Source organism: Carboxylicivirga sediminis, assembly GCF_018156225.1.
Taxonomy (GTDB): Bacteria; Bacteroidota; Bacteroidia; order Bacteroidales; family Marinilabiliaceae; genus Carboxylicivirga; species Carboxylicivirga sediminis.
Window position 1 is genome coordinate 115,344 of record NZ_JAGTAR010000003.1, and the last position, 57,671, is coordinate 173,014.

At 40.1% G+C, this 57,671-nt stretch carries 44 protein-coding genes (2 of these 44 cut by a window edge); 13 read left to right on the top strand and 31 right to left on the bottom strand.

Annotated features, from left to right (window positions below; genetic code table 11):
- Nucleotides 1-97: the 3' portion of a two-component regulator propeller domain-containing protein gene (locus KDU71_RS03355; RefSeq protein WP_212188486.1), read on the top strand. The gene continues 4,028 nt to the left of window position 1, outside the view; 97 of the gene's 4,125 nt are visible here — the last part of the coding sequence; the start codon falls outside the window, past its left edge; its stop codon occupies nucleotides 95-97.
- Nucleotides 98-212: 115 nt separating this feature from the next.
- Here KDU71_RS03355 and KDU71_RS03360 read toward each other — a convergent pair whose 3' ends face one another.
- From KDU71_RS03360 to KDU71_RS03400, 9 genes are all read right to left on the bottom strand, one after another.
- Nucleotides 213-1,409 carry an AGE family epimerase/isomerase gene (locus KDU71_RS03360; protein ID WP_212188487.1) on the bottom strand — a complete coding sequence of 399 codons (1,197 nt, stop codon included), beginning with the start codon at nucleotides 1,407-1,409 and terminating at the stop codon, nucleotides 213-215.
- 3 nt (nucleotides 1,410-1,412) lie between these two features.
- Nucleotides 1,413-4,064 (bottom strand): sodium:solute symporter family transporter, encoded by a 2,652-nt coding sequence (locus tag KDU71_RS03365; RefSeq protein WP_212188488.1) that lies wholly within the window; start codon nucleotides 4,062-4,064, stop codon nucleotides 1,413-1,415.
- 1 nt (nucleotide 4,065) lies between these two features.
- Nucleotides 4,066-4,989, bottom strand: a complete 924-nt coding sequence (locus tag KDU71_RS03370; protein WP_212188489.1) for a dihydrodipicolinate synthase family protein — start codon at nucleotides 4,987-4,989, stop codon at nucleotides 4,066-4,068.
- A gap of 59 nt (nucleotides 4,990-5,048) precedes the next feature.
- The gene (locus KDU71_RS03375) at nucleotides 5,049-5,729 is read right to left on the bottom strand and encodes a GDSL-type esterase/lipase family protein (protein WP_244828153.1); all 681 of its coding nucleotides are present in this window, start codon (nucleotides 5,727-5,729) and stop codon (nucleotides 5,049-5,051) included.
- A gap of 10 nt (nucleotides 5,730-5,739) precedes the next feature.
- Nucleotides 5,740-7,857: a GDSL-type esterase/lipase family protein gene (locus KDU71_RS03380; RefSeq protein ID WP_212188490.1), complete on the bottom strand. Its 2,118-nt coding sequence runs from the start codon at nucleotides 7,855-7,857 to the stop codon at nucleotides 5,740-5,742.
- The gene (locus KDU71_RS03385) at nucleotides 7,850-9,880 is read right to left on the bottom strand and encodes a family 20 glycosylhydrolase (RefSeq protein ID WP_212188491.1); all 2,031 of its coding nucleotides are present in this window, start codon (nucleotides 9,878-9,880) and stop codon (nucleotides 7,850-7,852) included. Before KDU71_RS03385 ends, KDU71_RS03380 begins: the two co-directional genes overlap by 8 nt.
- Before the next feature lie 14 nt (nucleotides 9,881-9,894).
- Nucleotides 9,895-11,010 carry a sialidase family protein gene (locus KDU71_RS03390; protein ID WP_212188492.1) on the bottom strand — a complete coding sequence of 372 codons (1,116 nt, stop codon included), beginning with the start codon at nucleotides 11,008-11,010 and terminating at the stop codon, nucleotides 9,895-9,897.
- Between the two features lie 156 nt (nucleotides 11,011-11,166).
- Complete coding sequence (locus tag KDU71_RS03395; protein ID WP_212188493.1) at nucleotides 11,167-12,654, bottom strand: RagB/SusD family nutrient uptake outer membrane protein; 1,488 nt, start codon at nucleotides 12,652-12,654, stop codon at nucleotides 11,167-11,169.
- An 18-nt stretch (nucleotides 12,655-12,672) separates the two neighbouring features.
- Nucleotides 12,673-15,909, bottom strand: coding sequence for a SusC/RagA family TonB-linked outer membrane protein (locus KDU71_RS03400; RefSeq protein ID WP_212188494.1), 3,237 nt, complete (start codon nucleotides 15,907-15,909; stop codon nucleotides 12,673-12,675).
- 112 nt (nucleotides 15,910-16,021) lie between these two features.
- Between KDU71_RS03400 and KDU71_RS03405 the strand changes: the two genes are divergently transcribed.
- A complete protein-coding gene (locus KDU71_RS03405; protein WP_212188495.1) occupies nucleotides 16,022-16,735 on the top strand; it encodes a FadR/GntR family transcriptional regulator in 714 nt (237 codons plus the stop codon).
- 43 nt (nucleotides 16,736-16,778) lie between these two features.
- Here KDU71_RS03405 and amaB read toward each other — a convergent pair whose 3' ends face one another.
- The 7 genes from amaB to KDU71_RS03440 form a co-directional block, all read right to left on the bottom strand.
- Complete coding sequence (amaB, locus tag KDU71_RS03410; protein WP_244828156.1) at nucleotides 16,779-18,308, bottom strand: L-piperidine-6-carboxylate dehydrogenase; 1,530 nt, start codon at nucleotides 18,306-18,308, stop codon at nucleotides 16,779-16,781.
- 34 nt (nucleotides 18,309-18,342) lie between these two features.
- A complete protein-coding gene (locus KDU71_RS03415) occupies nucleotides 18,343-19,242 on the bottom strand; it encodes a DUF1338 domain-containing protein (protein WP_212188497.1) in 900 nt (299 codons plus the stop codon).
- Nucleotides 19,243-19,244: 2 nt separating this feature from the next.
- Nucleotides 19,245-20,309, bottom strand: a complete 1,065-nt coding sequence (locus KDU71_RS03420) for a saccharopine dehydrogenase family protein (RefSeq protein ID WP_212188498.1) — start codon at nucleotides 20,307-20,309, stop codon at nucleotides 19,245-19,247.
- A 331-nt stretch (nucleotides 20,310-20,640) separates the two neighbouring features.
- Nucleotides 20,641-21,354: a Crp/Fnr family transcriptional regulator gene (locus KDU71_RS03425; RefSeq protein ID WP_212188499.1), complete on the bottom strand. Its 714-nt coding sequence runs from the start codon at nucleotides 21,352-21,354 to the stop codon at nucleotides 20,641-20,643.
- Between the two features lie 192 nt (nucleotides 21,355-21,546).
- The gene (locus tag KDU71_RS03430; protein ID WP_212188500.1) at nucleotides 21,547-24,093 is read right to left on the bottom strand and encodes a beta-mannosidase; all 2,547 of its coding nucleotides are present in this window, start codon (nucleotides 24,091-24,093) and stop codon (nucleotides 21,547-21,549) included.
- Nucleotides 24,094-24,277: 184 nt separating this feature from the next.
- A complete protein-coding gene (locus tag KDU71_RS03435; RefSeq protein WP_212188501.1) occupies nucleotides 24,278-25,714 on the bottom strand; it encodes a sulfatase family protein in 1,437 nt (478 codons plus the stop codon).
- A 2-nt stretch (nucleotides 25,715-25,716) separates the two neighbouring features.
- Nucleotides 25,717-26,607 (bottom strand): AraC family transcriptional regulator, encoded by an 891-nt coding sequence (locus KDU71_RS03440; RefSeq protein WP_212188502.1) that lies wholly within the window; start codon nucleotides 26,605-26,607, stop codon nucleotides 25,717-25,719.
- A gap of 444 nt (nucleotides 26,608-27,051) precedes the next feature.
- On the opposite strand from KDU71_RS03440, the gene KDU71_RS03445 reads away from it, so the two are divergent.
- The 3 genes from KDU71_RS03445 to KDU71_RS03455 all read left to right on the top strand — a co-directional run bounded on the left by KDU71_RS03445 (nucleotide 27,052) and on the right by KDU71_RS03455 (nucleotide 28,916).
- Nucleotides 27,052-27,903 carry an FKBP-type peptidyl-prolyl cis-trans isomerase gene (locus KDU71_RS03445; protein ID WP_212188503.1) on the top strand — a complete coding sequence of 284 codons (852 nt, stop codon included), beginning with the start codon at nucleotides 27,052-27,054 and terminating at the stop codon, nucleotides 27,901-27,903.
- 109 nt (nucleotides 27,904-28,012) lie between these two features.
- Nucleotides 28,013-28,585 carry a class I SAM-dependent methyltransferase gene (locus tag KDU71_RS03450; RefSeq protein ID WP_212188504.1) on the top strand — a complete coding sequence of 191 codons (573 nt, stop codon included), beginning with the start codon at nucleotides 28,013-28,015 and terminating at the stop codon, nucleotides 28,583-28,585.
- Nucleotide 28,586: 1 nt separating this feature from the next.
- Nucleotides 28,587-28,916: a TraR/DksA C4-type zinc finger protein gene (locus tag KDU71_RS03455; RefSeq protein ID WP_212188505.1), complete on the top strand. Its 330-nt coding sequence runs from the start codon at nucleotides 28,587-28,589 to the stop codon at nucleotides 28,914-28,916.
- A gap of 77 nt (nucleotides 28,917-28,993) precedes the next feature.
- Here the strand turns inward: KDU71_RS03455 and KDU71_RS03460 are convergent, their stop codons facing one another.
- The 3 genes from KDU71_RS03460 to KDU71_RS03470 all read right to left on the bottom strand — a co-directional run bounded on the left by KDU71_RS03460 (nucleotide 28,994) and on the right by KDU71_RS03470 (nucleotide 35,138).
- Nucleotides 28,994-33,463 (bottom strand): hypothetical protein, encoded by a 4,470-nt coding sequence (locus KDU71_RS03460; protein WP_212188506.1) that lies wholly within the window; start codon nucleotides 33,461-33,463, stop codon nucleotides 28,994-28,996.
- A gap of 41 nt (nucleotides 33,464-33,504) precedes the next feature.
- Complete coding sequence (gene prmA, locus KDU71_RS03465) at nucleotides 33,505-34,344, bottom strand: 50S ribosomal protein L11 methyltransferase (RefSeq protein ID WP_212188507.1); 840 nt, start codon at nucleotides 34,342-34,344, stop codon at nucleotides 33,505-33,507.
- A 110-nt stretch (nucleotides 34,345-34,454) separates the two neighbouring features.
- Complete coding sequence (locus KDU71_RS03470) at nucleotides 34,455-35,138, bottom strand: TapB family protein (RefSeq protein WP_212188508.1); 684 nt, start codon at nucleotides 35,136-35,138, stop codon at nucleotides 34,455-34,457.
- Nucleotides 35,139-35,330: 192 nt separating this feature from the next.
- On the opposite strand from KDU71_RS03470, the gene KDU71_RS03475 reads away from it, so the two are divergent.
- From KDU71_RS03475 to KDU71_RS03485, 3 genes are read left to right on the top strand one after another with little or no spacing between them, the layout of a single operon-like run.
- Nucleotides 35,331-37,592, top strand: coding sequence for a sensor histidine kinase (locus tag KDU71_RS03475; RefSeq protein ID WP_212188509.1), 2,262 nt, complete (start codon nucleotides 35,331-35,333; stop codon nucleotides 37,590-37,592).
- 45 nt (nucleotides 37,593-37,637) lie between these two features.
- A complete protein-coding gene (locus KDU71_RS03480) occupies nucleotides 37,638-38,333 on the top strand; it encodes a 16S rRNA (uracil(1498)-N(3))-methyltransferase (RefSeq protein WP_212188510.1) in 696 nt (231 codons plus the stop codon).
- A complete protein-coding gene (locus KDU71_RS03485; protein WP_212188511.1) occupies nucleotides 38,326-39,663 on the top strand; it encodes a zinc-dependent peptidase in 1,338 nt (445 codons plus the stop codon). Before KDU71_RS03480 ends, KDU71_RS03485 begins: the two co-directional genes overlap by 8 nt.
- 1 nt (nucleotide 39,664) lies before the next feature.
- Here KDU71_RS03485 and KDU71_RS03490 read toward each other — a convergent pair whose 3' ends face one another.
- Together KDU71_RS03490 and KDU71_RS03495 are read right to left on the bottom strand one after the other, a co-directional pair.
- A complete protein-coding gene (locus KDU71_RS03490; protein WP_212188512.1) occupies nucleotides 39,665-40,063 on the bottom strand; it encodes an RrF2 family transcriptional regulator in 399 nt (132 codons plus the stop codon).
- 101 nt (nucleotides 40,064-40,164) lie between these two features.
- Nucleotides 40,165-41,811 (bottom strand): diphosphate--fructose-6-phosphate 1-phosphotransferase, encoded by a 1,647-nt coding sequence (locus KDU71_RS03495; protein WP_244828161.1) that lies wholly within the window; start codon nucleotides 41,809-41,811, stop codon nucleotides 40,165-40,167.
- Between the two features lie 321 nt (nucleotides 41,812-42,132).
- Here KDU71_RS03495 and KDU71_RS03500 point away from each other — a divergent pair, with 321 nt between their 5' ends.
- Together KDU71_RS03500 and KDU71_RS03505 are read left to right on the top strand one after the other, a co-directional pair.
- Entirely contained in the window at nucleotides 42,133-43,350 is a 1,218-nt protein-coding gene (locus KDU71_RS03500; protein ID WP_212188513.1) for a 6-phosphofructokinase, read from the top strand.
- Between the two features lie 101 nt (nucleotides 43,351-43,451).
- Nucleotides 43,452-44,447: a glycosyltransferase gene (locus KDU71_RS03505; protein WP_212188514.1), complete on the top strand. Its 996-nt coding sequence runs from the start codon at nucleotides 43,452-43,454 to the stop codon at nucleotides 44,445-44,447.
- Here KDU71_RS03505 and KDU71_RS03510 read toward each other — a convergent pair.
- Together KDU71_RS03510 and KDU71_RS03515 are read right to left on the bottom strand one after the other, a co-directional pair.
- The gene (locus KDU71_RS03510) at nucleotides 44,444-44,650 is read right to left on the bottom strand and encodes a hypothetical protein (protein WP_212188515.1); all 207 of its coding nucleotides are present in this window, start codon (nucleotides 44,648-44,650) and stop codon (nucleotides 44,444-44,446) included. The two genes, KDU71_RS03505 and KDU71_RS03510, sit on opposite strands and share 4 nt — an antisense overlap.
- 61 nt (nucleotides 44,651-44,711) lie before the next feature.
- Complete coding sequence (locus KDU71_RS03515) at nucleotides 44,712-45,305, bottom strand: sigma-70 family RNA polymerase sigma factor (protein ID WP_212188516.1); 594 nt, start codon at nucleotides 45,303-45,305, stop codon at nucleotides 44,712-44,714.
- A 204-nt stretch (nucleotides 45,306-45,509) separates the two neighbouring features.
- On the opposite strand from KDU71_RS03515, the gene uvrA reads away from it, so the two are divergent.
- Nucleotides 45,510-48,314, top strand: a complete 2,805-nt coding sequence (gene uvrA / locus KDU71_RS03520) for an excinuclease ABC subunit UvrA (RefSeq protein ID WP_212188517.1) — start codon at nucleotides 45,510-45,512, stop codon at nucleotides 48,312-48,314.
- 33 nt (nucleotides 48,315-48,347) lie between these two features.
- Here the strand turns inward: uvrA and KDU71_RS03525 are convergent, their stop codons facing one another.
- The 8 genes from KDU71_RS03525 to gcvT all read right to left on the bottom strand — a co-directional run bounded on the left by KDU71_RS03525 (nucleotide 48,348) and on the right by gcvT (nucleotide 56,789).
- On the bottom strand, nucleotides 48,348-48,791 hold the full coding sequence (locus KDU71_RS03525) for a hypothetical protein (RefSeq protein ID WP_212188518.1): 444 nt from the start codon (nucleotides 48,789-48,791) through the stop codon (nucleotides 48,348-48,350).
- 18 nt (nucleotides 48,792-48,809) lie between these two features.
- Nucleotides 48,810-49,739: a hypothetical protein gene (locus KDU71_RS03530; RefSeq protein WP_212188519.1), complete on the bottom strand. Its 930-nt coding sequence runs from the start codon at nucleotides 49,737-49,739 to the stop codon at nucleotides 48,810-48,812.
- Nucleotides 49,740-49,985: 246 nt separating this feature from the next.
- Nucleotides 49,986-50,972, bottom strand: coding sequence for a dihydroorotate dehydrogenase-like protein (locus KDU71_RS03535; RefSeq protein WP_212188520.1), 987 nt, complete (start codon nucleotides 50,970-50,972; stop codon nucleotides 49,986-49,988).
- A gap of 112 nt (nucleotides 50,973-51,084) precedes the next feature.
- Entirely contained in the window at nucleotides 51,085-51,756 is a 672-nt protein-coding gene (locus KDU71_RS03540) for a YggS family pyridoxal phosphate-dependent enzyme (protein WP_212188521.1), read from the bottom strand.
- Nucleotides 51,757-51,870: 114 nt separating this feature from the next.
- Nucleotides 51,871-53,127: a DUF1015 domain-containing protein gene (locus KDU71_RS03545; RefSeq protein ID WP_212188522.1), complete on the bottom strand. Its 1,257-nt coding sequence runs from the start codon at nucleotides 53,125-53,127 to the stop codon at nucleotides 51,871-51,873.
- A 220-nt stretch (nucleotides 53,128-53,347) separates the two neighbouring features.
- The gene (locus KDU71_RS03550) at nucleotides 53,348-54,271 is read right to left on the bottom strand and encodes a 3-phosphoglycerate dehydrogenase (RefSeq protein WP_212188523.1); all 924 of its coding nucleotides are present in this window, start codon (nucleotides 54,269-54,271) and stop codon (nucleotides 53,348-53,350) included.
- 81 nt (nucleotides 54,272-54,352) lie between these two features.
- On the bottom strand, nucleotides 54,353-55,423 hold the full coding sequence (serC, locus tag KDU71_RS03555; protein ID WP_212188524.1) for a 3-phosphoserine/phosphohydroxythreonine transaminase: 1,071 nt from the start codon (nucleotides 55,421-55,423) through the stop codon (nucleotides 54,353-54,355).
- Nucleotides 55,424-55,706: 283 nt separating this feature from the next.
- Nucleotides 55,707-56,789, bottom strand: coding sequence for a glycine cleavage system aminomethyltransferase GcvT (gene gcvT / locus KDU71_RS03560; protein WP_212188525.1), 1,083 nt, complete (start codon nucleotides 56,787-56,789; stop codon nucleotides 55,707-55,709).
- Between the two features lie 255 nt (nucleotides 56,790-57,044).
- On the opposite strand from gcvT, the gene KDU71_RS03565 reads away from it, so the two are divergent.
- Entirely contained in the window at nucleotides 57,045-57,509 is a 465-nt protein-coding gene (locus KDU71_RS03565; RefSeq protein WP_212188526.1) for an Hpt domain-containing protein, read from the top strand.
- Between the two features lie 11 nt (nucleotides 57,510-57,520).
- Nucleotides 57,521-57,671, top strand: the 5' end (the start) of a protein-coding gene (locus KDU71_RS03570) for an STAS domain-containing protein (protein ID WP_244828162.1). Its footprint extends 176 nt past the window's final position; 151 of the gene's 327 nt are visible here — the first part of the coding sequence; the start codon lies at nucleotides 57,521-57,523; the stop codon falls past the right edge of the window.

A 57,671-nucleotide genomic window follows, 5' to 3' on the forward strand; every position in this document is an offset into this window, starting at 1 on the left:
TTTTAATGATGCAGCTTATTTCCGCAAATGTTTTGTAGATCAATTTGGGACAACACCATCAAAGTATAAAGGAGATAACACATCAAACATGCAATAACAAAATAATGTACCATTGCCTACATTCCTCTTAATGTAAACTTAATTGACAATAGACTCTTGACAAGAAAGGCCGGTAACAACCGGCCTCAAAAATCTATACAATAGAAAAAAAACTATTTCCTATCATTAATCCGTTCCAAAGTTTGTAAACAATACATCAAACCTCTCGGTACATGAAAACATCCTTTCCACTTGCCACCTTTTAGTGGCCGTAATACTTTTCCTTCGCGGTTCAGGTACCCAAACCACTCGCCATGCTCCGGATCTGAAAAGTGATTCCAGGCATATTCATGTACTTTTTCAAACCACTCCCAGCAGGCTTGATTTCCGGTATGGTAATAGCCTTTCAACAACGCTACCAAAGTTTCCAAATGCACCCACCAAAGCTTCTGATCCCATTCGAGCTGTTGAGTTGGGTGTCCCTTTAAATCCATGAAATAAAAGATGCCTCCATGTGATTTATCCCAACCATATTCAAGTGTATCCAAAGTGATTTTCACGGCTTTCTCAATCAGTTCAGGGCGATTCAGCTTTTCGCCCAAATCCATCATAAACCACATGGCTTCGATGGCATGACCAGGATTCAATAAGCGTCCCTCAAAGCAATCGACAAACTGTCCATCCAGACTCACATTTTCCAGAACAAGCCCTTCTTCAGGAAAATAGAATACCTCCATTACCTCATGGATGATTTTGTCCAATGTCTCCTGAATCAAGTCTTGTGGTAATAAGGATTCTATTTCCAGTGCCAGGTTCGATAAAATCATGGGCAATGCAAAATTCTTTAACTCCCTCGTACCAGGAAATGCTTTATTATATGGCCCTTTAGGATTATCCTGACGCCTTAGAATTGAGTAAAACGTATCTCGGGCCAGCTGACCATATTCCTCATTTCCGGTAGCTTTATATAACTGACCAAACGCCATTGTTGCAAAGCAATCCGAAAAAATATTGTAAGGCTGAACCAATGGTTCTCCTTGCTGATTCAGTGAAAAATACCATTGCCCTTTCTCATCTGCGCCATGCTTCTGTAGAAAGCGGGCTCCATGCAGGGCCATTTCCAGCCACTCTTCCCGTTGTTCGCAGGTATTGTACAACTTAGCAAACTGCCACACCTCCCGTGCCTGCAACCAGATAAACTTGTCGGTATCATAAACCTCTCCTTCCTTGGTCAAACAGGTAAAATAACCGCCATGAGTTGTGTCTTTTGAGTGCTTCATCCAGAAAGGAATCACGCTGCCCTCCAATTCATTCCGATATTGGTTGATAAATTGCTCTATGCGTTCTTTACTAACTTTGCTATTATTCATCACTTAATTCTTTTCCCGGTTCTTTTTAATTCCTTCATAAACTAACTGACTATCTACAGTTTTAGCAGGCCAGATATAACTTAATAGCCATCCTACCAACACACTCACTGTAATGCCGGCTGCGCCATACAACAGAAACGACATATCAGAAGCACTCCGCAAGTAAAGTAAAGCCACCAAACCAACTACAACACCAATTAAGGCTGCCATACCAGAAATACGCTTAAAGAAGATACCCATCATAAAGAAAGCAGCTAAACCTCCGGTTAATAATCCCAGGAAGGTGTTGAACTGATCCCATAATGAAGCAATGTCCCAGGTAGCCAACACCAGTGCCATACCAATACCTAATACTCCAACGATGATACCAGACCAACGCGCCACCAGCAAGGTACCCTTCGCTGTTACATTTACTTTCAGTACTTTGTAAAAATCAGACGTAATCACGGCAGCTACCGAGTTAATGTTGGATGACAAAGTGGACATGGCAGCAGCAAAAACAGCAGCAATTAATAAACCAGCCAGGCCTGCTGGCATCTCACTCACAATAAAATGCGGAAAGACAGCATCCAGTTTTGGAATTATAATGGAAATCGCTTCCGGATTAGATGTATAGAAGGCGTATAAACCTGTACCTAACAGGAAGAAAATAATTGATACTGGCACACTGATAATGCCGTTTAACCAAATGCTACGGGCCGTTGCACGTTCATCTTTTGTTGTCATATAGCGCTGTACCACCGACTGATCACTTGTATAGGCAATCAGACTATTGGCAAAGCCGCCTAAAAGTACCACCCACATAACTGGTTTGGACCAATCCAGGCTGGTATCAAACAAAAACAACTTATCCTGGTCAAGCGATAATTGAATGAATCCACCCAAACCGCCATCCACTCCGGCAATCATAAAAACCATAGCAAACAAAGCTCCTGCCATCAGTATGAATCCCTGTATCACATCGCCCCATACAACAGCCTCAATACCTCCACTGGTGCAGTAAACAATAGTTACCACACCCATGATGATGATGGACCAGTAAACACTGAAGCCTGTGACTGTATGTAAAGCCAATGATGGCAAAAACAATACGATGGCAATGCGCGTGATCATAAACAGGATAAACAGCACCGACGCCACCCAACGCACTGTTCGGTTAAAACGCATCTCCAGATATTCATAGGCAGTCCCAATATTTAAACGTCTGAAAAAAGGCAGGTAATAACGAATAATGACCGGTACCACCATGATAATCGTAAAGTTGAATATCAGCATACGCCAGTCAGTAGCATAGGCTTTGGCTGGAATGGCAATAAAAGTAATGGCACTTAAGGTAGTGGCAAAAATACTGATGCCAGCCGCCCACCAAGGAATACGACCACCAGCTTTAAAAAAGTCCTGATCATCACCTTCCCGCTTCATAAAATAGAAACCAAGTAGCAACATGGCAATAAAGTACAGGACTAACACCAGGTAATTCAACCAACCAAATCCTCCGTTCGATTCAAAATCCAATGCAATAACCTGGTCAGTACGAATACCCGGACGAATCTCCCCTGAAGGCACCACTACTTTATTTTTCCAAATGACAGCTGAAGTTACAGCCGGAGCGCTACTCTCCAACTCTCCAGCGCTGAACCAACTGTCGGTAATGGTATTATAAACCAATATATTTTTATTAAACCCACTGTGATTTAACCATAACTGATTTCGTTCCGATTTAGCCTGCTGACGCACAGAATCATTATTCGAAGCCATCTCTCCAATGGCTTTTTCAACTCGATTAAATACACTACCATTGTCACCTCCTACTACAACAATGTGTGAAGCCCCCATCTTTACACCAGCTGCTGCGGCCAGTTTCAAGGTTGGTTGCCCTGCTATCGTAATCGGATGTTTTTGTTCCCATTTCTGCTGTGATGGAATGTACTTCCAAACTTCGCTACTGAAGGTGGTGATGAACTCCCCTTCCTGCTTGTACCGACCTCCAATCACATATAAACACTGCTCATTCCCATCCATCTGGCTTTCCACAACGGCATTTGTAATACCATGAGGCAATCCGGCTTGACTCCGCCAGCCCTTTTCTGGAGCATCTAGGTTGAACACTAACACTTGCGTGTTGTAGCCTTGAGGGGTCACTCCACCAATGATGAATGCCTCACGACCTATAACAGCCATCCCGTGGTCTTTCAGCGGAAATGGCAGATTGGTAAAAGGCAAAATTTCAGTAGTTCGATTCGTTACTTTGATGAGAGATGCATCAGCCAATACCCCCTTTTCATTGGCTCCGCCTGTGCATATAATTCCCTCTGGCAACGACACAGCTGCACCTCCAGCTACTCGTACTGGTAACTGATTTTTATCCAAATGCCAGGTGAATTGCCCGTTTTCTTCCCAACCCAGCAATATCTCTTCCGAATATTGCTTTTGACCATCTTCCCAAGGTTTAGCATCTGGAAAAGCAGAACCTCCAGCCATCACAACTACATCGTTATGTTGACCGATAAAAGCACCGGCCCAACCATGATGTGGATGACCTTTACTAATAGCTGGTAAATCATCCAACGCTGACTGAGTCAGATGCTGCTGAGCCTTAACGGACCCAAGCAATACTGATATTAAAAGTATTACAAAAAATGCTGTATGTCTCATGCTACTCTCCTTTTGAAAACAGCGCTTCCATTTCCAGCGCTTTCACATCCTGAACGAATTGTTGATACGCTTCTTCAGTCATGGCTTTAACGGGTAAACGAAATCCACCACATTCAATGCCAACATAGCGCATAAAAGCCTTTCCGGTACCTATACCGCCATATTTTCCCAATAAGCGAATCATATCAATAGACTGTTGTTGCAATTGACGGGCTTCCTTAATTTCCCCTTTCTCGTATGCAGTCATCAGTTGATGATAAAGCGGAGCTGCATAGTTAAAGGTACTTCCAACGCTACCTTCGGCCCCCAAAACCAGGGCAGACAGCATATTTTCATCTCGTCCCCACAGCATATCGTACTGGCCATCGGCAAAGTGCAGGCAGGAAAGGTAATCCATGAAATCCTCATGAGTGTATTTAATTCCGGCAAAATTTGGAATCTGACCATGCAGTTCTTTCAACAAATCAATCATGGCAAACGCAACGCCTGTCAACACCGGAATATGATAGAAATATACAGGTAATTCAGGTACTGCCTGTCCGATCACTTTTACAAATTCAGCCAGCTCCTTAACAGTTGGCGGCTTGAAGTAAAAAGGTGCCAGAATAGCGATAGCATCAACGCCTACTGACTGTGAATGTTTGGCTAGCTCAATACATTCCTGATAAGACGTTCCTCCCACTAAATTAATCAGCTTCATAGGCGAAGCATCCTGCTTAATTTCATTGGCCCAGGCTTCAGCCACCTGCTTGCGCTCCTGCGTTGTTTGTGACACCCCTTCACCGGTACTTCCGTTAATAAACGCCCCGGCCACGCCATTTTTTTTCAAAAATTGGTAGTAAGATGTGATAATATTCAAATTAATGGCACCATCAGCCGTCATTGGCGTGAAAGGTGCTGCTACAAGTCCTTTAATCTTTTCCATCGTTAATTATATCTGTTCGTTTTATCTCTCTTTTTAATAAGCAGCCATTAGCTACATCATTATAAATACTGCTTAATAATATTGGCCCACAACAAATAGCCTTCGCCAGTCAGATGCAGCCCATCATTGGTGTAAGAAGGATTCATCAGGTTGTTAGTGGTATTTTTGAAGTGTGAAAACAGGTCAATAAATTCAGCTGGCTCATGTTCACACCACTTGGCCAGCTGTTCATTGATCCACAAAATATCATCGGTTTTGGAGCAATGTCCGGTAAACTTTCCAAAATCAGGATTAACCGGCAGGATGCTTTGGATATATACTTTCGTTTTAGGCGATTGCTCATTTATTAGCTGAGCTATCCGACAAATATTAGCGTAAATGGTATCGTTAGAAATGCCACGTGCCAGGTCATTAACACCAATCAGTAAAAACACCTTAGCCGGTTTTGATTCGGTTACTTCCTCCAATCGATAAAGCACACCTTCAGTAATATCTCCGCTTATTCCACGGTTTTTCACACGCTTATTCTGCAACAACTCACTCCATTCGCTGCCATCAGTAATACTGTTCCCCAGAAAGATAATTTCCTTTTTAGTATTCGGAAGTTTTTCAAACAATGTCTTTCGTTGCTGATAATAGGTTCCGAAACGATGCTCCTGTGCCAATCCCTGCACGGTTGTCAGTAAAATCATGATTCCCATCATGCCGAACCATCGGCAGTTTGTTGTATTGTGTATCATGGTCAGTTATTTAGTTTATATCAAATGGCGTATCGATCCGAAAAGTAGAAACCGGAGTTCCGTTTTCATTGGTCAAATTAGCCTGAGAATAAGGCTTCCAGGCATATCGAATCGCTCTAATCGATTTATCCTCAGCTTTTATGACAAGCGTATTTCTCTTAAGAGTAGCATCAGCCGGATGAAAAATACCATCCTCACCGGCTACTTCCAGTTCCCTTATATTTTCTCCATCTGTTGTTTGGAGCTTTTGCGTATGATTAAAAACTATTTCTATTCGATCCTTACTTGCATCCACGCTCTCAATCTCCACATTTCCAAATGGCACATCATTTTTTCCATAAACCTCACGTAAAGCTGTATTAGCAAATCGTTCAGCCACCGGATACTTATTCTTAGGATGTACATCTGTTTCATTCCCCCAATCGCTGGTCACCACCATGGACACATTTGGTAACTGGTGAGACATTCGTCGTTGACTATCGCGAAAATGCGGCCAGCTGGGGCGGTTCAAGGATGATAGTTGCGCAAATAAAACAGGTAAATCCGGTTGGTTCCAACGTGCACGCCAGGATTGAACCATTGTGGGAAATAACACTTCATGCAATTCCACATTATGAGCATTGGATTCTCCCTGGTACCACAATATGCCTTTTATCGCCAGACCTTCAATTTGACTGATTCCTGATTCATATAAATAAGCAGGTTGATACGGATGACGCTGAAAAGTTGATTTTGCATTCTGAATATTAACTCCTGCACGTTCGCGGCACCATGGCATGGTATGATCATTATTTTGCCAATCATATAGCATATTTAACAATTGCGGATGGTGTTCCAATGTTTTCCGGTCAATCCAGGCTTCGGTCGGACTTCCTCCAACAGCCATTTGTATTAATCCAATAGGAACATTAAGCTCTTTCTCCAACTTGGCTCCAAAGTACCATCCGATAGCTGAAAAATCACCAACCGACTGATTATTTGCCAGCTCCCATTTTCCTGATAGATACTCCAATTGATTCAGATTTTGTAAGGTGATTGAATCCCAGGCTGTATTATTTGTTTCTGCCAGTGGATGATAATTCATCAATCGGATATTGTCAGGTAATGCTTCATTTAAAGCTTCTGAACCTCTATAGGATTGCTTTACCGTAAATGCCATATTAGACTGACCGGAACATAGCCAAACATCACCTAACATGACATCCTTGATAGTAATTTGTTCCGTTTCTGTTTTAACAGTTAGAGCATAAGGACCACCCCATTGCATTGACGGTAATTCCACTTCCCATTTTCCGTCGAATCCGGCTTCAACGTCTATACTCGTGTCATTAAATTGTACTGTAACACGCTCCCCCCTATTAGCCGTTCCCCATATCGGAATCAGTGCATCGCGTTGTAACACCATATGATCGCTGAAGACTGAGGCCATTTGCAAACCACCAAAATCGCCTGTAATGTTTTGATAGGCCAACTTGGCCATGATTGTTGCCCCCTCTTTAGTTGGGTGCAAAGCGTCTGGGAACAGATCAGGTCGTGCATGCAATGGCGTATACCAATCGATAAGCCGCGCATTCCAGTTTTTTGCTACCTGCTCAATAGTTGACTGAATCTGCCAGAACCAATCGCGTGTTCCAGATTTGAATCGTGAATGCGTATGAAAAATGGGTGTCATACGGCCAATCCATATCTCAGGCATCGAACCATCTGCTTTCCGAAAGCTTTCCAGCAAGGCGCTATAGTCTTCGATGAAATCGTCACGATAGTTTGGCCAATTGCGTGGGTCCGTATCGTTCAATCCCAATGAAACAATTAATATATCAGGCTGAAAAGCAACTGCATTCTGAAACGCTATTTGCTCCATATATGGGCGATGCCCTTTACGAAGCAAGGTTGCGCCACTCTTTCCAAAATTACCAACTTCGTAATCCTCACCCAACAAAGCCTGAAGTTGAGCGGGGTAACTATTCGTTTCACGCTGCTCAATATGGTAGCCAAATGTCACGCTATTGCCTACACAAGCCACTTTGGTTTTTTGAGCATAGCCGGCTGATTCAAAAATCACTATCAGAATTGCCAGCATACTCAATTCAAGCACCCTATGGATTCTATGCTTATAGCCATTATTCATTTTCAACTGTTTTAAAATCCTTATCGGGTGAATAAACAATATTATCAAGAGCCTGATGACCATCTGTCGTCACCAGTACCGCATTAAACATCCACTTCACCAATCGCACTTCCGGTGATGTAAATTCGCCTATCGGTAATTTCAGCATTAATTTGTTCCAGCCCTTATTTAACTGCACCTGTATTGGAGGACGTCCCTCCCAATTTTCATTGCGCAAGGATATCTCGTTCGATTTTACGGCATGTGTGTTTTCCCAAACAGGCGGCTGAATATGTTTGTCATTCAACCAAATACGACTTTCTTTGTAATCCCATTTCCCCTGAGGTGGTGGCAGGTCTTTTTCAGATCGTCCATAATTCTGGAACCGTACGTAAATACCTGCTTCCTGTTGAATGGGCGAATAAACCCAGGTGTAAGCATAAGCCGTATGATTTGGCTGAGGATGAGCATAAAAACCGGGAATTAATGTTCCCCAAGCATGGCGCAGGTAGATTCCGGCACCTGTTACCTCATGCGTTGAATAGGCATCATCCTGATATTCAAATGTTTTTTGCAATTTTTTCTCTGGCGGAAATGCCTGTGATAAATCCCCATTATTAGGAAAAGCATCTGTTATGCGCCATTTGACGTTGGTTTGCTTCACATAGGCAAATGGTTCGTCATAAAAAGTTTGCTCCTTAAAAAAGAGCATGCGCTCTTCAAAATCCTTAAATGACTTGAATGCTTCACTATCTTCCGGTCCTAATAGTGTACCTTGCTTATAGAAGTACTTGTCTCGCCCTCCTTGCCAAGTAGATTCGGCCAATGTCAGCATAGCCGGATAAAAGCCATTCTCAGCAATTACCTGCTTTGTTTCATCCACATAGCGGTCATTCCAGATAGCCACTATTGAACCGGCCACATCTGCGCTGCCTTCACTAACGCCCGCGACATTACTATTGTATAAAGCTACAATATCAGCGAATGTATCGAAATGGTTGATGTAATGCAGGCGCGAATCAATGGCCGGAATACCCGGATGTAATTGACCTCTCGAGCTCCACATCTGAATCATGTCAATTTCACCTGGCTTATACTGCCAACCCGGATTCCAGCTGATTACTTTCATCCCTTTATCACGTATATAAGCCACCATCTCCGGCACAAAATCCGGGTTAGTAAATTTCACCTCATCCGTACCAATATGCAAATACGGCACATCTGCGAACACCTCACACACCTCATCCATCAATTGCTTGAGTAGCTTCATGCCTTCAGCAGATTGCATATCGTGACCTAAAGCACGAGTAAAAGCCGCACTGTGCCCCGGCATATCAATTTCGGGGATCAATAGCACATGATGTTCCTGACAGAACTTCACCAGGTCTTTGGATTCTCCAATAGTATAATATTTCCCCGCCTGACGTCCAAAATTGGAACTATCATTCAACTGTGGAAACACTTTACTTTCCAGTCGCCAGGCAATGTCCTCCGTCAAATGCCAATGAAAAACATTAATCTTAAATTGTGACAGCAATGCAATTTGCTTCTTCAATTCTTCAACAGGAATATAACTGCGCCCCACATCGTGCATAAAACCACGAATCCTGAATGCCGGCCAGTCAACAATGTGGCAATTAGGTGCGATAAGATCAGCTCCCTGTTTGATCACCAATTGATTTATGGTTTGAAAAGCCCTGTAAACACCTGTTTTTGTAACTGCCTTAATAGAAATGTTATTCGCATTGATAGTAAGATGATAAGCTTCATCCTGATTAGTTGGAACATCTTTCAATGCTTCAACCATCTTTATTTCAAGATACATATCGCTCTTCTGCTCTATCGTACAACCTAGGTCATTAAGTTGGTGATGTACTATTTTCATCAAAGAATCAGGCACACTCAACCTTGTACTTGCCAAATTACCAAATCCATCCTTCCATTCCACTTTTTGAGGGAATGGCAGTAAAGCTGGCCTTTCGTACTGCGCACAAACAAGGTGCAGCACCAACCAGCTCAAGGTGAATAATAAAGCTCTCTTCATCCTTTTTGCATTAACTACTTTCGAACTACATCCTTACCATCTGTCAGCCATTCGAGTGAGAAGCTGACAAACGGATTTTCTTTATGCCCATCTTTTTCGAAGAATACGGCGATATCGCCATTTTCGAGTACCGTTAATGATGAATAGGCTGAACCTCCTTCATAGATTGTTTTACCTTCGGTCCATGTTTTACCTTCATCGTAGCTAACTCTTACGGTCAGATTCACACGCCCATCTTTACTTTTGGCATTACTAAATAACAGACGGTTTTTATCGTCGCCATTTTTCACCGATGAATAACGAATAATAGAGGCATTACAGGCCGGATCAATGAGTGTGGTATCCGGATGACTCTTCCATGATAATCCCTCATCGTCAGATATATGCACATAACGATGTCCCAGTTTCTGAACCCGGCTATTAATCATCCAGCGCCCATCGGCCAACTCAACAATCTTTGACTCATCAAAGGGCAGGATGGCATTATCGATTACAAACCATGATTTTCCATGATCCTTTGAACCAAATACATGTCCGCCTTTCTGCAGGTTAACAATGGTGTGTAGAAGTGTTCCATCGGCAGTTTGAATACCTCTTCCGGAGGTGATGAACTTAAAGTCTTTTTCCCATCCGTCCAATGCTATCTGTGATGTGATGTCTTCAGGTTCGCTCCATGTTTTTCCGTTATCCGAACTTTTCACCACATGAAAATAGTACACGTCCTTCTCCTTATCCAGGTCCATATAGTTGTAAAACAAGAAGATTTCACCTGTCACCTCATCAACAATCATGGATGGATCAGAAGCCGACTGCCCCAGTGGAAAATCCACAACCGTTTCAATATCAGACCAGGTATTTCCATTATCAGTGCTGCGACGAAGCACAATGTTAATATCGCGGCTCCACTTCAGGTCGCCACATGAAGGCACACGCTCATCGATGGCTGCAATCAAATCGCCATTTGGAGCAGTTACTAATGCCGGTATGCGATAACAGGCCACGCTTTCATTTGCTGTAGCATTAAAAAGGTCAACATTATTGATAATGGTATTCCTGGTTTCTTTATCGCTTGACTGTGCACATGCATTGATTGCCAGCAGTACCAAAGCAAATGTTAATATTTTATTCATTGAAATTGATTTTAGAGAGAATTGCTTATTACGATTTTCTTCTCGTTACTATTTAATACATTTCAAGATACTAATAGTAACTTGAAAAAACTTACGGAATGAGTAAAATGCCCCATAAGCCAGATATAGCTTACAGGGCAGATTAACAACACACGCTTAATTATAACCTTCGGTCTGTTTCAATTGATCATCGTTAGCCAACATACTTTCAGAAATTGAATAGTAGATTTTATAGGCTTCTGATGCATCCAATGAGGCCACCTCATCAAATACATACGTCTCGCCAGCTCTCACCAAATCCCACCAGCGTTTACCTTCGCCAATGAACTCTTTGTAACGCTCATCTAAGATAGCTTTGGCATTCTCGGCTTTTGTACCATTTGCAAATTCGTGTCCACCAAAATTGTCTCCATAAGCCCTCTGGCGAACCAGGTTTATCTCAGCTGTAGGATCTTCACCCAGGTTATTCTTTGCTTCGGCCAGTAATAACAAGGCATCGGCATAGCGATAAAGTGGCACATTGTTGTAATTAAAACGTGAACCATCATCACCTATGATACCCAGGAACTTATTCAGGATAGCGCCTTGATAATTGGCATTCTCAGGTGTAAATGGAATATGGTTGGTACCATCGTTATACAATTTGATAAAAGTGGTCCGACGCATATCATCCATATCTTCTATGATGAGATTGGTTTTATCAGATGGACCAAAACGACTGGCTCCATTCACCACGAAATCAGACAAAGATGCACCTGTTTCGTCGAATAATCCTGCCACATCAACCATACGGCCTGTAAAACTACCGTAGAAATTACCTGCTTGATCTTGCTGATAATCAAATGCGAATATAAATTCGTTATTAAACTCATTGCCCTGTCCCCATAACTGCTCAAAAGGTACCAATTCGTGTCCTGTAATTTGCGATAAAGCCGTTTTAGCTGTTGTAAAATCAGCATCTCCACCTCCAAGCACCTTACCCGACCACAGGTATACATCACCTTTAAGTACTAGTGTGGCGGCTTTGGACCAATACACATTCTTGCCATTCCATTGGCTATTGTCACTGCCAAAATGCTCCAGCGAACTTTCGATATCCGCCTTTACCTGGCTCATCACCTCTGCTTTTGGTGAACGGGGCTTCTTCAATTTCTCCAGATCTACCTCTAACAATGGCTCTGTGGTAATTGGCACATCACCCCAGGCTTTCAACATGGTATAATATACCTGAGCCCTTAATCCATACACCTGCCCCATTAAGTGATTCAATTCCGCTTCATCTTTAAATGGTGCATTTGGTGCGTTAACAATGAAGTCATTAATGTAGTGCATCAATCCATAGAAATTAGCCCAGTTATTGAAGTGGACAATGGTTGTACTAATGTTATTATCAATCAAATCCTGACCAAATGGCGATTCAATCGTTTTGCCACCCCACACATCAGAGCGCAATTCCCCCATTTGCCAAAGCGTATAGGCATAATCTCGATATTTGGAGAAAATTCCGATGTGAGCAGCACGAGCCGCTTCTTCCGTATCCCAAAAACCATTATAGGTTAAATCACTTTCGGGTTGCATATCCAGCTCACATGAGCCCAACAAGGTAACAACCAGCAATAGTGCTATATATTTTAATTGTTTCATTTTAAACTGTATTAAAAGTTAGAAAGTAACGTTTAAGCCCAAAGTATAGGTACGAGGTAGCGGGAACCTTCCTGAATCAATACCTCCACCAGCTACTTCTGGTGAACTGCCAGAAAAACCATTGAAATAGGCCAGGTTAGCTCCGGTTACGTAAAGACGAATATTCTGGAATACATTATTTGCTATAGCTCCGCTAAGATTATAGCTCAATGTTACTTCGCGCAAAGCCAGGTAATCTCCTTTTTCCCACATGCGTGAACTACTGTTGTCAATAGAACCCTGATCGCCACCTGCTGCCATGTGATTACGCTGACGATCCACTAAAGTGAAAATCGGAATATTTGAAGTAGGATTATCTGGTGTCCAGGAGTCACGTATTTCAATCGGGCCATTCTGATTACCCTGAGTTTGAGCTATCCCTTTAACCCGGCGTCCGTTTATAATGTAATGCCCAACAGCAAAATCAGTTTTAACAAACAGGTTAAAGTTCTTATAACTCAGGTTCGATGTCATACCTCCAACAAAATCAGGCGTGGTACGGCCAATCACTTTACGATCCAAATGATTGATAACACCATCGTTGTTCAAATCTTTCCAACGTGCATCACCCAAGAAGCGGGTGTCTTTGCGGTGTGCAAATTCAACGGTTCTATCAGCATGTTCATCAATGTCATCCTGCGTTTGATAAACGCCATCAAACACATACGCTGTGATCAGGTCATAACCCACACGCTGACCTTCTTGTAGTCCACCAACGTATTTCGTTTCGCCGGTTGCCGGATCGTAAATCTCTGTTCCCCCCTGACGGTTATTATCAACCCCATTGGCCGGTAATTTGTGCGCATAATTTCTTACCGAATAGTAGGTTACTCCCAAATTCCAATTAAGATCATTCTTTTTAATTACATCGGCATTCAGCTGAATTTCCAGACCTTTATTACGAAGTGTTCCGTTATTCGTAGTAATTGATGAAAATCCTGTCCATAAAGGCAAAGTCAGCCCTGCCAATTTATCCTTTACATCTCTCACAAAATAGTCCGCCATCAACGTGATGCGGTTATTAGCGAAACCTGCATCCAATCCGATATTGAAAGTTGTTGAGCGCTCCCATTTCAGATCTAATAAAGGTAAACGGTTATTTACATAACCAGCCTGAGTATCATAAACGTTTGATGTAGCATAGGTACCGAACACACCAAAGTTTGATAGTACTTCAATGTTACCATTTACTCCATAACTCAAGCGTGGCTTCAAACTGCTCACAATCGATTTCATCTTAGAATCTTTGTAAAACGCTTCGTTGTGCACATTCCATCCCACCGATACGCCCGGGAAAAAGTCATACTTGTTGTTTCCTAATCGGCTGGCACCATCGCGACGGAAGGTTAAGCCCAAAAGGTACTTATAGTCGTAATCGTAGTTGACCTGTCCAAAAACAGAGGCAATCTCATAACCAGTATGATATGAATAAGGTATGCCTGATGCTTCAGAACCCACATTCATGGTATAAATCAGGTCTGTTGGTGATAAACGGGTGGCGGCATCAAACTCAAACTCTTTCTCCTTGAAATATTCGAAGCCAACTAACGCATTAATGTTATGTACATCGTTAATACGCTTTTTATAGTTGAGCATTGAAGTCACCTGGTTACGCAACATTCTGTCATGTGACACAGAGGATTTACGATCGGTATTTAATCGGCCTGAGCTCAAATATGCTTTGTTAAAGGCCTCATTCGAATTATTGATTGTAAAATGACTGCCTCGTAATGTTAAAGTAAAATCATTCAGAAACTTGTAATCCATCTGAACAGATGCTGTTAAACGCTGCTCAAGGTTAGTCCGTACAAACTTGTCTTTGTAATACAGTGGATTACCAAAACCCAGATAAGTACCTGGCTGGTATTCGTCAGACAAGCTTCCATCCGGATTGTTATTATAAATGCGAGAAGTTGGTGCTAAACCGGCTGTACGCTGGAATAAATTGTATTCACTATCGTATGGCAAGTTCTGGTTAGAGTGCGCATAGATAATATTAGATGACACTTTAACGTTATCCGAAATATTATAAGACGCATTAAAGGTTCCTGAGTAACGCTTAAATGCGGATCCAAAAACCAATCCTTTATCATCTAGCATACCGAGGCCCAGGTAATACGTTCCTTTATCATTACCTCCATCGAAGGACAAACTGTAATCCTGTCCGTAGCTCTCCTGGTAAAACAGTTCATTCATTTTATTCTCCTGGAAAAGCAGCGTTTTCCCAGGCTCTATTGGATCATCCATAGTTTGCCATCCATCATAATTCAACAAGTATTTGTTATCATCGGTCAAATACATGGTGGTATAAATAGAGTTGGTAGCATTGTTGCCAGTAGCAGCAGCATGAGCGCCTGTCAAAAACTGATTCAGCCATGCATAACCCATCACATCCTGAGCAGCTCGCACTCCTAAACGATTAAACTTCACATAATCGGCCGCACCCAAATACTCCATCGGATCTTCACGACGCTTATTGGTTGTGAATTTGGATCGGAAGGTAACATTTGACTTACCTTTCTTACCTTTTTTAGTGGTCACCAAAATAACACCATTGGCAGCACGCGCACCATACACCGCAGTGGAAGCTGCATCCTTAAGTACTTCCATCGATTCAATATCGTCGGCGTTCAAGGCATAAAATGAACCTGGTACACCATCAATTAAAATCAGTGGCGTTCCTTTCCCGTCAAAACTAGTACCTCCGCGTAACACCAGGCTTGGAGTTGAGCCAGGCTGTCCTGTTGTCTGAGTTACCTGCAAACCGGCAATGGTACCCTGCAACGCAGTAGCTGCATTTGAGCGCGGCGCACTTTCTAACACCTTAGTATCCAATTTAGCAATTGAAGTGGTCATCTCAGCTCTTGACTGAGTAGTATAACCAGTTACCACCACTTCATCCAATCGTTTCAACTCTTCCACTAAAGTAACGTTAATGGTTTGCTGTGTACCAACCGCAATCACCTGCGTTTGAAAGCCAATAAATGAGAAAACAAGTGACTCATTTGCATCAGCCGAAATCTGGTATGTCCCATCAATACCAGTAATTGTTCCATTCGTGGTATTTTCGACATACACCGAAACACCAGGTAAAAGTTCTCCTCCGGCATCTTTTACCACACCTGTAATAAGGTTTTGAGCTAACACACTACCTCCTAATATCCAGGATAATAGCATGAGCAAGCCCAGCTTTTTTGTTAATAGTTTCCTTTTCATAAATTCAAATTTTATTGGATTATGTCATACATAATGCGTTTCAAAAATATGAGATTTAATTTTTTTTTCAAAAGATTTTGCTAAAATTTGTGGGGAGATAATCATGCATCCTATGACAGATAAGACAAAAAATAATAGCCTAAACATCACCGCAGTTGATTCAAGCAGCCTTGTTGACAAGGTGGAACAAACGTTAATTGATTTATTAATCTCTGAGAAATTGAACCCGGGTGATCAAATTCCAAAAGAACTGGAATTGACAGAAATGTTAGGTGTTTCGAGAACCGTTATACGTGAAGCGCTCAATCGGCTTAAAACCATTGGTCTTATCGAATCTACAAAACGGAAAGGCTCAACCATTAAAAGTCCGGATCTACTTTTCCTCTTAAAGAAAAGCTTGATCCCTAATATTCTGGATCAAGCGACTTTAAAAGATATTTTCGAACTAAGACTGGTGATTGAGATTGGGATGAGCGATTTAATTTATAATCGTGCTACGCCAGAGGATATTGCAGAATTAGAGCAGATTGTTGCAACAGAGCCAGATTCGTCCAAAGAAGTCCTTTTTGATGTGGACCATGAAATCAAATTCCATGGAAAATTGTATCAGATTTCGGGCAATCACACATTAATTGATTTTCAGACAATTTTATTACCTGCCTTCCGATATGTATATGATTCCGGGATGATTAAAAGTCCTGATCATGACTCCAAATGGGTTTCGCACCAGGATCTAGTAAAGATATTAAAGGATGGTAACGCGAATAAATTCCGTAACGCCATGCGCAAGCATCTGGACAGACATTTTAAGGGGTATTTTAAGTGAATCATAGACTCACAACCCCTTATTAACATCTTTCGGTAAAAAACTACATCTCAAATCTGATACCTTGCGAAAGCGGTAACTCGTTGGAATAGTTAATCGTGACTGTTTGCCGGCGCATATAATTTTTCCAGGCATCACTTCCGCTCTCTCGTCCACCCCCTGTTTCTTTTTCTCCGCCAAAAGCACCGCCAATCTCAGCTCCCGAGGTGCCAATATTGACATTCGCTATACCACAGTCGCTCCCATTATGTGAAAGAAAGCATTCAGCCTCCTGCATATGCATGGTCATGATGGTAGAAGACAAACCTTGCGGCACATTATTCTGTATAGCAATAGCCTCTTTTAAATCCTTATAAGATATGATGTAAAGTAAAGGGGCAAACAATTCTTTTTGCAAAACGGGCAAATTGGCATCAACCAGTGCTATGGATGGTTTGACATAGTATCCGTTTTCCAAACCATCAATTTGCAAGGCACCTCCTTCTAATAAAAACTTACCACCTTGCTGTTTGCACTCCTCTATACCTGAAACATAGCTTTTAACAGCTGCTTCGTCTACCAGAGGGCCCATGTGTGTGTCTGCATCTAAGGGATTACCAATTTTAACTTGCTGATAGGCATGAAACAAGCGTTCAATGACCTGTTCAATAACCGTTTCGTGAACAATGAGCCGACGGGTTGACGTACAACGCTGACCTGAAGTGCCGATAGCTCCAAAGTAGGTGGCAGGAATGGCAATATTTAAATCGGCGTTCTCAGTGATAATCATGGCATTATTACCTCCCAGTTCCAACAAGGATTTACCAAATCGTTTAGCCACCTCCTGAGCTACCGCTTGCCCCATTCGCACAGAACCTGTAGCCGATATCAACGGAATATGCTTATCTGCACTCATCCATTCACCTACCTCTTTGGCTCCTGTTACCAGGCTACTGATAGCCCCTGGTAAATTATTTGCTTCCAGTACATCTGCCATTAATTTATGGCATACTAAAGCCGTCAATGGTGTTTTTTCTGATGCTTTCCAGATGCACACATTACCGCATATCCAGGCAATGGCACTATTCCAGCTCCACACAGCCACCGGAAAATTAAAAGCTGATATAATGCCAACTATTCCCAATGGATGCCATTGCTCATACATCCTGTGCATAGGACGTTCGCTATGCATAGTCAGCCCATACAACTGTCGCGACAGACCAACCGCAAAATCACATATATCTATCATCTCTTGCACTTCACCATAGCTTTCCTGCAAACTTTTTCCCATTTCAAAAGCCACCAGTTTGCCTAAAAACTTCTTTTCTGCTCTTAGTCTGTCACCAAATTGCCTAACAACCTCACCCCTTTTGGGTGCAGGCACATTACGCCAATCAAGAAAAGCCGTTTTGGCATCTTCAACAATTTTGTCGTAAGCGTTTCGATCGGTACATTTTATTTTGGCTATTGACTGCCCGTTAACGGGTGAAGTAACGTCTAACAATGAGGCATTTGATCCGACAAATACTTGTCCAGTCCATGTACCTTCATTAACTGGTTTTATTTCAAAATGATCTAATATTTCTTGTAACATATGCTTCATACATTTTATTATCACTCAATAGGAATTAGCTTTTTGGCTTACCTGTCTGGCTTGAATAAGTACTTTCAAATATTTTATCTGCATTGGCTGTTTCGAAGCCATCTCTTCTATGCTTTCTTTCAATTTCATTTTCTGGTATATGTGCAAACTCAGGCAACACTTTTCGTTCGGCAAACTCCACGTAACTACCCGCTATCTGATGGATATCCTCATTTGCAAAAGTGGCAGCCATCATCTTTGAAACCGACGAACTCTGTTTCAGTAAGCCATCCTTACTGGTTTTTATCAATCCTCCAGCATTATTTAAAGTGATACCTATTGACATCAGGAATTCATTAAACACCTCCAAGGTATTGTATGGATGTGGCAGGTTGTGAACACTAATAGTAAAATGATTCAGGTAATATTTGTTGTAAATGGTCCACGAGGCATATTCACTCACTTCAGCCAGCATCTGAAATTCTTCCCAGGAGGGAGTTCGCCATAGTGGAGAGTGCAAAAATTCATCAACCTGCATAGCATTATTCAAATCTAAATATTCGACAGGATCTGTTTTTACCTCATCTGTAAACGAGGTGATGACTTTTTGAATAGAATCAGGGAAATCATTAACGCGTAACTCACTGATAAATATTCTTGGAAGACTATTCTCCGGAGGTGCATACCAGCGTGCGTTTATCTTCTTATGCTCAAAATAGAAATCTTCCCTGGCCACGTAACCATGGTATAAAAATATCTTTTCCAGCGACTGAATGCCTAATTGCGGTACTCCAATGGTTCGAAAGGCAATATGATCATTTTCTATATCAGACAATTGGCTAATAATACCTTTATCTTTCAACGCATGCATTATTTTGCCTACATCCGATACGCGTTGCTGATACCGGGTCATGAGCCCATCTAATATTTGATAAAGTGTATCCATGGCTATATCTGTTTTTTATAATACTTTCCGTATGAAGTAGATAGAAAGTCATCTAGGTTAATATCTTCTTGCTTTAAATAGCCTTTAGAAGGCGTTACTCCCTGATGAACCAGCTCAACAACACTACAAACACTGGACGCTGTTGTCCAGGAAATTGCCCTGTATTCCTGTCCATCAATCTCCTGAGGTAAATAAGTATGGAAAAATTCTTCTCTAAATAGCTTATCACCCTGCCAGCCTTCCACTGCCGCATAAACATACACTACATCTTCCTTAACCGGTGGTTTAGCAATAGTCAAAATATCCTCCAGCACCTCCTTTTTATCTTTCAGAATGAGTTCAGTAATCAGAAAACGCATCAACCGTGCATGCCCCGGATAACGAATGGTTTTGTAATTCAATGTATCTACCTTACCATCAAGTGTTTTGCATAAAGTACCCAGCCCTCCACTTGTATAAAAGGCTTCATATTCTCGCCCTTCAATATTTATGGTTTCTAATCCCATTAATGATGAAACGTACTTTCTTTTTCCATTGGTGATAACTTCCGCATCCTCAATGTATTCGTTAATAACACCGGCTGGTGACCAGTTAAATGAATAGCCCAATAAACCGTTCGGATATCTTGGCAAGGCGCCTACTCTTAGCTCCACATCTCTGAGTTTATCAAAACGCTTCACCAGGTCATATCCAACTATGCCGATGTAGCCAGGTGCTAATCCACACTGCGGTGCCATAATTCCCTTAGAAGTTGCCGAAAGTTTCATAATTTCATCGGATGTCTTGACATCCTCTGTTAAGTCAAAATAATGAATACCTGCCTGATGAGCCATTTGAGCAATGATGATATTATACTTATACGGCAAACACGATACCACCGCATCAAACTCTTTAAGTTTCTGAAAGGCAGCTTCGCGCTCCGTAATATCGATCATTGAGCTTTGGAATGAATATGAATTAGCTATGGGTTGTGAATCGAATCCATGTACATTAAAGGATTTGTTTAATAGAATGGCCACAAGCGATCCTACTTTCCCCAGGCCAACAACAGCAATGTTTTTAATCATTATAAAATATTTTAGGATGGTTAACTCTTGATTAAATATATAAAAGAAAATCAACTACACAAAGAGTTGAAATACTAATAATTACAACAATTACAAGGTCCTAAAATAGTGTTACTATAAAAGCTAATTCTGTGACGAATTGTTACAAAATAAGTAGCTGCACTATCAAACGAGATGATTAGAAAGAAGAAAAGCCATTAGCCATGTTTAGCATGGTTAATGGCTTTATAAAGTAATATTAATACAATAATCATCCGGTTTTTAGGGCATGAGGTAAAAACAAATTAATATTGGTCATCCATCGAGCGCCTCACTATGGGAGAATGCCATTTTAAACAGAATAGAATGATGAATAGCTCATCCGCTTGAGTTTGGGGATATCTATATAGCGTATTTGCCGGCCATTGAGCTCAATCAGTTTATCCTCTTTAAATTCAGATAACATGCGAATTACGGATTCAGGCACCGTACCAACTGCACTGGCAATTTCCTTGCGCGAAATGGTGGCTTTTAAGGTGTTATCTTCATCCAACTGGAAAATATCCGCTAAATGCAATAAAGTTGCTGCCACCCGTTCCCGAATTTGCTTTTGAGAAACATTCAAAATAAAGCGCTGAGTCTCTTCCAGTTCCATACAAGCCATTTGTAACAACTTATAAGCGAAATTTGTATTGGTACGTACCAGTTTCAGCAGGCAGCCTTTTTTGATAAACCCTGCTTTAACGGGGCCGGCAGCTTCACTGGTTGTGCAAGCCAACTCATTGGTCATCACAGAGCGAAAACCAAGTATCTCACCTGAGCGAGCATACCGAATCACCAGTTCCTTACCTTTTGCACCACGTTTAACCTGTTTAACGATGCCTTCGATAATCAGCATGAGATGCTGTAACGCACAACCTTCATGATACAGTGCTGTTTTACTATCCAACTCTTTGTGAACAATATTATCCGCCAGATATAGCTTTTCGTCACCTGACAGACAATCAAATAAACTAAAACTATTTAGCAATGCCAATGATTCATTCGTGCTGTGTTTCGTTCTCATACTTTAAGAATTCAGAAACTGAAAGCCAGCATATTATTACTTGTTGAGCCTTCGGTCCTATGGTTAATTTCGCCCTAAAAACAGTTCGAATTACAAATATGCAATAAGTAATTGAGTAAACTTTGCATCCTAGCTAATTTAACAATTAGGAATAGCCGGTGTGGTGAAACCGGCTACTCCTATTCTACTCAATTAATAAGTATCAATTAATGATTTATGCTTAAGCTTTAAGGTACTTGCCTTATCAACCTGTCCTGTATGTAATCTAAACCGAACCGCATATTTCTCTCCGGGTAACATATCGAAATAGTTGTCGCTAAACTGTCCATCCAATTCATCAAACTCCAGCATTATATCCTTTACAAGGGTAGGTGATTCAAGTTCTATCTGTAATTCATCGGGTGATAAGATACTAATCTTGGATACGATTTCGGGCACTGATAACTTCAGGTCTTTGGGCGAGACAAAATACAAAGGATTACGAGAAGTAACATGGCTTCCGTCCATCAATGTAACATCAAGCACCAGTTCAGTCGGGTCATGGCTCTTAATAATATCTTTGATTGGTTTTTTCAATACATTCACACTTGTATTGGCCAACAGTTTCACATCAACATTTTCTTCCCAAATTACCTGCCCTTCAAGGTCGGAGAGTTTTAACTGCAGCCTTCTATCCATATCTTTGGTCAAATCAGACACCAGGTAAACTTCAACTGTATCGTTTTTAATTACAGCCGATACCAGCTCATTGGCATAAGCATCTCTCACCTTATAATGCAAGGCTTTCCAACGGTTGTAATAATCAACTGACGACCATGAAGCCACGGGCCAGCAGTCGTTTAACTGCCAATACAATGTCCCCATGCAGAACGGCATGGCTCTGCGATGAGCTTCAATGGCCATTTTAATTCCTTTGGCTTGTAATACCTGGCTAACATACACATACGATTCAAAATCCTTAGGCCAATTGTAATCGCGTTTGATGTATTTATCAATAACCGGATAACCCACTCGATGCTTTTGGTGTGCTTTCATCACCTCCGAATCAATCGAACGGTCTGCCGGCAAGGTAAAAGCATCAATGGTTTTCATCTCAGGTAACGACTGAAAGCCATATTCGCTCATAAAGCGGCCGATATTTTCCTCCTCCAGAAACACTTCGAAAGGATCCTGAGCATGCCATACAGCCCACAGGTGCACATCTCCATCGCTATTCACCGGATAGCCCCAACCATACTTTGGCGAAGAAGGCCAATAGGCTTTTGAAGGATCATAGGCATTGACCACCTCAGGCAATAACTCATTAAATAGCTTTTCGTAATCGTGCCATACCGTTGCTGAATCTGCTTTTGTGAAATGACGCGACCAGCGCCAATCCTGCCAGCCAATGTAGTTCTCATTATTGCCACACCAGAGGGCAACAGATGGGTGGTTGCGCAAGCGCTTAACATTCTCTACCGCCTCCTGGCGCACATTCTCAAGGTAATCAGTTTCGCCAGGATACATGCTGCAGGCAAACATAAAGTCCTGCCACACTAATAAGCCCTTTTCATCACATAAATCGTAAAAATAATCTTCCTCATAAAAGCCACCACCCCATACACGTAACATGTTCATGTTGGCATCAAGGGCATGCTGAATTACCCGCCGGTAATCGGCCGAGTCTACTTTGCTCTGGAAACTCTCCTGAGGTATGTAGTTGGCTCCCTTTGCAAAAACCGGTACCCCATTTAACTCAAAGTGAAAGGAAGAGCCCTTTTCGTCAGGATTTTGAACCAGTTTTAATTGACGCACCCCAATCCGGCTCGATTCCCTATCCATTAATTCGTCCTCTCTAATTAAGCGGGTTTCGATGGTGTAAAGATGTGGCTCGCCAAGTCCATTGGACCACCAAAGCTTTGGCTGGTCTATATCAAACGTACAAATAATCCTGTTCAAGCCTTTTTTGAGCGATACTGTCTGTTGTTTGTTTACATTGGCTTCGTCACAGCTAACAATCAGTTCAACATCCGCTTCAATCAATGACTCAATTTCGACTTCGGCCTGCAAACGGGCCAAATCAGTACTTACATCATTCTGAACAATAAACTGATCGGTGATCTGAGCTCCACTCCAGGCTTTTATATAAACGGGTCGCCAGATACCGGCAGTAATGTAAACAGGGCCCCAATCCCAGCCAAAATGAAAGGCCGGTTTTCGGGAGTAAACATAGTCATCAAACAGTGGAATGGTATCCGCTTGTCGCAGTATGGTATTAGCATCCACTGCATTCCGGAAGCAGACTTCCAGCAGGTTATCTGTGAGCTTCACATGTTGCCTGATGTCAGCGGCCCACGCACGAAAGTAGTTATTAGCAGCAATAATTGGCTGGCCATTCAGATAAACATCCGCATGGGTATCCAGGCCATCAAAACACAACACTATCGATTGGTTGTTCAGGAACTCCTTATCTACATCAAAGTTTGTTTTGTAAATCCAGTCGCGCTCGCCTATCCATTGCAGTTCCTTCTCGTTATTGCGGTAATAAGGCTCCGGAATCAAATCATTATCAAATAAATCCATATGAACAGAGCCTGGTACTTTAGCGGGTAAGAATTGCGTACTGTCTTTCTCTGCAAAAACCCAGTTACTTTCATTCAACGAAAAAATTTCGGGTGTTTTATCCTTTAACGGTTTCTGACATCGATTAAAGATAAACAGGCCAAATAAAGCAATTACAACATAAACTGAAACTTTCATTTTTAACGATTTAGCAATGCTTATAGCAAGCATTTCGGTTATAATGCTGCAATACTAGTTTTCCAGTTCAGGATTAAAAAATTCTTACTAACATCGTATTAAAAGCCGATAATATTGTAACACTGCCCTTGGTTGCATGCTGACAAACTATCGGTTTATTATGAATGATGAGAGTAGGGAATCATCACTTAAACTGATCGTATTCAGGATTTACGCACTGCTCCTTCCAGCGGTTGTACATAAACCTTAACCCGTCAACGCTTTCGGGGTATTGCCCTTTGTCGTCAGTTGCGTCTATCCACTTATCAAGGGTTGTACGCATCCGGTTTAGCTCTCCCAGATACTCCTCGCTATAAGCCAGATTATTGATCATATCCGGGTCCTTCTCCACATCGTAAAGTTCTTCAGATGGACGCTCATTACCCCAGAATTTAGCTGGATTTTCACCTAACTTATCTTCGCTCGCCAATTGATGCATGCGTTTGCTTATGTCCCATTCATCTCGGTAATTTGGCTGCATATATGGTCGATCCGGATAAAAATTGCGAATGTAACGAAACTCTTTTGTGCGCACCGAACGGATTCGATCGATGGTAAAATCACAACGATCGCGAACTGAAATAATGAATTCACGCGGCTGATAGTCGGCTGCCAAAAAATCGATACCTTCCGTATATGATGGTATCTCAATATTGGCCAGTCCAAGTGTTGTGGTTCCGATATCAAGACCACTTATTAAATCATTATTGACTGTTCCCTTTTGCAATTTCCCATCTTCCCCATAATAGGCTATTATGAATGGCACATTTGTACCAGAATCATACAAAAACTGCTTATGCCGCCATAAACGCATACCATGGTCTGAGATGAAAAAGATATAGGTATTTTCGAGTAAGCCATCTTGACGAAGTGCTTCCACAATTTCGCCCACCTCTCTATCTGTCAGCTCAATGCATTCAAGATGATTGGCTAAGTCCTGACGAATAAAAGCAGAATCAGGGTAGTAAGGAGGTACTTCCATCATATCAGGGTCAATCGCTCTTATTCTTTTTTCCTTAAACTTTCGGTTATACACATGTTTATTGCCATACAATTGAATCTGGCCGAAAAATGGCTGCCCCTCTTCACGGGCATTCCAATCGATTTTATTGCCCGACATGCCATACATGCCAATGGAGCGAAAATCACCTTCATACAGGTTACGTCTGTCGTACCAGAAGTTATAATCATCTTTCCCCCAATTGTAAGTGAAATAACCGGCATCCTTAAACAGTTCAGGTATCGTTTTAATGGTATCCGGCAAAAAGATAGCTGATGCCAAATCGCGACTGCTGTGATGATTATGCAACCCTAATGTAGTTGGCATTGTGCCCGTGATGATGCCCGACCTGACAGCAGAACAGACGGCAGCCGGCATGTGCACATTAGTATACTTAACCCCGTTTATTGCCAATTCATCAACATTTGGGGTATTTACAATGTTGTTACCATAGCAACCGAACTCCGGACTAAGATCTTCCACGTAGATCCAAAGAATATTGGGTTTAATTGTTTCCTTTTGGCAGCCAACTGTCATTATTAGTGTACTAAAAAAAACTAATAGCAATTGAAGTTTATTCATCTTTATACTTTTTGAATCTTTTCATTCATATGCTTATACCGCTGCTGATATTCACTTGGAGTAGCACCTTTCAACAGCTTAAACTGCCTGTTAAAAAATGACTGGTTATTAAATCCGCATAATGCACTTATTTGTGCTACCGACAAATCCGAATCCATTAACAGTTCACAAGCATAACCAATTCTCACGTCGGTTAAGTACTGATTAAATGTTTTGGTAGTTTTAAGTTTAAAAAAACGGCAGAATGCGGTCTTACTCATGCTGGCGAGGTTTGCCACGTCATCAAGCTGAATGGGTTTCTGAAAATTATTGACAATATGCTCAAGTACCTTATTCAGCTTTTCTGAACTCTGCTCATATCTTATACGCTTAAAAGAGGATGAGCATATAGGTGTTAGATCATTTAGGTCGGTTATATGATTAAGAATATTAAGCAGTCCAATTATACGATTAACACCCGTACAATCAATAATAGCCCACATCTCTTTTATAACTTTAGTGCGGGTGCGCCCGGTAATTTTTAATCCACGAGAGCTAAAGTCAAGCATCTTGCTAATCTCTTTGAACTCGGGTAGCGAAAAGAAGGTCTCGCCAAATGCATCGTTCTTAAATTGTATAACAATAACCTCGGCATTGATGGCCGAATCTGTTGCGTGGTAGTTGTCATCATTTTTCCAGACATGTGGCAGGTTGGGGCCTAAAAGCACTAAATCACCATGAGTAAAATTTTCCACACTATCCCCAACAAAACGCTTACCTGTACCATTCACTATATATATTAATTCATAGTCGGGATGATAGTGCCATGGACTATCCATGTATGGCAAAATAGTATGCTTTACTCTGAATGAATGAAGCATATTTGCTGACAGATATTCTTTCTGGGCTTTCATAATGGTACAATATTATCCCAAAATAACATCATTTCTATTTTATTGCTAATATCATATTAACTATTGCTAATATTTTACAATTCGCTGAATATTTTATCCAACATACGCCTTGCTAAATGAGACATCGTATAATTGAAGGATGCAACTATAACCGCCATTCCTTTGACTTTTAATTGTAAAGACTATTTTTGCAATCACCTTTCTCAAATCATTTGTGCAAGCGAAAAAATTTTTGAAGATAAAAGCAACCATTGCACAAAAAACGTATCTAACAAACAAACTGCGGTGGGGACAGTGGTTTAATAGTTAATAATACATGCTGAATTTTCTTTCTCAGACCGGCACTAAATAGTATTGGAATGAAAAGGATATGGATATTAACACGAATACAGCTCAAATATTTGAAGTTTAATTAATACTTATTGAATAATAGTGAGAATGATAATGAGAAAGGTCGTACTATTTATGCTATTGCTGCCATTGCTGGCAAGCTGTTTGAAAGATGATTACGTTGATTACACAGCCATTGATGAAGAGATTATTGTCAATTACCTGGCTGAAAACAACATTGAGGCCCAGCGCCACGCTTCAGGTTTATATTATAAAATTATTGATAAAGGAAGCGGAGCCCCTATTGGTAGCGATATATCAAAAGATGAGAAAGTTACATTCTCATACAAGGGGTATTTAACCAATGGTAAGGTGTTTGCCGATACGGAAGGTGAAAATGTCACCCAGTATTTATCAAGATTGTTGATTGGCTTCCAAATTGGCTTTCCGTATATTAACCGCGAAGGCGAAATACAACTGTTCATTCCTTCAGGCTTAGCTTATGGCAATTCTGGCGCTAATGGTGTACCAGCCAACTCTGTGGTTATATTTGATGTAAAAATAGACAGAGATCAAACTGAGATTGATGAAGATATTTTAGCTGCTTTCCTAGAAGAGAATAACATTGAAGCCGAGCGTGATGAGTCTGGTCTTTACTACCAGATTATTGAACCAGGTGAAGGGAGCAATGCTACTGACAATTCAATAATTGATGCATCATATAAAGGTATGTTTATGGATGGTGAAGAGTTTGAGACTGGTACCTTGAGCAGAACACCACTTAGCAACCTTATTGAAGCCTGGCGTGTAGGTATCCCAAAACTAAAAAAAGGTGGTAAGGCTATTTTTTATTGCCCTTCGCAATTATGCTATGGTAGCTCACCCAAGTATGATAAAGATGGCAAAATAACTATACCGGCCAACAGCATACTTGTATTTGAGATTGAACTGGTCAACTTTCAATAAAGCGAATTGCCCTTCAAGGCAATGATATTTATGTCTATCTAGTTAATATCTGAGCCCTGGTTCATACTGAATCGGGGCATTTTTGTATTTTGCAGGCAAATAAGTCATTATGAGCGATACTTTTTTTGAAAAAGAAGAGAACGTCAGGCAATACCTTGAAATGACGTCTGAATACGACGGCACATGGTTTTATGAACAGTTTCAAAAGCATATTCCAACATCAGGAAAAATACTGGAACTGGGCATGGGCCCTGGCAAAGACCTTGATAACATCCGGCAAAAATACAATGTAATTGGTTCTGATTACTCCTTTGTATTTGCCGAACTTTATAAGCGTCAGCACCCCGAGATAAAAGTGATGGTGCTGGATGCGGTGACCATCAAAACAAAATTGCACTTTGACTGCATCTACTCCAATAAGGTGATGCATCATCTTACAACCAGTGATTTTAAGCAATCGCTTGCAAGACAGGCAGAAATACTTAATAGTAAGGGATTGGTTTTGCATACATTCTGGCGGGGTTCAGGTAAAGATGAATTCCAGGGGCTTCTGTTTCAATATTACGAGCAGGATGAGCTTCAGCAGTTGTTTGGCGAACAGTTTAATATTATCCATATTGCCAGTTATCAGGAGTTAAAACCCGATGATTCAATTATTGTAGTGGCTCAAAAATCAACTTAATATGGACATTAACAGAACGGAGATAGAACAGTTAATCCACAAGCAAATAGCTTCGCTTGAGCGAAAAATAAAGTCATTAAAAGAACTTACTCAGGCCATTGCTCCCGATGATGCCATAGGACGTATTAGCCGCATGGATGCTATCAACAATAAAAGTGTTAATGAAGCCGCTTTACGACAGTCGGAAGCTAAACTCAAGAATCTTCACATGGCCCTTGAAGGTATTCATGAGGCCGACTTTGGGATATGTCTTCAATGTAAAGGCCCCATCCAACCCGGACGGCTGGTTTTAATGCCCGAAAGTCGTAAATGCATGAAATGTGCCCAATAAAAAAGGTGCCTATCCATTACAAATAAGCACCTTTTTCATTGGTTTGCTATATGACTTAGCTATAGCTCAAAGCCGCATTATAGCTCATTATTTTCTTCTCCATTACTTTCCTCAGCGGCTTCCTCATTAGCAGCTGGTTCTGATGACTTGAATCCTGCAACAAATTTCTTCTTCTTGCTCTCAGGCGCCATAATAAAGGTATAGCCCCTTTCGCCTAATCCCACCTTCTGCTTACGATCTTCCGCTTTAAGTTCCTGTACAATGCTGTTGAAATTTGAATTGGAAGATAAGGTCTGCATCATGCTGTTCTTATAGACAAAATACACCCAGGTATTGGCATCAAACTCAATATACATTTCCAGTGAATTACCGCTACGCTTGCGGGTTATCTCTGCCAATACCTTCACTTCGCGATTGACAACAAAGTCCTTTATATAGGCCAAGTCAGCTTTCCCATTGGCCACAAAAGCACGTTTTTGTGTATCCCACTCAAAATCAATATTACTAAATAACAGCAATTGATGAAGTTCGGCTGGTAAGCCTTGCCCCTGTCCTGTTGCATTGCGGTCATTTTCAGCTTTAATGGCCTGCTGTCGCCCACACCATTCAGCCAAACGACTAACAAACGTTTCCTTGCTTAACTTTGATGCCTTGGCCGATGATGACAGAATACTGCTGTATAGAACATCCTGTGCTTCAGCACTGAAGAAAAAGTCAATCCCCAACATCGTTGAAAGGGTAATATCATTCTTATCTCTCTCGTTTACAATTGTACCACTGGCTTTCGTTTTTACCTGATCCAAATCTATCCCCATTTCAATAGCCCCATGACCTTGTATGTTGCAGGCGGCCTCAGAAAAGCGCATCAATGTACCTGTTGTATCCGGGTTGGCCAACTTACTGGCCGAAGCTATATCAAAGGATTGCTCCTTGCTGTTATACACCAGAAATCCCGATGCATTAATCATTGGCACATCACTATAGTCTTTTCGGTCCTCAGCAAATGATGAGTAAATATGCGTGCTATCCTTTGTTATAAAGAAGTCCTTGTAAATATTCTCATATTTAAAATTCTGCAGTTCTTCACCAATCGGTATACGTACTTCTTTAGGGTCTATTGGTCCTTCAAAGCGCACATAAGTTTGCGGTCCTCGCGAGCAACGGTGCAACATCTGGGCTCCTCCACTGAAAGTCAACAACTGTTCTTTGGCGTTCAGCCTGGCATCACCCTGATAAGCAAAGTGCGAGTCGAAGGTAAATAAATCCTGAGGAACAATTTTCGTTTCTGCAATGGTCATTTCTTCTTTACCATACTCAATGTTGTGCATATTGAGCGTTAGTATTTTACCATCACCATTAAAATAGTCGTATTTCCCATAACCTTTGTATTCATACCTACCGGTAATATTTACTTTGGCATCGTAAAGGGTATGCTTCACCAGTGAGTCCTTATCAATAATAATACGCACACTATCCAGCGGGTCCAGTACTGCATCCTCACGAATGGTTACCATACCATCGTTGAGCATCAGGTTGGCATCTCCCACCTCTATGTTTTTCACTTCTTCAGCATAAATAGTTTTGGTTTCGACATCGTACATGGCCATAGGCACATAAAATGCCAGCGAATCCTGTCGACGATGTGTCGATACAAAGCGGTTACCCTTCGAACCACGTGCTCCCATGTAAATATCATTTTTATCCATGTCCCACGAGAATTCGCTGATAAATGACACATAGCGGTTTTCGGTAAAATCAACACGGCTTCCTCCAGAACGAGACTGGAATGTACCCTGCCGCGTTTCAAAATCAATGCTTGAAATCAGGTTGGTAGTGGCAAAACTAACACCTTCCACTTCGGCACCAGAGAGGTTAAAGTCTGATGAATCGGCCAAAATCGCATGGTCGCCAAAATCAATATCCTTAGACTTTACATTGGCACTGCGCATGTAGAAGGTACCTCCTCCTGTCATACCATAAGGGGTAATTTTGATTTTCCCCTGCAGCTGCGCTTCCTGGTTATACATAGTGAAGTTCTGCTCCTGACTTGTTGCATAAAACTGGTCCTGATGGGGCATATACTCCACATATATGTATTGAGAACTGACATCGGGGAATGGTGGATTTTCCAGTTGTTTGCCCACAGTAAACTCATGCACCTGCCCTTTCACCATATCTGGTAAAAACGTAAAGTCTTCGGAATGCGAGATACTTGTCAGATAATTTAATACACCATTACCTTTGAGTCCCTTATTACTTAGGTCAATGGTATTGGTAAATGTAGATTTACCGCCATAAACAGGATAACCTTCTGGTGGTGTTTCACGCCTGAAACCAAGAGAATAATCGGGTCGTATCGTCAGGTTTTCCCTGAATGTGGGAAAGATATTTGACTCAAACTCACCACTGAAGTTAAAGTTCGTCCGTTTCAGCGTATTGATACTATCCATTTCAAACGGATCGAGCGTAAAGAAAAACTCATCTTTATGATATGCTCCTCCCTGTACCGCTGGGCTATCGAAATAAACGTAAGACTCAATCTGACTATTAATAATCGGATAATGCGGATTACTTTTAATACCCGACTTATTATCTGGCTCATCAATCTGCAGGTAACCGGATAGTTGCGAAATGGTATTACCCACATCTTTTAGTACTGGCAAGCCGAAATAATCCTTGTCACCTGATTCAACCTTCATTTTGAGCGAATCGATGTTGCTCATATCTATCCTAAAATCATCGTATAGAAATTTAAATCCATCGCCCGATAGTGTTAGCATACCCGCATTGATAGTGCCATTAAACACAAAGTTCCGGTTTTCTTTTAATATGATGGACTGATTACGAGGAAAGAACACAACATTCTGATGGTCGCAAATGGATATGGTTTCAACGCCATTAAGGTTTAAGTCAAAGTTAAGCAGGTCAAGACGTGCATTGGTTATTTCACTATCTGTAAGCGAGGTAAAACGAATCACATCATAATCCTTTTTGCCTAATCTAAAGTCTATGTAATCATTCAACCGTTGACGAATTGTTATTTCATCGGTATTAACATTATAACCTATAAATCCATAAAACGACAATTGGATGAGCTGTTGCCTTACAGGACTCTCAGGGAAACCCATAAACTTAGCATATTCTGCAGCTGTAAATACCTGACCATGAAAATAATTGCTACAGTTTCTAAGTCCCTGCAAAGGATGGATGGCATCCATTCCCTGTAACTGGTTATAAAAATCTTCCCTGAAATAACTTAATGATTCAAAAAAAGCCTGATTTTGAGCCGCACCAGTAAGCATACGCAAATCCATGAACTGCGCTCCAATTTTCCACCTGATCAACTCTACATCCATGCTAATATTATGGAAAGTATCAAAGTAAGGACTCAGTGCCAAACCTTCGCCATTACGTATAAGGTGTATCTCTTCCAGATCGGCCATATACTTAAATATCAGCCCGGGATGATAAATAAAACCCCTGTCCATTACAATAGATACCTCGGTATCGTTACTCAACACCTGGTCTTTTCGCAATGCAAAGTAGAGCGATTTGGCGGTAATAAAAGTCGTATCGTTACGCGAAATAGTAATGGTGGCAGGATTTTCATGTGTACCAGCCCCTAAAAATTTTGCACCATTTTGCGCAAAACCTCCTTCATAATCAATGTTAGGATGAATTTTATCAATGCGAAAACGTTGCTCAGTGGTTACAAATTTAGGATAGATGGTTGTTCCGGGTGAGGTTATTTGCATCACCTTGTGCTCCAATGAACCATGCAAGGGATAGTCAAAATAATGACGATTATAGAACTCCACACTATCAATCTCAAAAGAAGGTTTATCCATCTCCACCTGGTAACCATCAAATGTAGCGTAAACAATATTGGCGTCAAAACCGCATCGCTCCCAGGTCACCCGCCCCTTTCGACCCAACCATTTCTTTTCAAGTGGATAAAGAATACCTGAAGTATTGAATATAACGATACTATCCCTTTTTGACACACACACCAAATCAGTTGTGCCCACATGCAAACTAAGCTCTTCATTAGTATACTCGTAGTTAAACTCACCAGAGCGTGCATACCAGGTTAAAGCCGGAGTGGTGTATACCGCATTGTTTTCAACCAGGTTTTTACTAATTACCAAAAACGATTTGAGATGCCTTAGTGCATACCTGGGCTGATTTAACAAATCACTAACCGCTTGGTGCCAGTTTTTGAAGCTTTCTGCCGGATGCTCACTGGTTTTAAAAGCCATTATTGTACTCAGATAGGTATTATAATCGGGATATGGCCGGGCCTTTTTCTTCGCCATCAGGTTACAGGTCTCAATCATCAGCCCTTTAAGCTCATCCTCCTGTCCCATCCAGAATATTTCAAAGGCCTCGATAAACTCTTTTGCAGCTTTTTTATCTGTTGCCCCCTTAAAAACTTCCTCCATCTCATTAACAAACAGTTCAGCCTGTCCGCTAAATCTCCCTTGTCCTTTTATGAGTTGTGCTCCAACACTTACAAAAATTAATACGGCTAGTAGTCGTTTAATCATATAATTCAGGTTCTTCACTTGCGTTTATGACGCAAAATTCGTTACTCGGCCTTTATATACGCAACTGCGGTCCAATTGTTATCTGTTTTTTGAGATATCATCGTTAACCCATGACGAACAGCTTCAGCATCAATGACAGCTAAGTCTTCGGTATAGAATCCACTAAAGAAAATTTTACCGTTGGTTCTTAACACATTGGCATAACTGGCCATATCGTTCAACAATATATTTCGATTAATATTGGCCAATATCAGATCGAATTGTTTATCGCCCAACAATTCGGCTCCGCCAAGCTGAATTTGCATATTGGAGATATGATTAAGCTGTAGATTATCGAGTGCATTATTATAAGCCCACTCGTCAATGTCAATACCAATAACGTCGGTAGCTCCTTTCATGGCACACAACATGCCCAATATGGCGGTTCCACAACCCATATCCAGCACGTCAAGCCCTTTCACGTCTGCTTCCAGAATATGCTGTACCATCAAACTGGTTGTTTCATGATGTCCGGTGCCAAAGGCCATTCGCGGATCAATAATAATATCATATTGACAGTGATGTTCCACTTGATGAAATGAACTGCGAATTATGCAATCTTCTCCTATAGTGATTGGTTGAAAGAAATTTTCTTCCCAAACCTTATTCCAGTTCTGGTCGGCAATTACCTCACTTGAATAGCTCCATTTAATCCCTTCAATCGGGCAATAAAGTTCTTCGAGATTGGCATTGGCAAAGTCTTTACTGGGAATAAAAGCATCAAATCCCTTGTCATTCTCTTCAAAACTATCAAATCCCATCTCTCCCAATTGAGCAATAAGCAATTCATTGACCACCTCATTGGGTGGCATTACCAGCACCGAAACCTTTGTATATTCCATCTTACTTTTTTTTTGCAAAAGTATCTAAAAAGTAAATATACCTGCTGAAAAAAGAATCGGATGAGCACATTTTGACTCATCCGACTTTATTCATACATATTTAATTTTTACTATGGCTTTTCAAATTTAGTTAACTCACTATAGCCCATCAACTTGCCTTTTCGATGACTTTCTGTTCTTACTACACCTACTCCTTCGGCATACCACTCAACAGAGCTGACAGTCATATTCATGATGGCTTTCGTGACAATATCCTGTGATATTTTGACACAATTAAATGTACCAGCTGGTGTTTTAACTTCCTCTTCGGCTTCAACCTTTCGGTTAACCACACTAACTGTCATATTCATAGGGATGGGCGTTCCTGTGACCTCCATCCTGATATTACCATCTTTAAGCGTTTGGCCTACTTTATAGGAAGACGGAATATCGATTTCATCCATGGTTAATTTTACTTCCATATCCTTGTAGGCATCCATCTGTTCCTGGTTCAGATAACCGTTCATGTCAATGTAAAATACGCCATCAACACATTTGAAAGTAACCTCACTTTCCATTGGTTCATCTTTAGAGCCAGGGGTTTCAAACACCTGATGAACCGTAAAACTTGAGGCATTACCATTATGCTCAACGGCTTTCAACTCCTGCTTCACCAGGCCTGTTACTTTTCCCTTTTTGTCGTAATGAGTTAATTCTGAGCGTGTACCCTCTTCATAGGGTATGTAAGCTCTACATTCCTGCGCTGTCAGGTTTGACACCTGACACAGCAATAAAATTCCAATAATATACTTCATGGTTTTAAGGATTAAATTTGATTATCAGCTAACTAAGTTATAACATATTTCTCAAGAGTTAAAACATCAAATTCCCATGTTTAAGGCCGTTATATCGCATCATGGTATTATAGCCTTCTTTAAGTCAAACGACATATGTATATTTCATTTCTTTGAGTATCTTTATCTGTCAATCATACTAGGATATAACTAATGCTAATTAACCAAACCAAATCGCTAGCAGCTATACTACTGATTCTTATTGGCCAGTTATTAAACCTGACGGCTCATGCGGAAGAGCTGAAAGAGATTCTGGTTCTTAATTCGTATCATATTGGTTTTAAATGGACGGCCGATATAAACAGGGCTATATCTGAGCACTTTGAAAGTGAAGAATCTGTGCGGATTTTTTATGAGTTTATGGATAGTAAACGTTTCAATACCGATGAATATTTTGAGGCGCTTTACCAACAATATTTCATAAAATATAAAGGTCACAAAATTGATGGCATCATCTGTTCAGATAACAGGGCTTTTGATTTTTTCACCCAACATGGAAAAGAAATTTGGGGAGATATTCCAGCAGTATTTTGTGGGGTGAATAATATTAATGAACAGCTTAACCTGGTTGACAGCAGCAAGCATGTAATTGTACATGAAATAATAAATATAAAAGGCTCCATTGAGCTGATTGAGCAATTGCAACCAAACCTTGAAGAGTTAATTGTAATATCTGACAAAACATTATCGGGAAATATATTTTTGAGTCAATTTATTGATGCGTTTAATGCCGAAACTCGAAACTTTTCCTATCAGATAATTAACAACACAGAACCGCAGCAACTTAAACAAGCACTTCATCAGTTACCTGCAGCTAACAGGGCAGTTTATCTACTGAGCCTATATACACAACGTGATGGTATTCCTAACGAGATGATACATGAAAGCAGGTACTTTTTTAAAGATGTGAACATTCCTTTGTATAGCAACTGGGATTTTCTTATGCCCGATATGATTGTTGGTGGTCAGCTACTAAAGGCCCATGATCAGGGAAAACTTTCGGCTGAGCTGATGCAACAAATACTTAAGCATGAGTCGGTATCCTTGCATAACTTTCCGCCTGATTATACCATCTTCGATGAACATCAGCTAAACAAGTATCAACTGAATAAGGAAAATGTTAATGTTGATTTTCAGTTAATAAATGAAGAAATCAGTTTTGTTCGCGCGTACAAAAAAGAACTAATTGTTGTATTAAGCATTCTTAGTGTTTTTATTTTCATAATCCTTCTGCTTGTAGGCGATATCATCAAACGTAAACGCATTGAAATAAGCTTTATCGAGAGCGAAAAACGGCTCGAATTGGCCATCAACGGAGCCAGTGAAGGGTTGTGGGATGTTGAGATAAGTAAAAACTATATATACATAAATGAGCAGTTTGCTAGAATGCTAGGCTACCAATCAGCTGATGAACTCACCATTAACCTTGATAATTGGCATTTACATGTGTTTTCGCAAGACGTCGAACAAATGCGAGAGGCCTTTAACCTGCACAAAGTTGGTAAGGCCGAGGCTTTCCAGTGCGAAGTAAGAATGTGTAACAAAGACAAAAGCTATTCGTGGTTTTCAATCCATGGTAAGATTACAGAGTTGATTGATGAGGAACCCAACCGTATTACTGGAGTTATCCTAAATATTAGTGATCAAAAAGCCTTTGAAAACGAACTGCAAAAAGCAAAAGAGAAAGCTGAAGAAAGTGACCGATTAAAATCATCTTTCCTGGCCAATATGTCGCACGAAATACGCACGCCCATGAATGCCATCCTGGGTTTTACCGACTTGTTACTATATGGTCAGCTGAGCAGTAAAGAGCAAACAGATTATCTGCAGATGATTAAACGTGGTGGCGAAAATCTGTTAACCCTCATCAACGACATCATTGACATTAGCAAGATTGAATCAGGTGAGCTTAAAATTAGTAACGAGTTAATCAATATTAAGGAACTGGTTAATGAAGCCTATGAAGTAGCATTGAGCCTTTGCAAAAATTTTAAAAAGCATATTGAGATTAAGATAGTCTCAAATATTCCCGATGACCAATCTTTCATCTATACTGATCCACTGAGAGTTTATCAAATACTATTAAACCTCTTATCAAATGCCGTTAAATTTACCGATAAAGGTCAAATAGTCATCACATATTGTATCGATGAAGACAAGCACCTAAAAATCTCCGTGGCAGATACAGGCCCCGGCATCTCAGAGAAAGACAGACATCTTATTTTTGATCGCTTCCGTCAGGTAGATGAATCAACCAATAAGAAGCACGGAGGAACAGGTTTGGGACTTTCAATTACAAAGAGCCTGGTTGAATTGATGAACGGACAAATTGACCTCTACTCAAATCCACCTCATGGTGCTGAGTTTACCATTGTTCTGCCCGTCATACTAAAGCAACACATGGTTGAAGGGTAACAGGTTTTATGCAAAGCTTTATATCTTTACAACAAACAATTAAGTATGGAGTTATTTTTTGATCCCAAGTTTGATGGGAATGGTATTTTAAACGAAGTAGAAAGCAAACATTGTATCAATGTATTACGCCATAAAGCAGGTGACAAAGTAACTGTAGCTAATGGCAAAGGTCAATACTATTCTTGCCAGATAATTAACCCACATCCCAAACGCTGCGAACTGGAGTTAATAAATACCGAGAATTTTCCTCCAAGACCATATAAGATTCATCTGGCGGTAGCGCCCACTAAAAGCATTGATAGATTTGAGTGGATGATTGAAAAGGCCATGGAACTGGGGGTTGACGAAATAACACCATTGCTCTGCCAGCATTCGGAACGTAAAAAGATTAGAACCGACCGCATTGAAAGAGTTGTAATTGCGGCTATGAAACAATCTTTGAAGGCCTATCTTCCTAAAATAAATGAACTAACACCTTTTGATGTATTCATCAAACAGCTTAAAGACAGCAAAGCTTATATTGCGCACTGCTATGAATCAAACAAGCGCCCTTTGAAACTGGCTTATCAGGCACAAAGCAACTGCATATTATGCATTGGCCCCGAAGGTGATTTTAGCGAACAAGAAGTTGAGATGGCAGTTAATGCCAATTTTCAGCCTGTTTCATTGGGTTCCAGTCGACTCAGAACCGAAACAGCAGGTGTAGTAGCATGTCACACAATCCACCTGTTAAATGACTAGCGAACATATATATGTCATTCTCATCTTTGTATCGGGAATGGGAATTGCCCTGGGCATAGTGGCCTACGAGTATTTCAAGTTCAAAAAATCGCACACCATAACTCTTAAAGTAGCACAGCAGTCTCCCCGGTGGAAAAAGATTCAGCAAATACTTGAAAATAATTTTTCCTATTACAGGCAATTACCATCAGAATTAAAGCCAGATTTTGTGTTTCGCACCTATAAGTTTATGAAGCGATGTAACTGGATCTCATCCAGCCAGCCAATAGTTAACTTACACCAGAAAACGCTAATATCTGCTTCAGCAACTCAACTCACCTTTGGTTTGCAAGAATTTGATTTCGGTCGCTTTAAAACCATTCTGCTACATGATGATGCCTATTACAATCGCCAAACCCGCCGCTACCACCGTGGCGAGGTTAACCAGGCCGGATTAATTGTATTATCCTGGAAATATTTTGAGGAAGGCTATGCTGATGAAAATGATAAAGTAAACCTTGGGCTTCATGAAATGGCCCATGCAATGGACCTGGCACTTCACCTGTCTCATGGACGTATTTACAATGTCCATCGCTTAATGGAGAAATTCAGGCAATCAGCCTTTGAACAGCTTATTGAAATGCGCCGTAAAGGCAATGACTTTTTCAGAGAATATGGCACTACTAATCCCCGAGAATTTTTTTCGGTGGCCGCAGAGCATTTTTTCGAGGCTCCTGTTGAGTTCAGAAAACACTTGCCCGATTTATACCTTGAGTTATGTCAATTACTGAATCAAGATCCGGGTAATAATGTATTCAGAGGCTATAAACCGCCGCACACTCATCAGTTTAAAAATACACTTAGTACGGAAGCTAAACGACACTGCAAACCTCTTTTGACCTTGAAGCCTAACATAAATCTGTTCGTTCCGTTTATAACGTTCACCCTATTGCTAGCCCTCCTTTTTCCCGTCATTAAAAGCATTTACCCAAACAGTTTGGCCTACACCCTAATGCCATTATTATTTGCTTACCTATTGGGTATATATCTCATTTATCATTCTAAAGCAAATAGTCTTAAACTAATTGACAGTCACTTATTTATTAAGAAAATTTTTATAAAACAACCTGCACTGTCTGTGCATCTTAAAAACCTGGTTAAAATCAACTTTACCTATATGCTGACCTACTACCGGGTTGATTTCTCCTATTTTGAAGGTGAGGAGATAAAAGTCAGCTCACACTCGCTGTACTTTTCGCCGAAAAGCATAAAAAAGCTGGAGCGGTTACTACTCCAGCAAAACATTCGTATTAAGCACAATAACAAATGGCTTAAAAAAGAAAGCACCTGAATCAGATATATTCATTCAGAAAGTGACTTTCCATATATTCCTTAAACTCCTTTGTCATATTACGGGATAGATCGCCAAGCATGCATGAACCTATAATACAGGTACGTTTATCGCCCGGACATGACTGGATGGCCACTCTCCCCTCAATGGCCTCATAAATCATTAGTAACGAAATTTCTTCTGGCTCCTGCTTGAGTACAAACCCCCCACTTGGGCCACGGTTCGATGCCACAAAATCTTCTTTTGCCAATCGCTGCATCACTTTTGCAACATGATGTTTTGAGCTCTCAATAGCTTCTGATATCTGATTGACATTAAGTTTTGTGTCACTTCTGGCAATTAGCACCATAGAATGAAGAGCTATGGATGCAGCTTCTGAAAGTGTTACTATTTTTGACATATTCCGTAAAAAAAGGAAATTGAATACTTAAATATTTATTTGAACAAAAGTATAAAAAAACCCGTAACTACAAGAGCTACGGGTTATAATATTAAAACTTTCTATTGTTGCTCGTATTTTAAAGTATTTGTGGTAAGGTCACATACCTCAGAAGGACCAAAATACTGAATAGGACCTGGATACATATAATTGGTGTTTAATGCCCATTCTTCACGGTTTTCAACCAGTTTCTTGAATGGTGCACCATTTAACTGTACCAGTGCCTTCTGAATTACCGGCTTCATCTCACCATGACGCTTCTCCATGTTCATCATCATTGTTACTGGTACACCGCCTGCCATCCATTCTGATGAAGGAGCAGTAAGGTTACGTACTGATGCCATATAACCGGTCTTGCCTTCTCCAATTAGCATTGAAGCTGTGTTACCAAGTGAGTAACAGTAATCAGCATCAAAGTTAGAAGGAGCTGCACAACGCCCCTCGTAACCAAAGAAGTGTGGCTGGCCTTTAAATTTGCCTTTGAATTCACCTGCTTTTTTCATGCTTTTCAACTTGGCTTTCACCATGTCAATCAACATTTTTTCTGTTTCGATAAGTGATACTTGAACATTTCCATGTGGATCACGATCCAACATTAACTGGTTGGCAATTGAGTTTGGCAATGATACGAATACTTCACGCGATTCGTCAGAAATACGCTCAGCTACAAATTCTCGTTTTTCTTTGTTGCCTTCTAATGCATTAACAGCCTCTTCGTTATGTGCCAGGAAGTCGTTTAACTCTGCTATTAACTTCTTCATAGCAGGAATAAACTCAACTAATCCCTCAGGAATCAACACTGTACCAAAGTTATCTCCGTTTTCAGCACGCTTAGCCACAATATTGGCAATGTAACTTACTACATCATCCAAGGTTTGTTGCTTAGCCTCTACTTCTTCTGAAATAATGGTGATATTTGGCTGAGTTTGTAAAGCACACTCTAAAGCAATATGAGAAGCAGAACGCCCCATTAGCTTAATAAAGTGCCAGTACTTTTTAGCTGAGTTGGCATCACGCTGGATGTTACCAATTAACTCGCTATATACCTTACAGGCAGTATCAAATCCAAATGATGTTTCAATCATTTCGTTTTTTAGGTCACCATCAATCGTTTTAGGTACACCAATCACCTGCACACCTGCTTGTTTCTCTTTGTAGTATTCAGCTAATACACATGCATTAGTATTTGAGTCATCGCCACCAATAATAACTAAAGCCGTAATACCTAACTCTTTGCAATTAACTAAAGCCTTTTCGTATTGCTCTGTTTCTTCCAGTTTAGTACGTCCTGAACCAATAATATCGAAACCTCCGGTGTTACGGTAATGGTTTACTATATCCTCAGTCAACTCAATATACTGATTATCAACCAAACCACCAGGACCACCCAGGAAACCATATAATTTATTCTCCGGATTCAACTTTTTTAGTCCGTCGTATAATCCCGAAATCACGTTATGTCCACCTGGCGCCTGACCACCAGAAAGAATCACGCCTACATTCTGAGCTGCATATTCCTTTGCGTCACCTGGCTCAAATGTTAAAACAGGCATACCATAAGTATTTGGAAACATCTTTTCAATATCTGCCTGGTCAGCTACTGATTCAGTTGCTTTTCCCTCTACAATCTTAATACCACCTTTTAAAGATGATGGCATTTTAGGCACGTAGCTTTCGCGTGCAATCTGAAGTGGACTTTTAATCATCATACTGTCGTGTATTGTTTTAATTTGGTATCTGTACAAAAATGTGTTTTATAACACCTTTTTTCTAATGAATTGCAAATTTGCTTATATTTTTTCAAAACAGGAAGGCTCAATATTAACAATTTACAATCTTTAACTTATTTAGAGTGAATTTGATTAAAGTTTAAAACAAAGCCTTCTGTCAGTTTACATTTCAATAGCTTTCTTTCCTGTTAAAGTTCCAAACTGTTTTTATCATTTTTTTACCATTCAAAATTGATTTGCAGAATTTTAGATAATAACTTGTATAAAAACAACAATCATCTAAAAACCGATTTTGGCATCATGAATCTAAAAAAACACATTTCAAAAACCATTGCCATACTTACCGGAGGAGGCGATGTACCAGGGTTAAATCCGGCGATAAGAGCAATTACTATACGGGCAATCAGAGAAGGTTTTAAAGTAATTGGCATTAAGAATGGCTGGAAAGGAGTTATCTCAATTAATCCGCTCTTACCTCTCGAAGAACAAGCTTATTGCATCCAGTTAGACGATCATATGGTTAACAGACTGGGAAGAACGGGTGGTACATTTCTGCATTCAAGTCGGACAAAAGCTGATAAAGTACATATAAATGAAGTGCCCGATCACCTGAAAGGCAGCTATAAAGATGAGTACAATGATTTAACCTCGGAAGCCGTCAAAAACCTAAAACACCTGGGTATTGATTACCTGATACCAATAGGCGGTGACGATACCTTAAGTTACGCTGTCCGGCTGCATCACGAAGGTGTTAAAACCATTGGCGTACCCAAAACTATGGATGGCGATGTACCAGGAACTGAATACTGTATAGGCTTCAGCACCTGCGTTACCAGAACGATTGAGCTCACTCACGCTTTACGTACTTGTGCCGGTTCACACGAACGTTTCCTGGTATTAGAAGTATTTGGCAGAAATGCAGGCTTCTCTGCCCTGCTTCCAACTATGGGAGGTGCAGCCGATCGTTGTGTAATACCCGAACACCAGATTAATATTGAACAGCTGGCAGCTTTAATGGTCGAGGACCGCAATAACAACCCCAGCAAATATTCGGTAGTATTAGTCTCTGAAGGAGCAAGTTACGAAGGCGGCAACATACTATATTCCAGTCACGAAACGGATGCCTTTGGTCACAAAAAATTAGGTGGTATTGGTGAAGATATTGGTCAGCAGCTCAAACGCCTTTCGCCTAAATTTAACAATGGCAAAACCATCAATGTAGTGAACCAAAAGTTAGGTTACCTGGTGCGCTCTGGCATGCCAGATGCCCTGGATTCGATTGTGCCTACTGCCTATGCTAACCTGGCAATGGATTTAATTATACAAGGCTTATCTGGTCAGATGGTTTGCATCAATGATGGAAAATATAATCATATATCAATTGAGGCAGTCAAAAAAGACGAGCATGGTCAAAGTACCAAGAAGGTGAATGTCAGTAAATTCTATGACACCAATCGATACCGCCCCAATTATTCCAATATCATTGGCGACCCCATGTTGATATTAACGCGCGAATAAACAAAAAGGCCTTGGAGTTAAACATAACTCCAGGCTTTAACTTTCAATAACCTTTTTGGACAACAATATTTGCTATATTTGGTGGCATAAAGCAAATAGCCATGCAGTTTTCAGTAATAATTCCTATCTACAACAGGCCTGACGAAATTGTTGAATTGTTAGAATCTTTAACACTACAATCTGCTAAATCTGTATTTGAAGTTATTATTGTTGAAGATGGTTCTTCAACCCCATGCAAGGAGGTTATTGAGCCCTATTTCAGCCAGCTAAACCTGCATTATTACACACAATCCAACCAAGGACCTGGAATGGCCCGAAACCATGGAGCGGCAAAAGCTATAGGAGAATACCTGATTTTTTTTGACAGCGACTGTATTATTCCATCTAATTACTTTAATCATGTGATTGAGCATTTAGAAATACAACCCCTTGACTGTTTAGGCGGCCCGGATAGGTCACATCCTTTTTTCACACCTATTCAAAAAGCCATTAGCTATTCAATGACCTCACCAATTACAACTGGTGGCATACGTGGCGGAAGCCGAAAAATGGATAAGTTTTATCCCCGCAGTTTTAATTTGGGGATCCGTAAAACAGCATTCGAAGCCATTGGTGGATTTGCTGATATGCGCTTTGGGGAAGATCTCGATTTAAGTATGCGAACGATGAATAGTGGTTATAAAGTTGGCCTTATTAAAGAAGCTTACGTATATCATAAGCGCCGTACACATTTTAAAGCCTTCTTTAAGCAAGTCTTTAACTCTGGTATAGCCCGAATTGATTTATCGCTTTTACACCCAGGCACATTAAAGCCGGTTCACCTTCTACCATCAGTTTTCACCATTGGCTATCCCCTTTTGCTGGCTCTGGCTTTCATCTGGTCATCATGGTTCTCACTACTCTTTCTTTTGTTTCCAGCCATTATCTATCTGGACGCTCAATTGAGAACAAAGAGCTTCCTGGTAGCCATATTAAGCACATGGGCTTCGTTAATACAGCTAACAGGATATGGTACTGGTTTTCTAAAAGCTTTTTGGGTACGAATAGTAAAAAAGAAGGGCGCCTTTCACAATTTTGCCAAATCCTTTTACGATTAATTTATCACCATACCATTCTCACAGCCTAATACATTCATTGACTGATACGAGCGGGCAAATGCCTTGATGCTGGATATTATGAATTCGTGTGGCCGTAACTCTGCATTATTAAATAATGCATCAGGCAGGTTTTCAAATACCGACAATAGCATATCAGCCTCTTCTTCGTAGGCTGCATAATCTTGAGTAGTTGTTTTACGCATAGGCACTGCTATTTAATTTTATATTACAACTAAATAACGCAGTGCAAACGATTATATTGTACTACTGTAATGTTAAAGAAATATTCCGTTCTTCGGCTAGCCTGCGCAGGTTCATTAATGCATAACGCATTCTTCCCAGGGCAGTATTGATGCTTACATTGGTTTCTTCAGCTATTTCTTTAAAACTCAGATCACGGTAATGCCGCATCATCACAACCTCTCGCTGGTTATCAGGTAATAATTTTACCAACATACCAACTTCCTGCATCACTTGCTCATATACCAATTGTTCTTCTATAGATTTATCTGAAAATGAAGTAGAGTTAAACAAATCATACTCATAATTATCATTTGAGATAACCGACTGATTCTTTTGCTTACGATAATAGTCGATAATGAGGTTATGCGCAATACGCATTACCCAGGAAGAAAATTTGCCTGTATCATTGTAGCGACCATTTTTAAGGGTTCGTATAACGCGTATAAACGCTTCCTGAAAGATATCTTCAGCAAGTTCCTGTTGTTTTACACACATTACAATGTAAGAAAAAATCTTTGCCTTGTGACGCTCAATTAGTACATCTATTGAACCAGCATCACCAGCAACAAAATCCTTTACAAGTTGCTCATCAGAAAGCACTAATTGCTTTTCCATAATCAATTATTTTTAAACATCTCGTAAAGGTGCGTCGATAGGCATATTTTTTAAGAAATAACTACTTAATTGTTTTCGGTTGTAAAAAAAGTAAAAAATTGTTTAAAAACCAAATACCATTGACTGCAACTATCTACGCTTTGAAGTGTTTCAATTGTAATATCCAGCATATATCTTTGTTTGCACAAAAAGATTTGTAAGAGCATGCAGAAAAAAGCAATTACAGTTAAAGGAGCCAGAGTTCATAATCTTAAAAATATAGACATAGAAATACCTCGCAACCAATTCATTGTTATTACAGGAGTTTCTGGTAGCGGTAAGTCGTCTTTGGCATTTGACACATTATATGCCGAAGGTCAGAGACGCTATGTTGAAAGCTTAAGTGCATACGCCCGTCAGTTCTTAGGACGATTGGATAAACCAGATGTCGACTTTATTAAAGGTATCCCACCTGCCATTGCCATTGAGCAAAAAGTAAATACACGTAATCCGCGCTCTACAGTAGGAACCAGTACTGAAGTGTATGATTATATCAAATTGCTATTTGCGCGCATTGGAAAAACTATATCACCCATAAGTGGTAAGGAAGTAAAAAGGCACTACACCAGTGATGTGGTTAATTTTATTAAACAGCTACCCAAAGGATGTAAATTAGCCATACTTTCCCCGATAGTATCTGCCGATGACAGACAATGTCATGAACATCTTGACATACTGCTTAAGCAAGGCTTTAGCCGCGTTGAAATTGACAATCAATTTATACGTATCGATGAGCTTCTGACAGAAGAGAAGAACATAGCACAAGCATGTAAAGAAATGCTTCTGGTCATTGATCGTCTATCGGCCAGCGATGATGAAGATACTTTAGGTCGCCTGGCCGACTCCATTCAAACCGCTTTTTATGAAGGTAAAGGCGAATGCTTTGTAAAAGTATATGAAGGCAGCACCACAACAGTTCATGAGTTCTCGAATAAATTTGAACTTGACGGTATAGAGTTTGAACTCCCCACAGAGCACATGTTTACTTTTAATAATCCGGTAGGTGCTTGTCCCGAATGTGAAGGATTTGGCAATGTAATAGGTATTGATGAAGATTTGGTCATCCCCAATAAGGGACTATCCGTATTTGAAGATGCAATAGCCTGCTGGAAAGGTGATAAAATGAAAGAATGGAAGGAGCGACTGATTAGAAGTGCTCACCATTTTAATTTCCCGGTACACAGTCCGTATTTCGAATTAAGCCCGGAACAAAGAGAGCTATTATGGACCGGCAACAGGCACTTTAAAGGATTAAATGCCTTCTTCAAACATGTGGAGGAAAAGCAATATAAGATACAGTACCGAGTTATGCTTTCGCGATACCGTGGCAAAACCACTTGCCCTGCGTGCAAAGGCACCCGACTGAAAAAAGAAGCAAGCTGGGTGAAAATCGGTGATAAAAGTATTCATGAGCTAGTTGTTCTGCCTATAACCGAGCTACAGAACTTCTTCATGGATTTGAGCCTATCTGAACATGAAGTGGATGTATCAAAGCGGCTACTACACGAAATTCGCACCAGACTAAGTTTCTTATGTGATGTTGGACTAGGATATCTAACACTGAACCGATTGTCTTCTACACTATCAGGCGGAGAAAGCCAACGAATTAATCTGGCTACCAGTCTTGGCAGCAGTCTTGTAGGTTCTTTGTACATACTTGATGAGCCTAGCATTGGCCTTCACTCTCGCGATACAGCATTGCTTATCAATGTACTTCGCAACCTGCAGCAGGTTGGCAATACCGTTATTGTGGTTGAGCACGATGAAGACATCATCCGTTCGGCCGATACAATTATCGACATCGGTCCGTTAGCCGGCCGTTTAGGAGGCGAATTGGTTTTTCAAGGCGATTTCAGGCAACTGAAAGCTTCAGACAAAAGCTTAACTACGAAATACCTTAATGGCACAGAAGCCATCGCCATTCCGCATAGTAGAAGGTCATTCAATGATACTATTAATATTTCTGGTGCCTGCGAAAACAATCTGAAGAACATTAACATCAGATTTCCGCTCAACATAATGACGGTCATTACAGGTGTATCAGGCAGTGGCAAGTCATCATTGGTGAAGAAAATCCTCTACCCTGCCCTAAAAAAGCGCTTGGGTGGTTATGCTGATAAAACAGGCTCCTTTGATCTTATTGATGGATCAATTAATAAATTACACGAAGTTGAATTTGTTGACCAAAACCCAATTGGTAAAAGCTCACGCTCTAATCCGGCAACCTACCTGAAAGCCTATGATGAGATTCGTAAGCTGATGGCCGATCAGCAAGCCTCCAAGAACCTAGGCTTAAAGCCTTCACACTTTTCGTTTAATATAGATGGTGGCAGATGCGAGGAATGCCAGGGCGAAGGCACCATTAAGGTTGAGATGCAATTTATGGCCGATATTGTACTACAGTGTGAGAGCTGTAAAGGAAAACGCTTCAAGGACGATATTCTGGAAGTAAAATATAACGGCAAAAATGTGTATGACATACTGGAAATGACCGTAAATGAAGCCATTGATTTCTTTGGTGAAAGTAGCAAGAGTACTGAGAAACGCATCATCAAACGCCTCAAACCATTGCAGGATGTTGGACTGGGATATATTAAACTAGGCCAGTCATCCAGTACACTTAGCGGAGGTGAAAGTCAACGCGTTAAACTGGCCTTTTACCTGGCTAACGAAAGAAGCCAGCCAACTATGTTTATTTTCGATGAGCCAACAACTGGTTTGCACTTTCATGATATTCGTAAATTGCTCGATGCTTTTTCTGCCCTCATCAAAAATGGCCATTCACTAATCATTGTTGAGCACAACATGGATGTGATTAAATGTGCCGACTGGGTAATTGATTTAGGGCCTGAAGGAGGAAATGATGGTGGCTTCCTGGTATACGAGGGAACGCCCGACGACTTATTGAAATGTCCAAAATCTTATACAGGCAAATACCTTCAGCCCTATATAACAACAAAGAGCTCTTAAAAAGAGCTCTTTGTATTTTATGTATTAGGTCACTTATTTCTTTTTCTTCTTTCCAGGCTCCAATCCAAACAACACCGATACACATCCATTAATTAAGTCATCTGCTCCGGTGCTTTTTTCCAACACATTCAATTCAACTATCAGCATTTGGGTTGATTCGACTTTAAAATCCCACACCAAACGATAATCGTATTTGATGTTATCAAACAGCACATTTCCTTCTTTATCTAAAATTCGAAAATGAATATCGGGTAACTGCTCAACTTTTGCAATGGCTACCCGGTAGTTCTGTCCGCTAAAAAACGTCTTATACAATTCAGCCTTTTCTCCTTCTTCGAGAATAGTTGCATTATAATTACCATCGTGAATATATTCACCCAAGTAATCCTTACCAACACTTTTTGCAAAATTGATACACTGACTGTTGACATTAAACACGCCAAGAAACAGGCTAATCAGTATGATTGATAAACGCATATTTTCTTGTCAAATCAATTAAGAAACAAATTCAGTTCTGATCTCCTCAACCTTCTTCATCAGCTCTTCAAATACAATAGGAGAAATTACGGCTTCAGACTCAGCTTTGATAGTTGTCACTCGTGATTCAGCATCTGTCTCTGCTTCTATCTTCGAAGTATTACTAATCTCAACCTTTTCAAATATCTCATTCAATTCAGATATACGGTCCAATAAATACTGTACATCTTCATTATCCTGATACTCTTCTAATAAATTAATAACAGTATAAAGACTTAACTTCTGATATACAATACGATCAATTAATCGCTTATTATTTTCTACAGATCCATTGGTCAGGCGAGTTGCCAGATATAAACCTTCTACCCAACCTCCAACGAGAACCATTACTGCAATGGCAGGACGATCATTTTCGGTAAGATAAGCATTTGATGACATAAACGTTTCAGAAATGATATCCAACATCACATCTCTGTTATCGATATTAGCCTCAAGCTTTTTTAATGTTTCCTCATCAATAGCATCCATTATGCCTAAACCATCTGCCAGCCTCTTGGCATTAGCCATGTATTTAATTGAACTTTGAGTTTGATCAAATAAGCTGGTATAACTCAAATCGGCCGAATAAATACCCAGGTTAAGCGCCATTTGACGATTAGTTGAGTACTTATCAATATTAGATAGCGGATTCAAAAGTTCTTCATTGTAGGTGGCACCTGCACGTTTAATCAGCATGGCCGTTTCAAGTGGTGAAGGTAATGAGTAAAAAATAAGTTTAGATTTCTTAAAATCATCTACCAGCTTTCCGTCAACATTAACAGACTCCACAATTTGCTGTTCTTCTGACTTTTGCTTCTTCTGCCCCGAATTACAAGACGAAAAAACAAGAACTCCTCCTATCGCAAGTGATAAAAAGTAAATGGTAGCTTTGGTCATTATACGTTTCATAATGAATGAATATTTGAACTTCTGGTTATTTTAATTTTAATCGTTTCGTTCTTGAAAATTAGTATAAAAATATTAAATAAAACGAATTAGCCCGGCATTTTAGTATTATAAATATTAGCCACAGCTATATAACAATCAATAATTGCTAAAAGTTTGCTGAACCTCTCGACTAACACACAGTCACTTATCAAAAAAGTCCAGCTTCAGCAAGCCGGACTTTTTCAATATTTAAAATTATCAAAATTTCTATTCGTATGATGAGAAATACTTCATAAACTGAGCCCGCTCATACAAAGCTGGATTCTCAATCTTACTGTAGCTCATCAAACCTCTGAATTCTTCGATCGCGCTGTAACCCTTCTCATCCATCCACTGACTTAATACGTCAAGCATTTCAGTGATTACTTTAGGACCATGCTTATACACTGCAGAACAAGTCTGCACACTGGTTGCTCCGGCAAGCAATTGCTTAACCACTGCTGCGCCATCATGAACACCTGTTGAAGCCGAAATATCTATATTATGCACCTTATCTGATGTAATGGCTACCCAACGCAATGTGCGTCTCATATCAGCTGGAGAACTCAACACTTCTGCTGAAGTTAGAGCCATTTTGTTGATATCAATATCAGGCTCATAGAATCGATTAAATAGCACAACCCCCTTAGCTCCTGAAACAGACAGGCGATTGACAACTTTAACCAAATTAGAAAAATAAAGGCCTAACTTAACCGAAACCGGCATTTTTACTACCTTACTCACATTAGTAACTACATCGACATAGAGCTGCTCATATGCTTCCGGATCACTATTTTTATCGGTGTTCAACACAAAAACATTCAGTTCAAGTGCATCAGCCCCAGCTGCCTCTATTTGTTGAGCAAAATCCACCCATTCATCCGATGAGAAGCAATTGATACTGGCAATAACAGGAATATCATATTGCTTTTTGGTTTCACTAATTAACTTTAGGTAATCGGCAACAGAGTTGTCCCGCGTATATCCTTTTACATAATCAGCCGCTTCAGGATAATCAAACCCTTCTCCTTTGTAGATAATGTTGTTTATTTCGTGATTAATCTGCTCTTCAAAAAGCGATTTTAACACTACAGCACCGGCGCCGGCTTCCACAAGTTTACCAATTTTATCTACGCTATTGGTTAAACCTGAACTACTAACGACAATCGGATTCTTAAGTGTTAATCCAAGGTATTTAGTTTCTAAATTTGCCATTGGGGTTATTATTTTTTATACAAGTCTTGATTAAAGCAAATATAAACAAAAGTCCACCACCTGAAAGCTTCAGTGAAAAATTATTGTTGATGACAGCTAATATAGAATGGTTTTAATGATAATTGCGGGCACCAAAAATAGAGCTGCCTACTCGAACCATTGTACTGCCTTCTTCAATAGCAATAAGGTAATCACCCGACATCCCCATACTTATCTCTTTGAATTCCGAACTCTCAGAAAATATTGATTTTTTCAATCTATTGTATAACTCCTTCAATGAATGAAACTCTTTTTTTATCTGTTGCTCATCATCAGTGTAGGTAGCCATACCCATTACGCCGCAAATTTCAATATGACATAATTCATCTAACAATTCCTTACTAAGTAAGCTCATCAACTCATCTTCAGAAAAACCAAACTTACTTTCCTCTTCGGCAATATGCAGCTGCAATAAACAAGGAATTTTACGACTATTCTTCTTTCCTTCCTTATTAATAGTCCTGAGTAACTTTTCGGAATCCACCCCATGAATCAGACTCACAAACGGTGCTATATACTTCACTTTATTGCTTTGCAAATGGCCAATCATATGCCACTCAATATCTTTAGGAAGCGTTTCATATTTAGTGGTTAATTCCTGCACCTTATTTTCGCCAAAGACTCTTTGTCCGGCTTCATAGGCCTCCATCACATCCTCATTGGGCTTGGTTTTAGATACGGCTACCAATAAAGCTCTGTTTTGTATTTGCTGCTTAACGGCTAGTAGATTATCCTGAATTGACATGTTCTGTTTTTTTAGAAGTACAAATGTACAGACTTAGGTGTATAGTACAAAAAAGCCTCCCTGCTAAAGGAGGCTTAAAACGGATATTTAGTTAGTCTGTATTTTTGGTAAAGACTATTTGGATTCTAATTTATGAATAACCAGACCCGAACGCAACTTTGGCTCGAACCAAGTTGTTTTTGGAGGCATGATATTACCAGTATCTGCAATATCAATCAATTGCTGCATAGAAACAGGATACAAAGCAAAAGCTACTTTCATATCACCTGAATCCACACGCTTCTTCAATTCACCTAAACCACGGATACCACCGATGAAATCAATACGTGTTGAACGACGCAAATCTTCAATTCCAAGCATTTTATCCAATACGTGATTAGAAAGAATGGTTACATCCAATACTCCAATTGGATCATTATCGTCGTAAGTACCTTCTTTTGCGTTTAATTTATACCACTTTCCTTCAAGGTACATGCTGAATTCGTGTAGTTGAGCAGGACGATACTCACCTTCTCCCATGCACTCCACGGTAAATACTTCGTTCAACTTCGCTAATAATTCATCTGGCGTTAAGCCATTTAAATCTTTAACAGCGCGGTTGTAGTCAATAATTTTTAATTGATTATCAGGGAAGTGAACCGCCATAAAGAAGTTGTATTCTTCGTCACCTGTGTGATTAGGGTTCTGTCCACTTTTTTCATCACCAATACGCGCAGCAGCGGCTGTACGGTGGTGACCATCGGCAACATAAGTTGCAGGCACTTTCGTTGCAAACAACTCTTCCAAACGGTTATTGATTTCTGCATCGTTGATGGCCCAAAGGTGATGCCCAAAACCATCTTCAGCTGTAAAGTCATAGTCTGCAGCCTGATTTTTCACGATATTCTCTACAATAGCGTCAATCTCTGGTACAGCTTTATATGAGAAAAAAACAGGCTCAATATTAGCATCCAGGTAACGCGTCAGAATCATACGGTCTTCCTCTTTATCCGGACGAGTTAACTCATGCTTTTTGATGATGCCGTTAGCATAATCTTCACAAGCAGCAGCACCCACAATACCATACTGAGTGCGTCCTTCCATTGTTTGCGCATAGATGTAGTACTTGGCTTCGTCATCCTGCACTAACCAGCCTTTTTCCTGAAAAGCTTTGAAATTAGATACTGATTTTTCGTATACTTCTTCAGAATGAATGTCTGTTCCAGCAGGACAATCAATCTCTGCGCGTGTAATATGTAGTAACGAACAATCTTTTCCTTCAGCCATTTGAGCTGCTTCCTGACTGTTCATCACATCGTATGGTAAACAGGCTAAGTCTTGCGAAATATTTTGCGGAGGCCTTAAGCCTTTGAACGGTTTAATAATTGCCATTTCTTAATATTTAGTTAGTTTTTAGTATATAACTGATAAAAATAAAGCAACTACATTGGGGCAATTGCTCTGATACAAATGTAGGTAATCAGTCATAAGTGATTAGGTGACTTTCGTCAACTTTAAAGGTGATTTTAGCTGTTATGTAACACCCTTTACAGAACAATAAGCGCCACCCTGTAAACAGAGCAGCGCTTAATATTATTCCTATATAAGTTAATTACTTATTTACACGAAAAGTTTCATCACCGCTTTCGAAGAAACCGATAATTTGTTTTGCAGCAGCTACCCCGGCATTGATATTAGCTTCAGCAGTTTGAGCGCCCATCTTTTTAGGTGTAAAAAAGAAACGACCTTCGAAATTAGCTTCAAAATCAGCTTTGCAATCCGGAGCGATATCTGAAATGTAAGTAAAGTCAGGACGATCAGCCATTAACTTCAACAATTCTTCTTCGTGAATCACTTCTTTACGAGCTGTATTTACTAAAGCCCCACCTTTTGGCATCTTGTTCAATAAGTCGTAATTGATAGACTGCTTAGTTTTGTCGTTAGCAGGAATATGCAGCGATACATAATCACAAGTAGAATACAACTCTTCTACAGTATCAAGTGGCTTAATACCTGCTGCTTCAATCTTTTCCTTAGCAACAAAAGGATCGAATGCATATATTTCCATACCAAATCCTTTGGCAATTTCAGCTACATAATGACCTACATTACCGTATGCATGAATACCTATTTTCTTACCTCTTAGTTCAGTACCGGCAGTACCATTGTACCCATTACGAGCCATAAACACCATCATACCCAAAACTAACTCAGCAACAGCATTAGAGTTTTGCCCTGGAGTATTCATAGCTACGATACCTTTTTCGGTGCATGCTTCCAGATCCAGGTTATCGTAACCGGCACCTGCGCGTACAACAATCTTTAATTCAGAAGCTGCCTCAACTACTTCGCGGGTCACCTTATCAGAGCGTACGATTAAGGCATGTGCATCTTTTACAGCGTCCAGCAATTGAGCCTTGTCGGTGTATTTTTCAAGCAGTGCCAATTCATAGCCAGCTTCTTTAACAACAGGTGCAATCTGGTCAATGGCTGCTTTAGCAAATGGTTTTTCAGTTGCTACTAATATTTTTTTCATCTCTGCTTAGTATTATATAAGTGTGGTGATAAAAAGTAAGCCCCACAGCGGGGCTTACCAACTGTCTTTATGTTTTTTTGCTTAGTGCTTAGCTTCAAATTCTTTCATGCAGTCAACCAATGCCTGAATACTTGACTTTGGCATAGCATTGTAGGTAGAAGCACGGAAACCACCAACTGAACGGTGTCCCTTAATACCACTCATTCCTCTTGATGAAGCGAAATCAAAGAATTCTTTTTCTAACTCTTTGTATTCATCATTCATTATAAAGCAGATGTTCATCAATGAACGATCTTCAACATTCACAACTGGTGCTTTGAATAAGCGGTTACGATCGATTTCATCGTATAACACAGCTGCCTTCTCAATGTTGATTTTCTCCATAGCAGATACACCGCCCATTTCTTTCAACCACTTTAATGTTTGAAGAGCTGAGTAAATTGGGAATACAGGAGGAGTATTAAACATTGAACCCGCATCGATGTGTGTGCGGTAATCCAACATAGTAGGAATATGACGGTCTACTTTTCCTAATGCATCGGTTTTAACAATTGCAAAAGTTACACCTGCAGGAGCCAGGTTCTTTTGAGCACCACCATAAATCAAAGTATATTTAGAAACATCTACCGGGCGAGAGAAAATATCTGATGACATATCAGCTACTAAAGGTACATTTACATCCAGATCGGTTTTAATCTCGGTTCCGTAAATAGTATTGTTAGTTGTAATATGGAAATAATCAGCATCAGAAGGAATTTCATAGCCTTTAGGGATATGGTTGTAAATGGAATCTTTTGACGAAGCTACTTCAACAACTTCACCAAATCCTTTAGCTTCTTTTAGTGCCTTATTGGCCCATGTACCCGTATTCAGGTAAGCTGCTTTTTTCTGCATCAGGTTGTATGGTACCATACAGAACTGTGTACTGGCACCACCACCTACGAAAACAACTTCGTATCCGGCAGGGATGTCTAACAATTCTTTAAATAAAGCGAGTGCTTCGTCCATAACGGCAACAAATTCTTTACCTCGGTGCGACACCTCAAGCAAAGACAAACCTGTACCGGCAAAATTCAATACGGCATCAGCCGAATTCTTAATCGTTGACTCAGGCAAAATAGAAGGCCCTGCTGAAAAGTTGTGAATCTTCATTTTATTAAAAATTTTAAATACTGCTAATTTACTTTAGTTTGTTATGATTCATGTTTTGAGTGTTTCAAAATTAGGAAATATCTGGCGCAAAGCACACAAAATCAATTAAAATATAGCTTACAATTCAAAAGTAATTTGTGAAATATTTCAACTGATTAACCGAGTATCACCATTCTATTTGAAAAGATAAGTAGCCAGTAATCAACCTTGTACATTTACCAAATCTGGCCACTTCCAAAACATGATAATTATCACTTTTAGTTTAATCTTTTTTAGTGGTATCCTAAACGAAAGGTATCTTAACCACCTTAGCTTTTAGTTTTCGATTACGAACCTTGATGTAGATTTCTGTATCGAACTTAGTATAGCCCTTATTAATGTATGCCATACCAATTCCCTTTTGCAACATTGGTGACATAGTACCTGAAGTCACACGACCAATCACTTCATCATTTTCGTTAACCACTTCGTAGTCTTTACGTGGAATACCTCTATCCTCCAACATAAAACCACGCAGACGTTTCGAAACACCTTCTTCTTTTTGCTTTAATAAGTAATCCTTATCAATGAAGTTATTGTGCTCGTTAAACTTAGTGATCCAGCCTAAACCAGCCTCAATAGACGAGGTTGTATCATCAATATCATTGCCATACAAGCAGAAGCCTTTTTCTAAACGCAACGTATCGCGAGCAGCTAAGCCAATTGGCATAATACCTTCTTCCTGACCTGCTTCAAAAATGGCGGTCCATACTTTTTCGGCATCAGCATTGTGCAGGTACAACTCAAAGCCACCTGAACCGGTATAGCCTGTATTAGAGATAATCACATCATCTGCTCCAGCAATCGCACCAGTTGTAAATGTATAATAAGGTACTGCTGATAAATCAATTTCTGTTAGTTTTTGCAGAACAGCTTCAGCTTTAGGTCCCTGGATAGCCAACTGTGATATATCATCACTCGCATTCTCCAGTTCCGCACCCATGGTGTTTTGCTCATTCACCCAAGCCCAATCCTTATCAATATTGGCCGCATTAACAACTAATAAATACTTCTCTTCTTCGTATTTATACACCAATAAATCATCTACAATGCCACCTTTCCCATTTGGAAAACATGAATACTGTGCCTGTCCAACCGTTAGAGCTGCCACATCATTTGATGTTACTTTCTGGACTAAATCAAAGGCTTTTGGACCTTTCACCCAAAACTCGCCCATGTGCGATACATCAAACACACCCACTCCATTTCTTACGGTCATGTGTTCGTTGTTAATTCCTGAATATTCAATAGGCATTTCGTAACCAGCAAATGAAACAATTTTGGCTCCTAATGACTCGTGAAACTTGTAAAAGGCTGTTCTTTTCATGTTATATTTATATTAATCTTAATACATACAGTTAATTAACATGCACAATTTGATTGAACCATTTTAGTTCAAAGCATGTTGAGCAAATGTAGAAAAATTATCAAGTGCCAAAAAATGATAATTATCGGTTAAAAAACCTAATTAATATCAATAAGCGAAGTTGCAAATTGGGTATCGAATAATTATTTCGGGTAAAAAACCTACATTTGTTAAAATATTTGTAATTTGAGCATGAATAAAACTGAATTCTGACTTATGCCAAACCCATACACACACATAAATCTCAACTACCTGGAGAGCATCACAGATGGAAGCCAGGAGCTTATAAAAGAACTAGTTAGTATTTTTATCGAACAAATACCTGAGTTCAGGGATGGTTTTGATGAGGGCTTAGCTCAGAAAGATTGGAGTAAAATTGCCGCCGTTGCTCACAAAGCCAAATCATCGGTTATGTCAATGGGCATGGATGATTTAGGAAATACAGATTTAAAGAATCTGGAACTATTGGCCAAACTTTTAAAAATTGATGAACTATCACAATGTGAAAATAACTCAGAAGAGGCATTGCAACTGCAAAAAAGCCTTGAGAGTTATTCCAGCGATCGTAAAGACTGGCTGAATGCCAACAAGAGTGAAGGTTCAATTGAAGCAATTATTACGCGTTTTAACCAAACATGCGAAGCTGCAATTTCTGAATTGCAGGATGTATTAGAGAATTAAATATAGACAATATGCTACAAGTTAAAGAACATGATGGTGTAATGTTCGGCTTATTAGCTGATACTGACAGATTAAATGCAACTATTGCACCTGAAGTAAAAGCAGAACTCACAGCAGCTCTCTCTGGTAATGGAGTCAAGATGGTACTTAATTTATCAAACA

What these genes read in the sequence shown, in the direction of transcription:
- KDU71_RS03455 (WP_212188505.1), top strand. Translation starts at nt 28,587, where the DNA reads ATGGACATTAACAGAACGGAGATAGAACAGTTAATCCACAAGCAAATA.
- KDU71_RS03400 (WP_212188494.1), bottom strand. Translation starts at nt 15,909, where the DNA reads ATGAAAAGGAAACTATTAACAAAAAAGCTGGGCTTGCTCATGCTATTA.
- KDU71_RS03460 (WP_212188506.1), bottom strand. Translation starts at nt 33,463, where the DNA reads ATGATTAAACGACTACTAGCCGTATTAATTTTTGTAAGTGTTGGAGCA.
- KDU71_RS03365 (WP_212188488.1), bottom strand. Translation starts at nt 4,064, where the DNA reads ATGAGACATACAGCATTTTTTGTAATACTTTTAATATCAGTATTGCTT.
- KDU71_RS03530 (WP_212188519.1), bottom strand. Translation starts at nt 49,739, where the DNA reads ATGAAACGTATAATGACCAAAGCTACCATTTACTTTTTATCACTTGCG.
- KDU71_RS03375 (WP_244828153.1), bottom strand. Translation starts at nt 5,729, where the DNA reads ATGATACACAATACAACAAACTGCCGATGGTTCGGCATGATGGGAATC.
- prmA (WP_212188507.1), bottom strand. Translation starts at nt 34,344, where the DNA reads ATGGAATATACAAAGGTTTCGGTGCTGGTAATGCCACCCAATGAGGTG.
- KDU71_RS03445 (WP_212188503.1), top strand. Translation starts at nt 27,052, where the DNA reads ATGAGAAAGGTCGTACTATTTATGCTATTGCTGCCATTGCTGGCAAGC.
- uvrA (WP_212188517.1), top strand. Translation starts at nt 45,510, where the DNA reads ATGCAGAAAAAAGCAATTACAGTTAAAGGAGCCAGAGTTCATAATCTT.
- KDU71_RS03495 (WP_244828161.1), bottom strand. Translation starts at nt 41,811, where the DNA reads ATGATGATTAAAAGTCCACTTCAGATTGCACGCGAAAGCTACGTGCCT.
- KDU71_RS03380 (WP_212188490.1), bottom strand. Translation starts at nt 7,857, where the DNA reads ATGAATAATGGCTATAAGCATAGAATCCATAGGGTGCTTGAATTGAGT.
- KDU71_RS03515 (WP_212188516.1), bottom strand. Translation starts at nt 45,305, where the DNA reads ATGGAAAAGCAATTAGTGCTTTCTGATGAGCAACTTGTAAAGGATTTT.
- KDU71_RS03420 (WP_212188498.1), bottom strand. Translation starts at nt 20,309, where the DNA reads ATGATTAAAAACATTGCTGTTGTTGGCCTGGGGAAAGTAGGATCGCTT.
- KDU71_RS03510 (WP_212188515.1), bottom strand. Translation starts at nt 44,650, where the DNA reads ATGCGTAAAACAACTACTCAAGATTATGCAGCCTACGAAGAAGAGGCT.
- KDU71_RS03390 (WP_212188492.1), bottom strand. Translation starts at nt 11,010, where the DNA reads ATGAATAAAATATTAACATTTGCTTTGGTACTGCTGGCAATCAATGCA.
- KDU71_RS03435 (WP_212188501.1), bottom strand. Translation starts at nt 25,714, where the DNA reads ATGAATAAACTTCAATTGCTATTAGTTTTTTTTAGTACACTAATAATG.
- KDU71_RS03540 (WP_212188521.1), bottom strand. Translation starts at nt 51,756, where the DNA reads ATGTCAATTCAGGATAATCTACTAGCCGTTAAGCAGCAAATACAAAAC.
- gcvT (WP_212188525.1), bottom strand. Translation starts at nt 56,789, where the DNA reads ATGAAAAGAACAGCCTTTTACAAGTTTCACGAGTCATTAGGAGCCAAA.
- amaB (WP_244828156.1), bottom strand. Translation starts at nt 18,308, where the DNA reads ATGTTACAAGAAATATTAGATCATTTTGAAATAAAACCAGTTAATGAA.
- KDU71_RS03360 (WP_212188487.1), bottom strand. Translation starts at nt 1,409, where the DNA reads ATGAATAATAGCAAAGTTAGTAAAGAACGCATAGAGCAATTTATCAAC.
- KDU71_RS03485 (WP_212188511.1), top strand. Translation starts at nt 38,326, where the DNA reads ATGACTAGCGAACATATATATGTCATTCTCATCTTTGTATCGGGAATG.
- KDU71_RS03470 (WP_212188508.1), bottom strand. Translation starts at nt 35,138, where the DNA reads ATGAAGTATATTATTGGAATTTTATTGCTGTGTCAGGTGTCAAACCTG.
- KDU71_RS03480 (WP_212188510.1), top strand. Translation starts at nt 37,638, where the DNA reads ATGGAGTTATTTTTTGATCCCAAGTTTGATGGGAATGGTATTTTAAAC.
- KDU71_RS03550 (WP_212188523.1), bottom strand. Translation starts at nt 54,271, where the DNA reads ATGAAAAAAATATTAGTAGCAACTGAAAAACCATTTGCTAAAGCAGCC.
- KDU71_RS03535 (WP_212188520.1), bottom strand. Translation starts at nt 50,972, where the DNA reads ATGGCAAATTTAGAAACTAAATACCTTGGATTAACACTTAAGAATCCG.
- KDU71_RS03500 (WP_212188513.1), top strand. Translation starts at nt 42,133, where the DNA reads ATGAATCTAAAAAAACACATTTCAAAAACCATTGCCATACTTACCGGA.
- KDU71_RS03525 (WP_212188518.1), bottom strand. Translation starts at nt 48,791, where the DNA reads ATGCGTTTATCAATCATACTGATTAGCCTGTTTCTTGGCGTGTTTAAT.
- KDU71_RS03425 (WP_212188499.1), bottom strand. Translation starts at nt 21,354, where the DNA reads ATGAGAACGAAACACAGCACGAATGAATCATTGGCATTGCTAAATAGT.
- KDU71_RS03565 (WP_212188526.1), top strand. Translation starts at nt 57,045, where the DNA reads ATGCCAAACCCATACACACACATAAATCTCAACTACCTGGAGAGCATC.
- KDU71_RS03450 (WP_212188504.1), top strand. Translation starts at nt 28,013, where the DNA reads ATGAGCGATACTTTTTTTGAAAAAGAAGAGAACGTCAGGCAATACCTT.
- KDU71_RS03475 (WP_212188509.1), top strand. Translation starts at nt 35,331, where the DNA reads ATGCTAATTAACCAAACCAAATCGCTAGCAGCTATACTACTGATTCTT.
- serC (WP_212188524.1), bottom strand. Translation starts at nt 55,423, where the DNA reads ATGAAGATTCACAACTTTTCAGCAGGGCCTTCTATTTTGCCTGAGTCA.
- KDU71_RS03370 (WP_212188489.1), bottom strand. Translation starts at nt 4,989, where the DNA reads ATGGAAAAGATTAAAGGACTTGTAGCAGCACCTTTCACGCCAATGACG.
- KDU71_RS03490 (WP_212188512.1), bottom strand. Translation starts at nt 40,063, where the DNA reads ATGTCAAAAATAGTAACACTTTCAGAAGCTGCATCCATAGCTCTTCAT.
- KDU71_RS03385 (WP_212188491.1), bottom strand. Translation starts at nt 9,880, where the DNA reads ATGAAGAGAGCTTTATTATTCACCTTGAGCTGGTTGGTGCTGCACCTT.
- KDU71_RS03395 (WP_212188493.1), bottom strand. Translation starts at nt 12,654, where the DNA reads ATGAAACAATTAAAATATATAGCACTATTGCTGGTTGTTACCTTGTTG.
- KDU71_RS03440 (WP_212188502.1), bottom strand. Translation starts at nt 26,607, where the DNA reads ATGAAAGCCCAGAAAGAATATCTGTCAGCAAATATGCTTCATTCATTC.
- KDU71_RS03405 (WP_212188495.1), top strand. Translation starts at nt 16,022, where the DNA reads ATGACAGATAAGACAAAAAATAATAGCCTAAACATCACCGCAGTTGAT.
- KDU71_RS03545 (WP_212188522.1), bottom strand. Translation starts at nt 53,127, where the DNA reads ATGGCAATTATTAAACCGTTCAAAGGCTTAAGGCCTCCGCAAAATATT.
- KDU71_RS03505 (WP_212188514.1), top strand. Translation starts at nt 43,452, where the DNA reads ATGCAGTTTTCAGTAATAATTCCTATCTACAACAGGCCTGACGAAATT.
- KDU71_RS03415 (WP_212188497.1), bottom strand. Translation starts at nt 19,242, where the DNA reads ATGGATACACTTTATCAAATATTAGATGGGCTCATGACCCGGTATCAG.
- KDU71_RS03430 (WP_212188500.1), bottom strand. Translation starts at nt 24,093, where the DNA reads ATGAAAGTTTCAGTTTATGTTGTAATTGCTTTATTTGGCCTGTTTATC.